The organism is Ignavibacteria bacterium (genome assembly GCA_013177855.1).
GTDB lineage: Bacteria > Bacteroidota > Ignavibacteria > Ch128b > Ch128b > Ch128b.
Map to the genome: position 1 here is coordinate 1,614,801 of JABLYA010000001.1, position 57,671 is coordinate 1,672,471.

Here is a 57,671-nt window from a genome sequence, read left to right on the forward strand (position 1 = left end):
TTTTTCCCGCGCCCACGAAAATATGTCGTGTAAAAGAAATATTCGAAGATGGTTACAATAGTAAGTGATATTGTATCTCTATTATAAAATTTACCAAAACCTTCTGGCGGGAAAATTAGAGATGCAACCAAATAAGATATTGTCCATCCCACTGAGAAAATTATTCCAACAAAAATTAAAATTAAAACAGCTGCACCCAACCCCTCATCTTGCCATCTCTTTGTGAAAACATACAGAGCAAAAATAAAATGAATATAAAAGAGAAATATAGCTATCATAGTTAAGTGAATGTTTATTTAAAATTAAGAAAAAGAATCTCTTATTATCCTTTTTTTGATGTTTGATACTCCAAGTAATGCTCCAATAGTCGCAAAGATTGAATTGACAATTGTTGCATTAAAGAATAACATAAATGATAATAATGCAGAAAATCTCTTTTCATCGATTTCTTTTGAAATGCTGTAAATTAAATCGGGCATTTTCATATCTGGTAAATACTGCTGCATAAGGACAATAGAATCGTAGACTGGATTATCCTTCGATACCAGAATAAGAAGAGACTGGAATATGGATTCGAAAAATCCTGAAATAAAACCAATCAAGATCCCAATTTGAAAACCATCAGATTTTTCGATATTAAATTCGGGGTGTTTCTTCATCTGCAAATAAAAAAGATTAACACTGAAAAGTCCCGCTAAAGGCGCGAGTAAACAACAAGTTGTTATTTGAATAATGGGGACAACACTTAAAACAGCTAAACTGAAACCAGCAACTAATGAAGGTAAGAATTTCTCTTTTCTCATATTTAAGATTTAGAATTAAAAATTAATGTGTTCAAAAAATAAACTGGTACAAAACTGAATAAAATTCCAGTTAAAAACCTCACGAAATTAGTAGTTTCAATTTTGAAAGAAAAATTTATTAACCAGTCAATAAACAATGGTAAAAGAAAAATAAAGACTTTTTTATAATCAATTTGATTAATAAGATAGCGTAAGTTTTTGAGAAATGACAATAAAACAAAGAGTATAAAAGAACCTAAAAATATTCCAGTACATCTTGCGCAGATTAATAATGGTTTAGCATTGACAAAGAAGCTACGACTTTCAATCTGATGGCAGATTTGGCCGTAAAAATTATTAATAAAAAACAGAACAGAGAGATTATTTACAAATTGATAAGCAAAAGTAAATGAAAGAAAAATTAGAAGAGATAAACTGATTAAAAGATAAATTTTAGTGTGATTGAAATTCATTTCATGGACTTTGTTTAGAAATAAATTAGTGAATTATTTTTCAAATTTTAATTTGGATAAAAAAACCTCAATTAATAAATTTGTGTCTCAAATTGAAAGGATTAAACAATGGCTAGAGTATGTGAAATATGCGGAAAGAAGCCCATATATGGTAACAATGTATCACATGCACACAATAGAACAAGAAGAAGATGGTTACCAAATTTGCAGAAAGTTCGGGCTAAAGTTGGTAAGTCTGTAAAGACTATCAAAGTCTGCACAAATTGTATCAAATCAGGAAAAGTTTTAAAAGCCGCTTAAATTGTTGCGGCTTTTAATTTTCCTTTTTGCAGATTAAAATCCCCCTATCAGTCAGCAAGTAAATTTTATTTAATCTTATCTCAAACTTCTTGAGTTTAGAATTACCAATAATTTCATTATCAATAAAGATTTGAGTCAATTCATTTTTGAACTCATATAAATTTCTTTCTGTGAGAAAGTAGATAGAATTCTGATAAACTTGAAAATCGACTATTTCGTTTTTGAGTTTTTCAGGTATTGGAATTTTTTTAATAAAACTTCCAAACTCATCGAAGACCAAAATTTGATCTTTGTCCAGTACATAAATCCGTTGTGATGAATCTAATTTTATTAGTTTGGGCTCAGCTAAGATTACATTACCGCTTTCATAATTCCCAAACACTCGCTCGAGTTTTTTAAAGCTGTTTATTTTCAATACCTTTTTATTTTTTGAATCCAAAATATAAAGATCACCTTTTGAAGAAAGTGTAATTGAGATTGGATATTCGAATTTAATGTTATCTGAACTTGAAAGAGAAGAAATGAAATTTAAATTATGATCAAATCTTTGAATTCGATGGTTATTGAAATCCGCAACATATATTTCAATTGCAGTTGAGGTTATACTCGAAGGATAATCAAACTGACTTTCGCTCCAACCAAATCCACCAATTATTTTTTGTATCTCTCCATCTAAATTTATTTTTATAACCTCATTAGTTTCATTAGAAATAAGAATTATAAAATTTTTGTTTTCATTAATTGAAAAATCATTTACATTAATTTTCAGTGGAATAAATCTCTCTATTGATACAGTTTGAGAAAGAAGAGTTTTAAGAGTTAAAAAAAGGCAAGTGAGAAATATTTTAAGTTGCATAGATTAAAATTTTCTTTTCATCCTTAATTTAATAAAAATCCTTTGCTTAATTTTAAGAGTTCATAAAGATATCTTAGATAGTCATTTGATTCTGGGTTTTTGAGAATTTTTAAGAGAGTGATAAATTTGTTTTGCCTTTTTGAAACTTTGAAAAGATGCCCCGTGGTGTAATTGGCAACACGTCTGACTCTGGATCAGAAGACTCCAGGTTCGACCCCTGGCGGGGCAGCTAAGAATTAAATCTTTTTTACCTCAGTAACAATCCTAAGTGTAATTCCCTGTTTTTTAACGATAAAAAAAAGCCCAAACCCTTTTCAGGATTTGAGCTATAAATTAGAATTTTTTGAAAAGTCTTAATTAAAATTTTGAGGGTTCAATACGATATGAATGGGTAATTTCGACAGAGGGTCTTAACATTGCTTGGACTGAGCAATACTTAGTGCTTGATAATTCGATTGCTCTTTCTACATCTTCTTTTTTGACTTCATTTCCATAAAAAACATATTCGATATGAATTTTGGTAAAGACCTGAGGATGTTCGTCCCTTGTTTCGGCAGTGATATTGATTTCAAAATCCTCAAGTTTTGATCTTTTCTTTTGAAGAATTGAAACTACATCGCTTCCAGTACATCCAGCAAGTGATAAAAGCAATAATTCTTTTGGACGAACGCCTGCATTGCTTCCGCCAAATTCTTCAGGACCATCCATTGTTATCCAAACATTTGAATCCGTTTTTCCAACTAAGGTAATGCCTTTAAGTTGTTTTACATAAGCTTTTTTGGTTGCCATAGATTATTTCCTTCCATTTTTGATTATAAGATGATAAATAATTTTTTTTGTTTCAAACTTCTTAAAGATTATTGATAAAATTTTGACAAGCATAAACTTTTATTATAAATTTATTTTAACTAAAGAGGTAATTGTAAATGAAAAACTTTCGTGAACGACTTGAAAATGAAATAATAGTTTTTGACGGCGGAACAGGAACATATCTTTATGAAAAAGGAATTTTTATAAATCGATGCTTTGAAGAATTAAACCTCACAAATCCTGAACTCGTTAAACAGGTTCATCGTGATTATTTATTGGCTGGAGCTGATGTAATTGAAACAAATACTTTTGGGGCAAATAGATTTAAACTTGCTCCTCATGGACTAAATGAGAAAGTTTATGAAATAAATTTTGCAGGAGCTAAACTTGCTCGTGAAGTTGCGAAAGACAATGTTTTGGTTGCTGGTTCGGTTGGTCCACTCGGTGTTCAAATTGAACCTCTCGGAAAGATTGGATACGATGAAGCAAAAGATTTCTTTAAAGAACAAATTCAACCATTAATCGATGGTGGAGTCGATTTAATTATTCTTGAAACTTTCACTCTTGTAGAAGAATTGATTCAAGCTATTCGAGCCGCAAGGGAAATTAATCCAGAAATTCCAGTTATTGCTCAGGTGACTATTAATGAAGAAGGAAATCTTATAAGTGGAGAACCAATTGAAAAGTTTGTAGAATTAGTTTCTCAATATAAACCTGATGTAGTTGGTTTTAATTGCAGTGTTGGACCTAAACCAATGCTCGAAGCTCTTGAAAAACTTAGGACATTAACTGATCTACCAATTTCAATTCAACCTAATGCCGGCTATCCAGTCAATATTGGCGGAAGAAATATTTATATGACTTCTCCTGAATACATAGCTGAATATTCAAAAAGATTTATTCAAACAGGAGCTTGTATTGTTGGGGGTTGTTGCGGAACTAATCCTTCCCATATAAAAGCGATTAGACGAGCAGTTCAGGCACTTCAACCCAGTAAAAGATTGGACATAAAAGTTGAAGAATTAAAAATCGAACAACCTGCAAATGTTCACGTTTATGAGAAATATGAAAAATCAAGATTGTCAAATAAATTATTAAGAGAAGAATTTGTCACACTTGTTGAAATTGTTTCGCCGCGTGGTGTCTCAGCGCAAAATGAAATTCAAAAGGCGAGAAAATTATATCACTTCGGTATTGACGCTATAAATATTCCCGATGGACCAAGAGCAATGGCTCGAATGTCTGCTCTTGCGATGGCTGTATTAATTCAAAAAGAAGTTGGAATTGAAACTGTTTTGCATTTTGCCTGTCGAGATAGAAATGTTATTGGAATGCAATCGGATTTGCTCGGAGCCTGGGCATTGGGAATTAGAAATATTCTGGCAATTACTGGTGATCCTCCAAAACTTGGCAATTACCCAGATGCAACTGCTGTGTTTGATGTTGATTCAATTGGACTTGTAAATCTTTTAAATCGATTAAATCATGGACTTGATCTTGCAGGTAATCCAATTGGTGAGGCAACTGGTTTTTCTATTGGAGTTGGAGTTAATCCTGGCGCGATTAATCTTGATGAAGAACTCCGAAGACTTGATTGGAAAGTTCAAGCCGGTGCTGAATATATGATTACTCAACCAGTTTTTGATATCAGTTTACTTGAGAATTTTATGAAAAGAGTTGAACACTATAAGATACCTTTAATTGTTGGTATCTGGCCATTGGTTTCATATAGAAATGCTGAATTTATGAATAATGAAGTTCCGGGTGCTAAAGTCCCCAACGATGTAATGGAGAGAATGCGAAGAGCTCAAGAGATTTCAAAAGAAAAAGCTTTTGAAGAAGGTGTTAAAATTGCTAAAGAAACCTACGATTACATTCGTTCAGAGGTGAGCGGAGTTCAAATAGCGGCGCCATTAGGAAGAATCGAAGCAGTCTTTAAAATGCTAAGTGACGAAGAGTTATACACTATGTAAAAATTTGAAAACAATAATTAAACAAAATCTTTAATTAGTCATTGAACTAAAAAATTGAATTAAACTAAAAATCCATACTTATAAAAATAATATTCTCATAGATTATTGATAGTTAATTGGCATGTTTGAAATTTGCAATTAAGCATTATTATTCTTTTTGATATTATTGTGAATCTTTCTTTATTCTCTAATCGCATCTCACTAAGTAATACCAGCATTTTACTTTTCTAAATCCACATCGCTAATCTTTGTATTTTTGTAAAAAATTATAGGAGAAAAAATGGCTATTATACTTGATGGGAATAGTCTCACCATTGAAAAATTAGTTCAAATAGCTCGATACGGGGAGAAAGTTGAACTCGCATCAGAATCTCTCGAGCGAATAAAAGCCTGCCGTGCAATGCTGGAAGAAAAAATCAAAGCACGAGAAATTATGTATGGAATTAACACTGGCATTGGTGAATTCTCAGAAATTGTTTTAAATGATGAACAGGTTAAGCAATTTCAAAAATATTTAATTTACAATCATGCTGCCGGGATTGGTGAACCAATGCCCATTGAATATGTGAGAGGAGCGATCGCAAGCAGAATAAATGTTCATGCAAAAGGTTATTCAGGTTGCAGACCAGAGATTACTTTAACTTTGGTTGAAATGTTGAACAAAGGTGTAACGCCTGTTGTTTGTCAGAAAGGTTCTGTTGGTGCGTGTGGTGATTTAGCTCCAATGTCTCAGATTGCTTTGTTGTTAATGGGCGAAGGTGAAGCGTTTTATAACGGTGAAAGATTGCCCGGTAAAGTTGCATTTGAAAAAGCTGGAATAAAAATTCCAGGACTTCAGGCGAGAGACGGATTGGCATCAATAAACGGTTCGAATTTCATTACTGCTATTAGCGCACTTCAACTTTATGATATTAATCGCTGGTTGAAACAGGCTGAAATTGCCGCTGCAATGTCTCTTGAAGCTTTATTGGCAAACCTCAAACCTTATGATGTGCGTCTTCATCAATTAAGAGGTTTTCCCGGTGCTGTTAGAAGCGCAAAAGCAATTATGAAATGTATCGAAGGAAGTGACCTTCAAACTGGAAAATTAAAAATGAAAGTTCAAGATGCTTACTCAATGCGTTCTACTCCGCAGGTTATCGGAGCTGCACACGATGCAGTTAGATGGGCTAGAGAACAAATTGAAATTGAATTGAATGGAGTTGCTGATAATCCTATCTTTTTAACTGAAGAAAAATTGACTTTAACTGGAGCAAACTTTCAAGGGACACCTGTATCGCTTCCAATGGATAATGTCGGTGCAGCTGTTACAATGGTTAGTGTTCTTTCCGAAAGGAGATTAAATCGTTTGCTCAATCCTGCATTAAGTGTTGGACTTCCCCCATTTCTGACAAAAGGTGCCGGAATGTTTTCTGGTTATATGTTAAGTCAATACACAGCCGATACATTAATTGTTGAACAAAGAATTTTATCTAATCCGGCATCAATTCAATCAATCCCAGCAGCAGCTGATCAAGAAGACTTCGTGTCGATGGGTATGAACACAGTCTGGAAAAATGCTCAGATACTTGATAATGCGTATGGAGTATTAGGAATTGAATTTATGGCTGCAGCTCAAGCGCTTGATTTCAGAGATTTCAAAAATGGTAAAGGAGTTGAAACCGCAAGAAAAGTTATAAGAAAATATATTCCACACCTCGAAGAAGATAGACCATTATATCCTGATCATAATAAAATGAAAGAACTTGTTAAGTCCTGTGAAATTTTAGAGGAAGTCGAAAAAGAAGTTGGCTCACTTGAATAGATTTTATCTAATATTTTTGAAAAAGCCTCGATGTTATGTCGGGGCTTTTTTGTTTTATACAATCTCGAAAAATTTAATATTAAAGCTCGGGAAAGTTTTTTATTTAAATTTTGATTGAATTATCATTTAATAGGCAGTTTGAGTATGAACTAAATATTCTTTGTGTTTTAGACTCTCAAGCTGAAATCTTTTTCTTTTACAAAAGCTAAGGTAGCAAGATTTATTTTTTTCGCTCCAGCATTTAATAGAGTCAATGCAACTTCATTCACTGTTGAACCAGTTGTGCAAACATCGTCAACGATGAGGAGCGTTCTGTCTTTAATTTTATTTACATCGATTACCTTAAAGGCACCTTTAACATTTTCAATTCTTTCTTGAAGATGGAGATGTGTTTGAGTCGGAGTGTTTCGTGTTCTTTTTAATGATCTATTATCAAAGGTTTTTCCTGTAACAAGAGAAATTCCTTTTGAAATGAAATCAGATTGATTATAACCACGACTCATTTTTTTTATTCGATGAATTGGTACGGGAATAATTAAATCAATTTCCTTAAACCAGTTCTGTTTCAACAAATCCTTACCAAGCTCAATGCCCAGTTGAATCCCAATTTTAGGTTTGCGATTATATTTCAAATAATGAACTGCTGTTTGAAATTTCCCATCTTTCACAAATTCATATTTTGCATAGTAGTTTGAGATTATACCTGATTTGAAAAGGTTAAAATGGAAGAATTCATTTAAATCATAATCATTTGAGAGTTCAATTTGATCAAGACAATTTTCACAAATAGAAAATAATGTTCGGTTGATTTTTTGATTGCAGAGTACGCAGAAATTTGGGAACAGAAAATCGAGCCAGTCGAGGTAAAAATTTTTTAATGTTACAACAAGCCCCATCTTTTTCTCAAAAACCATTCGAGGGATAATAAAAAGATAATTGTCAGCAATAGATAACTTGAATTCCACGCGTAAAATGCATTTCGAAATTCTTTCGATTTTTCTCTTTTGATCAAATAATTATTCAAATTTTGAATAAATTCATCTGAATTTGAAATGTGAACATAAGCTCCATTAGTGATTGCAGCCATTCTTTTTAATAAGTCTTCTCTCATTGTTAGATCACGAAACTCAAGCTCGGTCTCCGTGACAGAAAATCTTCCATTATCAGAAAATCTTTTTCCCGCAAATTCAGTTGACGCAATGAATTCGAAATCCCCTTTGTTGAAATTTTCAAATTCAGTTGAGTAAATACCATTTCCAAGTGGCTTGAAAAGAGTAGTGGATACTTTTGAGCCTTTTTCAAATATGTCGAGTGTAATTTGAGCATCATCTATAGGTTGATTTGCGTCATTATAAAACTGAGCAACAAAATTTATTTTCTCATTGATATCAAAAATCTTTTTGGAAAGTCTGACTTTTAGATTTTTCTCCATCTCTTTTGATGTTAACCATTTGATTGAATTATTAATAAATTTATCGAAGTATATTGATTCTTCTTCTTTCATTGCATTTAATAATTTGAGACGCCAGATATTAAATCCAATAAAGGCAATGCTTCTATGTTTGTTTAAATTTCGTGAAATAATTAACGGTTGGTTTATTCTTGTATTTTGAATTTTAAAGAATGCAAGAATTTCTGACTCGGGCTTGGCAATAAATTCCCGATCAACTCTAAAAATTGGTGGAAGTGAATTCCATACATCAGCTGAATTAGATAAGGCAATATTCAGAATTTCATTTTTGCTCTTTTCTTCTGGAACATCAATAAAAACTTGAGATGCAGTTCCAAAAGCAGAACGCCAATCGAATGGAATAAAATTTTTGAACAAAGCTAAACGATTAAAATCAACATCGGGATTAACAAGAATAAAAATTGGAGTGTTGTCCCTTTCAATTTTTGCAAGGACTTTTTTAACGAATCTTTCTGAATTGATTGGAGAAGGGAATCCGATAAAGAAAATCACATTTGCTGAATCAAGAAATCTTTCATTTCGAAAGAGTGGATAAAAATCACCATCAGGTTTTTCAATTAATGTTTCGAGTTGAAAATCTTTATTAGATTTAACGACCTGATTAATGAAGCTTAAATCGTATGAAGGTTTACCCGCAATAGTTAAGACTTTTATTTTATTACTGAGCACTTTGATGTATTTTGACGCAAAATTATTTTTTTCAGTGAATTCTCCCTGAATTGGTGAAATTGAAAAGCTTAATTTTTTTTCTCCTTCGGTTTCTGGAATGTATATAAAATCAAGTTCCTGATAATTACCTGAAATTGTAAAAGTTTTTTTGTCGATCAATTTTTTGTCTTCAAAAAAAGAAATGGTTGCTTGTTTGTTTTCAAAACCATTTGATTTGATATTAACTCTTACAGGTGTTTGATTTTGAGCATAAATTAAATCATTGGTTATGATATCATCAATTGAAATATCATTTTTTGGTTTTGGATCACCTACACCCAGAATAATCATTGGTATTTCGAGTTTTTCTGTCTGATAAAGTGGATTTTCACCTGAATTATAAATCCCATCTGTAATCAAAATTAAATTCTGATAATTTCTTTCTGATTTATTTTTGATTGCTTCGTTTAATGCTTTTGAAATATTTGTTAAGTGACCATTAAAATCGAAACTATTTAGTGAATCAGCAGAAATTTGATTTACATTATCGCCAAAAGAGAAAAGTTCAATTTCTTGATTTGAATTTTTCACTTTCTGAATAATGACTGGAAGTTTTTCTAAAACGAGATTTCTATCATTCTGAAGACTTTTAGAATTGTCAACAAAAATTGCAGTTACAGGCTTTTGCACTCTGGTGGTAATTGCTTCAATTGCAAGCTCTCCAGTTGAAAGAACAATAGAAATTAAAACAATAACTCTCAAAAAGAACAATAGAGTTTTATACTTTGTAGGTAATTCGGGGATTGTTTTTTTATAATAAAAATATGTCCATCCAAGAATTAGTAAAACTATAACCAGAAGAAGGATTATAGAATAGCTTAGAATAAGGTTAATTTTGAGTAAGAATACACTCATTGTTGAACTTAATTATTTAAATTCCCATTGTTTTAATTTTTCCAGAAAATCATAGGCAGTTAAGTCAAATTGAATTGGTGTAACAGAGACATAATTTTCTTGAATTGCTCGAATATCTGATTCTTCATCATCTTCAATATTATCCATTGTACCGGTTAACCAATAATATTCCCGTTGTTGTGGGTCGACCCTTTTTTCGAAATAATCATTCCATCTTGATTTCCCCTGTTTGGTAATCTTGATCCCTTTAATTTTATCTTCTGGAACTGGTGGAATGTTAACATTCAACAAAACGCCTGGTGGAAGACCATACTTTAAAACTGCTTGAGCAATAATTTTTGCAATTTTCTTGGAATATGTAAAATCAAAATCAACATATGTAGTTAGACTAAATGCGATCGATGGAATTCCAAGAATTGTCCCTTCGGTTGCAGCGGAGACTGTTCCGCTATAAATTACATTTATCGCCGCATTGGAGCCATGATTAATTCCAGAAACGATTAGATCGGGTTTAACTTTCATATGAGTTGTAACGGCGAGTTTGACGCAGTCGGCTGGAGTTCCTGTTACAGCATAACCAAAAAATTCACCATTCATATAATAGGGATTAACTCTAAGGGGCAGGTGAGTGGTGATTGCATGCCCAACTGCACTTTGTTGTTTGTGCGGTGCATAAACGAAGACTTCACCCAGTTCGAGCATTGCTTCTCGAAGAGCAATTATGCCTTCGGAATAAATTCCATCATCATTGGAGACTAATATTCTAAATTTTTTTTCCATAATGACAATTTAACTTTTAATTTGAAATTTTTCATAGAGGTATTGGTAATAAGCCTTTCTAGATCCATAAAAATTTTTTTAATAATTCTCTGTCACTACCGGAGAATTTTATAAAAGTAATGACCATTTCTTTCAACTTGACAGGCATCAAAATCTTTAAGAAACATAACCCGCAATATAGATTTATAAATATCAACTTTTTTAAACATCAATTCCTATGAGTTATTATGATTTGTTCTTGGTCAAAATTGCAAAAATAAATAGCTCAATATTTCAAGATTGAGAATCGATTGTTGAGAATGTTAAAATTTTAATCATTTTTCGAACATTAAAATATTTGATGAATGGAATAATTTTTGAGTTAATAACAAAAAAAACTGAGGAGAGAAGTTATGAAAAAACTCTTTACAATTTTGTTCTTGATTTCATTTGTGACTGGATTATTTGCTCAAAGAGCAAATATTAAAATAGAACCAGTCACTCCCGAAAGACTTCATAAACTTGGCTTCCCAACTCAATCTGTTTCAAGTGGTTTACCAGTAGTTGGAGCTGAGACCTATGTTTATCTTTCGGCTCAGAACATTGGAAATACTGAGCCTATAACATCTGCAGTATGGGAGTTTACATCAAAACCAAGTGGTTCAACTGCAGCATTTACATATCCGTATTCAGATAATAGCTGGGCTTATTTCCTGGCAGATAAAACAGGTGCATACAATGTAAAACTCACCATTACAACTGCCTCAGGAACCGACGATACAACAATTACAATTTATGCTGCAAGATATGTTGGCGTCGGTAATTTCGATGGTGTTCCGGCTCAATATCCAAATTGTATGTCCTGTCATGGTGCGATGCCTAAATTCACAGAAATCTTTAATCGCTGGAAAAATTCAGGACATGCTTTAAGATTTAAAATTGGCATTGACGGAAATCCCGCCTATTATTCAAGCAGCTGTTTTAAATGCCATACAGTCGGATACAATCATGATTTAGCAGCAAATAACAATGGTTTTGATGATGTTGCTGCTCAATTAGGCTGGGATTGGAATAACTGGAAACCAGCAAAACCAGGTAACTGGGATTCATTAAAAACAAAGTATCCAGCCCTGGTCCAATTTGCAACAATTGGTTGTGAAAATTGTCATGGCGCTGGAAGTGAGCACACAATGGGTGGAAGCAAAGAAAAAGTTGCAATTTCATATAACTCTGGTGCTTGCGGTCAATGCCATGATGAACCGTGGAGACATAACAGATATGCTCAATGGGAATATTCTGGACACTCTGAAGCAATTTGGTCAAATTCATTTGCTCAGAGTTCTGGTTCAGATTATATGAGCAATAATCTTAATAACTGTATCCGTTGCCATGATGGTCGAGGATTTGTAAACTTCACAAAAGGACAACCAACCGATACAAAAGGAATGATTGAGGCACAACAAGTAAAAATTGGTTGCCCAACTTGTCATGATCCTCATGGTAATGATCAAGAATATAGTTTAAGAAAAATTCCTGCAGGTGCAGATACACTTGCAAACGGTCAGCAAATTACTCTCGGTGGTAAAGGTAAGCTTTGTATGAGTTGTCATATTGCAAGAAGAAATGCTGCAACTTATGTTCTTACCAATGTTACTTCTCAACACTGGGGTCCACATTATTCAACTCAGGGTGATGTTTTCTTGGGTACAAATGCAGCAGACTTTGGAACTGGATTTATTAGCTCATCTCATAAATATGTTGTTCAAGATGGATGTGTTGGATGTCATATGGCAGCCACAACTGATACCGGTACGGTCACTCGCGATCGAGTTGGTGGACATAGCTGGAAATTACGTGATGAAGAAAATAATTATGAGCATGTTAAAGCATGCCAAACATGTCATGGACCACAAATCCAAAGCTTTGATGATTTCATCGCTGCTGCTGATTTTGATGGGGATGGAAATATCGAAAGTATCAGAAATGAAGTTTTAGGATTAATGAAAAATCTGAGAATTGCTTTACCACCAGTTGGAATTGATTCTATCAGCTGGCAGATGATTCGAGATGCAAATGATTTGAATATGAGAAAAGCTTATTTCAATTATAGATTGATTGATGGCGATGGCAGCCTTGGAATGCACAATACCAAATTCACAATTGATGTTTTGAGAAAATCTATTGCAATTCTGACTGGTGTCGAAGTCGTTGATAATAACATTCCAACAACCTTTGACTTAAGTCAGAATTATCCGAACCCATTCAACCCATCGACTGAAATTAAATTCGCAATACCAAAGACAGAAAAAGTTAGAATTTCAATTTATAACTCCATTGGAAAACTTGTGAAAGTTTTAGTTGATGATAATTTAACTCCAGGAACTTACAAAGTTACCTGGAATGGTGATGACAACCGTGGTCAGAAAGTATCCAGTGGTGTATATCTCTACAGATTAGAAACACCATCATTCCAGTCAACAAAGAAAATGGTTCTGTTGAAGTAAGCTGTGGGGAGGTCAAGTTACTAAGTCCCGCCTTTGTGCGGGACTTTTTATTTTAAATTTCTTTGAAAGGTATTCATTTAGTTAGAGTTCAATCAAATCCTTATCGAAAATCAGTTATTTTTTAATGAAAAGTATTTTTCCATAATGAACAAAAATTTTGAAACCAACTTTTATGTTTTGAATTTAATTGGTTGGTAATTTTTAGTTAATTGTATACATTCTCTTAATCAATTAAATTTGCCAATAGTTAATAAATTTTCCCTCTAATAAATCTCAGGAAAAAGTGAAAGATGAATAAACAGAAGATTTATATTGAGACTTATGGCTGTCAGATGAACCTGGCTGATACAGAAATAGTTCAGGGTGTTCTGAAAAGAAATGGTTATGAACTTACCAGTGATGCTGAACAGGCGGATGTTGTTCTAATCAATACCTGTGCAATAAGGGAACACGCTGAAGAAAGAATTTATGGAAGACTTGGTGCTTTTCGTGCAATTAAAAAACACAAACCAAACCTTGTCGTCGGTATTTTAGGATGTATGGCTGAGAGGCTACGTTCAAAATTAATTGAAGAAGAAAAAATAGTTGACCTTATAGTTGGCCCTGATGAATATCGTCGTGTACCAGAATTAATTGATAACGCTTTGATTGGTGAAAAAGGAATTGCTGTCAGATTGAGCAAAACAGAAACTTATGATGATATTGAACCATACCGCGAAGATGGAATTTCTGCCTGGATTGCTGTGATGCGTGGCTGCGATAAGTTTTGTACTTTTTGTGTTGTCCCATTCACAAGAGGCAGAGAAAGAAGCCGACCACTTCAAAGTATTGTAAATGAAGTTAAAGCTTTAAGTGAAAGAGGATTTAAAGAAGTTAATTTACTCGGACAAAATGTTAACTCTTACCGTGACGGCAATTATGATTTTGCTGATTTACTTGCTGCAGTTGCTAAAGTTGACCCTACGATGAGAGTTAGATTTACTACTTCACATCCTCAAGATTTTTCTGATAAACTAATTTATACAATTGCTGAACACGAAAACATTTGTAATTACATTCATTTGCCAATTCAATCGGGTTCAAATAGAATTCTAAAGTTAATGAATAGAACCTACACAGTTGAGCATTACCTCGAAAGAATTGAAAAAGCTCGAAAGGTTATTCCAGGTGTTAGTTTCTCTACAGATATCATCGCTGGATTTCCAACTGAAACAGAAGAAGATCATAAAATGACATTAGATATATTACGTGAAGTTCGATACGATGGTGCGTTTATGTTCAAATACTCAGCAAGAGAAAGAACCAAAGCTTATGAAATGGGTGATGATGTACCTGATGAAGTAAAAACTCGTCGTTTAAATGAAATAATTGAACTTCAGCAAAAAATATCTTATGAGATTAATCAGACATTAATTGGAAAAACTGTTGAAGTGCTTGTTGAAGACTTCAGCAAGAAATCAAAAGATTTTTATATGGGACGAACCGATACAAATAAAATCGTTATCCTTCCAAAAGATGGATTAAATATCGGAGATTACTGCTTAGCTACTATTACCAGAGCCAATTCAGCAACCCTATTTGCCAGTAAAGCCGAGAAGATTGAAAAAAAGTTTGCTGAGTTTTCTTCTTATGAAAAGAATTAATCAATTGATTATAAAATTCCTGATTTATCTTTTTATATCTGTAAATTTTTTATTTGCTCAATCACTCGATTTGAAGAAAGTCATTCAGGATATTGAAAGAGGAGAAACAGAAAAAGCAAATATAATTTTAGTAAGTCTCGAAAAAGATAATCCCAATTCACTTGAAGTAAAATATCTCAGAGCTTTACTGAACGAAAATGGTGATGAAGCCGCCAAGCTTTATAAAGAAATTGTTTTTTCTTCAGATGTTTCCGATTTGAAAGACGATGCTTTATTTAAACTTTATCAGTATTATTATGCACGTGCAGAATTTAGTGAGTCCGATAAGTATGCAAGAATGTTGAAGGAATCATTCCCAGAGTCTGAATATTTAAATTATTTGCAGAGAAAGAATTTATCTCAATCAAGGCTTCAAGTACAGCAAAATTTTGAACAAAAAATTTTAAACGATACATCCCGTAACATAAGTCAATCAGAACAAACTCAACCGATCTCTAATTCTAATTTCTCAATTCAGGTTGGAGCTTTTTCTACTTACTCTAATGCAGTAAGATTTGCATCTCAATTTCAAAAATACCCCACTAAAATTTCTGAGAAAGAAACAAACGGGAGAAAATTTTTCATCGTTATGGTCGGAAGCTACGCCACCGAGACGGAAGCACGAAATGCACTCCAAACATTGAAAAATCAATACAAAGTGGATGGAATTATTGTTTCATTACAATAAAATAACCCCAGGAACGAGAACATTTCACTCCTTAATCTACAAGAAAATTAGAATGCAATTACTTAATTTTGTTAGCCTTTCAGTCTTTTTATTTTGAATTATATTTATGATTGATCACAGGGAATTTCAAAAGAAATTTGGGATTTGTTATCGCTCTCAAATAATGAAAGAGATGGTTGAAGTTATCCATCAAGTAGCGCCGACTGATATTACTGTTTTAATTCAGGGTGAGAGCGGAGTGGGGAAAGAACTTGTAGCTCGTGCAATTCACGGATTGAGTCCAAGAGCAAATAAAAAAATGCTTAGTGTTAATTGCGGCGCAATACCCGAAGGTTTAATTGAAAGTGAATTATTTGGTCATCAAAGAGGAGCTTTTACTGGTGCAGTTGATTCAAGGAAAGGTTACTTTGAACTTGCTGATGGAGGAACTCTCTTTCTTGATGAAATAGGAGAGCTTCCACTTTCGCTTCAGGTTAAATTTTTAAGAGTTTTAGAGACAAAAGAGATTCTTCGCCTCGGTGCCGAAACTGTCATTAAAGTTGATGTAAGATTTATAACCGCAACAAATAAAGACCTAGCCCTCGAAGTTGCAAAAAAAAGATTCCGCGAGGATTTATATTATCGTTTAAGAACTGTAATGATAGAAATTCCACCATTAAGAAAAAGAAAAGAAGATATTCCAATTTTGGTTGATAAGTTTTTAGAAGATTTTTGCGAGAGAAATAAAATTCCAAAACTTGAAGTAGCGCCGGAGACTTATGATTATTTGATGGAATACTCCTGGCCTGGAAATGTTCGTGAATTAAAAAATGCGGTTGAATCAGCGGCTGCTTTAAATAAAACTGGAATTCTGAGAATCGAAGATTTTGAGAAATACTTAATTCCAATCAAATATGATGATAAAGATCGTAACCTTCCTGTTTTTCTAAATAAACCAAGTGATGCTGCGGATCGCGAATTTATATACCGTGCATTATTTGAAATCAAAAAAGATTTGATGGAAATTAAAGACATCCTCATCAATCGTCAGCAAAAAGTTGAAGAGGAAATTCCCGTTTCGGAGCATTTGCCGTTAATTCCAATGAAAGATCTCGAAAAAGAATCTATCAAAAATGCATTAATTAGAACTAACTTTGATAAAAAGAAAGCAGCTGAACTTCTTGGAATCAGTCTTAGAACACTATATCGAAAATTAAAAGAACTTCAATTGAATGAAAACGAGTAATTTAATAAGCTATTTTCTGTTGAGTTTAATTCTCTTTGGATGTTCGTATTCATTTACTGGTTCGTCTATACCTTCGGATATGAAAACTATCGCAATTCCTGTCTTTGACGATTTAAGCGGATACACCGAAGCAGGTTTGCGTGAAAATCTTACAAACTTATTAATACAAAAATTTATTCAGGATAATTCACTTCAAGTTGTTGATCGGAAATATTCTGATACAATTCTTGAAGGGGTAATTCTCTCTGTTAGAGATGAGCCTTTTGTAATTGCTGGAAATGAGCAGGTAAATTCGCGTAGAGTATTGGTTCAGGTCAAAGTTCGCTTTTCTGATCAACGGAGCAAAAAACAATACTGGGAACGAAATTTTTCTCAATATGCTGATTACTCAGCTGAAGGTGGAATTTTTGCAAAACAGCAGGCTATTCAAAAAGCAATAGAAAACTTAACTGAAGATATTTTAATTTCAACAGTATCAGATTGGTAAAATAAGAGAGGTCAAAATTGGCAATTGAAGATATAATACTAACAGCATACTTAATAACGCTTTCCATTTTGTTCTTTTATGGAATGCATGGTTTCTTTCTGGTTTATCTCTACAATAAATTCGGGAATGTAAAATTTGAACCTAAAGGGAAATTCGAAGAACTTCCAAAGGTTTGCATTCAGCTTCCAACTTATAATGAAGCTCTTGTTGTAGACAGGTTGATTGAAGCTGTTTGTAAAATGAATTACCCAAAAGAGAAAATGGAAATTCAGGTTCTCGATGATTCTACTGATGAGACGCAAGAGGTTTTGAAAAAAATTGTTGAAGAAAAAAAGAAAGAGGGCTTCAATATAATTTACCACCACCGGGATAATAGAATTGGTTATAAAGCTGGTGCTTTAAAGGAAGGACTGGAAATGACCGACGCTGAGTATGTTGCAATTTTTGATGCTGATTTCATTCCTAATCCTGAATTTTTGAATCGAACAATTCATTATTTCACAGATCCAAAAGTTGGAATGGTCCAAACTCGATGGGAACATTTGAACGATGAATATTCACTTCTTACTCGGGCTCAGGCATTAGCTCTTGATGGACATTTTGTGATGGAACAACAGGTTAGAAACAAAGCTGGATTTTTCATTAACTTTAATGGAACAGCTGGGATCTGGCGAAAGGCTTGTATCATTGATGCCGGTAACTGGCAGCCCGATACATTAACTGAAGATCTTGACTTAAGTTATCGTGCTCAATTAAGAGGCTGGAAATTTATTTTCATAAATGATTTCACTTCACCTTCAGAATTGCCAATTGAAATTAATGCTTTAAAAAATCAACAATTTAGATGGACGAAGGGCGCAATCGAAACAGCAAAGAAAATTCTTCCACTTGTCTGGAAATCAAGTATTCCGCTTAAATTAAAATTGTATTCAACTTTTCATTTAACAATGAATATTGTTTTCCCTCTAATTGTGATTGCTGGATTGCTTGCTGTTCCACTTGTCTATGTGAAAAATACTGGTAATTATGATGAGTACTTTGCTTTTATGTCGATTTTCACTCTTGCATTTATAAGTTCATTTTTGATGTATATGTATTCTCAGAAAGATATTTATCCCGATTGGAAAAGAAGAATTTATCTTTTCCCTGTCTTTATGGCAGGAAGTATGGGCTTTGCACTTAATAATACAAAAGCAGTTATCGAAGGACTTTTGAACAAAAAAAGTGAATTTGTCCGTACACCAAAATTTAGAATAGAAACAGATAAAGATAATCCACATCCAAAGAAGAAAAAATACGCTGTCACAAAAATCAGCCCGATGATAATTTTAGAATTAGTTTTTGCTTTATGGGCATTATTTGGTATAGGTTTAGCTGCTTATTATACTGAGATCACAGCAATTCCTTTCTTATCAATGTACTTTTTAGGTTATGGTGTGATTGCCGTAATGTCAATCAAACATGCACTTGATAGTAAATATGAGTAATTCTAAAGAACTTACTTTGGATAGAATTCGCAACTTGATGAAAGATAATCCTGATTCTCCTTTATTTGCGAGATATGCGGATTTACTTTTTCAGAAGGGACTAATTAATGAAGCTTTAATTGTAATTGAGAATGGATTGAAGAAGCACAAACTTTATTCAACTGCGTACATTGTATATGCTAAAATTTTACTCCAAAAAGGAAGGGACAAAGAAGCTCTCGAAAATTTGAAAAAAGTTCTAAAGCTCTCCCCTTCTTGTCCCGCTGCAAAAGCATTAATTGATAAAATAGAACACAAAGATTTTCGTAAAAGGATGAAGGGGGAAGGTAGTGATGTAATTTCAGAACCACTTATCCGTAAGAGGAAATCCGTGACCAAGAATGAAATTGAATCAATAATTGAAAAATTCGAAAATGCCGAATCACTTATAATTAAAGCTGACCCAAATTTTAATAAGCAATATCAGCCACCAGATGAAACACCAGAAATTGTAACCGAAACGATGTATCACATTTTAGTTAATCAAGGTTTATATGACAAGGCTTACAATGTCTTACAAAAACTTATTCTCAAAAATCCAACCCGAAGAGATTATTACGAGCAACAGCTAAATTGGATTAAACAAAAATTAACTTAAAAGTCATTTCAGTAGATTTAAATTCAATAAACGAGCTTCTTTTAATAACTATTTGATCGAATTTTGGTTTACGATAAACAAAATTTTAATTGAATAAAGCTGTATATTTCTATCATCTTTGATGATGACTTAAAAATTTTATTTCAATAATTAGTGCTGATAAATCTATTTCATTTAGGCTGGTGCTGTTTTTAATTTCAAAAAAAGCAAGAAAAAATATTTCAAGTTTCAAAAATCTTTTTAGTAAAAATTTGAGACTATTTATTAAAGTAGAAATTGGAATTCAAATCAGAGAGTTGTTTAAGCTTAATGTGAAACAGCAGGCTTTCACATTTCAAAATGTAATTCAAAGTGTAAAGAATCATTAGTAAATTTTTCACTAGAAAATCATCTTAATTCACTAAATTTTGAAAAATATTGTACGATTACGGATGAATTATCAACGCGTCAATCCTGATTTCTTCAAAGGACCAACCGAAAAAGTTGCTAAAAAATTATTGGGTAAAATTTTAGTTAGAGTTATCAAAGGAAAAATATTATCCGGTAAAATTGTAGAAACTGAAGCATATCTTGATGAAAATGATCTTGCTTCCCATTCCGCTGTTGGAATGACTGAGAGAAATAAAGTAATGTTTGGTGAAGCGGGACTTGCTTATGTTTATTTCACTTATGGAATGCACTATTGCTTTAATGTTGTAACAGGTGAAAAGGGTAAAGGCTCTGCTGTTTTAATTCGAGCAATTGAACCAATAGAAGGAATTGATTTAATGAAGAAATTCAGAAAGAAAGAAGATCTCAATATTTTGACAAACGGTCCTGCTAAACTCTGCCAGGCATTAAATATCGATAAGAGACTAAATGGTGTGGATTTAAAATCATCAAATGAAATTTTTATTGCAGAACCATTCAATAAAGAAAATTTTGAAATAGTTGTATCTAAGAGAATTGGAATTGAAAAATCAAAAGACCTTCCTTTAAGGTTTTATATTAAGGAAAACAAATTTGTCTCTAAGAAGTAGAACAGACAATGAAATTTTTAATTGTCAGAACAGATAAACTCGGTGACTCTCTACTTACTTTGCCAGTAGCAGCAAAATTAAAAGAGAAATTTCCGGAAAGTATTGTTTACTTTCTTGCGAGTTCATATACGGCACCAATTATTGCTAAATCAATTTTTGTTGATGAAGTGATTGCTTCAGATAAGACAAGTTTTTTTGATCTGGCAGAAATATTAAGAAGAAAAAAAATAGATTATGCAATTGTTGCTCGTCCTACATTGAGAAATGCTTTGCTGGTTTATTTTGCAGGAATTAAATATCGTATTGGTACTAAATTCAGAGCTTATTCGTTTTTATTTAATAAAAGAGTTGCTCATCACCGAAAAGAGAGCAAAAAACACGAAGCACTTTATAATCTTGATTTAATTGAGCCAATTGGAATTCCAAATTCTGATAATCTTGATGATATTAAATTTGGCTTGGTTCCTGAATTTGAATGGCAGCAGAAAGTCAGACGAAAACTCCGAAGGTTTGGAATTGACCTTACAAAACCATTGATGGTAATGCATATTTCAAGTGGTGGATCTGCAGTTGATTGGAATTACCTTAACTTTAAGCAGCTTGCCCGAATGATTAAAGCCAATACAGAAGCAGAAATTATTTTAACTGGAACCAATAAAGATTTCCTCTTTCTTTATGAATTATTCTTAGATTTTGATTATAGAGTTTACAATCTTGCAGGAGAATTAAATCTTGTAGAATTATTCAATTTGTTTTCACTTGTCGATATTTACATTGGTAATTCAACGGGTCCCACTCATCTTGCAGCAATTGCAGGATGCTGGGTAATTTCTTTCTATCCAAAAATTAAAGTTGCATCACAGGTGAGATGGGGTCCTATTACTAAAAAAAGAATTATATTTGAACCAGAAATTGAATGTTCAGAATGCACTCAGGAGCAATGCATGAATTTAAATTGTATGGATTCAATTTCAGTAGAAAAAGTCTTCAAAGAAGTTTATAAAATTATCACTAAAACAGAGTGGAAATAATTATGATTAATTTTTTGATTTTCTTACTGATTTTAAATTTATTCCCTCAAGCTTCAGAGTTTAGGAAAATTGAGAATAGAGCATTCGATGTTAAGGAAAAACTAACTTTTGATGTTAATTACGGCTTTGTTACGGCAGGAATTGCAACTTTTTCGATACCAGAAATTAGATCATTAGCAGGAAGAAAAGTCTATCGAATTAAATTTGAAGTGAACACTGTTCCTGCTTTTGATCCATTTTTTAAAGTTCGTGATAGATATGAAACTTATCTTGATGTAGAAGGAATTTTTCCATGGAGATTTGAACAGCATATCCGTGAAGGGAATTACCGCAGAGACTTTAGTGCATTTTTTGATCAAAGAAGAAATCTTGCGAAGACAACTGAAGGTGTTTTCCCAGTTCCGCCTTATGTCCACGATATTGTGTCAGCGTTTTATTATGTTCGAACGCTCGATTTCAGCAAAATGAAGAAGGGTGATAAAATTAAACTTCAAAATTTTTATAAAGATAGAACTTATGATCTCGAGGTTCTTTATCACGGAAAAGAAATTGTAACTGTGAAAGCAGGAAAGTTTCGATGCATCGTTGTTGAACCACTTGTTCAAGAAGGCGGATTATTCAAAGCCGAAGGAAGTATTTTAATCTGGCTGACGGATGATGATGTTAAAATGCCCGTGAAAGTTAAAACAAAAGTTGTGATTGGTTCAATTGATAGTGAATTAACAGCTTATGAAAATTTAAAATCACCACTTAAGGCAAAATTATAATGTCAAAGTATAAAAAAGCTGACTTCTCCAAAGTAAAGACTTATTCAATAAAGCAAAGAAAAAGCAAAGTTGAACTTGGTTTATTGGCAAAGACTTTTGATCCTAAAAAGGATTCATTTGGTGATTATATCAATTCATTGCCAAAATTTTTAGCAGTTAATGATTTGATTGAGTTTGCGAAACTTATCGTTAAAGCAAAAGAAAAAAATAAGCCAGTAATTTTTATGATAGGTGCTCATGTTATTAAAGTTGGATTAAGCCCAATCTTAATTGATTTGATGAAAAATGATTTTATCTCTGCAATTGCAATGAATAGTGCTGGAGCAATTCATGATTCGGAACTGGCTTTCTTTGGCAAAACATCTGAAGATGTGGCTGCAGGAATTACAGATGGTTCTTTCGGAATGGCAAAAGAAACTGGCGAATTTATCAACTCTACTCTTACAAAATATGAGCATTCGAATGTCGGTTACGGCGAAGCTCTTGCAATTGAAATGAAATTGCAAAAAGCAAAAAATCGAAGGTTAAGTATTATTTACAATGCTTATGAATTAGATAAACCTGTTACAATTCATGCAGCAATTGGAACCGACATTACTCATCAGCATCCCAATGTAAATGGATCAGCCATTGGAAAGCTAAGCCTTAATGATTTTCAAATTTTGACAGAGGTCGTTTCAAAACTTGGTAATGGCGGAGTAGTTGCTAATATTGGTTCAAATGTAATTTTACCAGAAGTTTTTTTGAAAGCTTTAACAATTGCGAGAAATCTTGGACACAAAGTTTTTAATTTCACCACAGCTAATTTTGATTTTATTCAGCATTACCGTCCAAGAGTTAATGTCGTTCAGCGTCCCACTCAGGATGGCGGCAAAGGATTTATGTTTACAGGTCATCATGAATTAATGATTCCATTTCTTTCCGCATTTATAAAATATTTTGCTTAATAAAGGAGGCAGAATTGATCAAGTTCAATAGAGAGTACAAACAATACACAATGTCACCAATCTCTGCAGCCTTTCTTGTTCTTTTTGTGACTTTTTTTCTTTATCAATTTGTGGGAGGATTGTTTACTCTACAATTTGTTGGACTGGAAGTAACAAAAGAAAATGCCGGGCTGGTTCGACTTTTTACTTCAATCAGTCAAATTGTTTTTATGTTTTTTCTTACCATACTATTTGCAAAAGCGATTTATAATGATTTCACGAATACTTTTAGAGTAAGAAAAATTTATTCAGTTGAGTTGCTCTTTTCCATTCTGGGACTTGTTCTTATTATAATGGCTTCGCAAATATTTCTGTACATTCAATCCTATTACATCAATCTCGTAAAACAAAATTATCCAGTATTGAAAACCGTTTTTGATGCTATTGAGAAGTTAAGCGAGATGGTGGAAAAAACTTATTCTAATATTCTCTATATGGATAATTTCTGGGATTATCTTTCTATTGTTATTAGTGTTGCATTGGTTCCAGCTTTTTGTGAAGAATTTTTATTCAGAGGATTTGTCCAGAGTAGTTTTGAAAAGAGATGGTCAATCACATTGACAATTATCATCACTGCTTTACTTTTTGCTTTATTTCATTTTAATCCGTTTGCGATTGTTCCGCTTTTTGCATTGGGTGCATATTTCTCTTATTTGGTTTACCTGACTGATTCAATTTTTTATTCAGTAATTCTTCATTTCCTCAATAACTTTTTTACTATCACAATTTTTGCAGTGTACAGAACCGAGGATGTAATTTCGGCAAAGCCAGAAATTAATTATCCTTTAAGTTCGCTTTATTTGGGATTGATACTTCTTGTTTTTTTGTTTGGTTTTACAATGGTATTATTGAAAAAACAGGTCGACAAGAGAAAATTACAATTTAAGGAGAATGAAAATGAAAATATGCCCTAACTGTGCTTCTGAATATGAAGATAGCGTAAATATTTGCAGTGATTGCAATGTTGAGCTTGTGAGCAAAGAAGAATATGAAAAGTTGGAATCTAAATATTCAGATTGGGAAGAAGTATTTTCTTCACCTCAACATTACGAAGCCGAAATGGTTAAAACTAATCTTGAAAGCGCCGGAATTGAAGCGATGATTTTTGATCAAAAAGATTCATCTTTCCCGCTTGGAGGAGAACTCGGTGAAATAAAAGTTTTTGTTCCAAAAGATAAAGTTGAAGATGCTCGTTTAATTATTGAGAAACTTGAAAGTCAAACAGAAGGCGAAGAGGAAAGCGAATGACAAAATTTCCAAATTTATTTCAAAGAGTTCTGGTCAGTGTAATTGCAATTCCACTTATTTTGCTGATTGTTTACATTGGTAAAATTTATTTCACGATTTTTGTTTCAGCAATTATCTTACTTGCATTGTATGAGTTTTACAAATTATCTGAACACAAAGGAGCAAAGCCTGATTACATTTTTGGTTTTCTTTATTCAATTGCTGTGATTATAATTTTTTACACTAAAACATTTGATTACTTTCTTCCACTGACTTTTTTGCTTATTGTTTTTAGTTCAATATTTAATCTTACCAGAAAGGAGAACAATGCATTTTTGAATTTCGGAGTAACAGTTTCTGGTGCGATTCTTATTGCTGTATTTTATTCAACTTTGATAGGCATTAGAGAAAAATTTGTTCAAGATTATTCAAAAGGTGCGTTTATTATTATGACAATCTTAGCTGCCATCTGGATTTGTGATTCGGCAGCTTATTTTGGTGGAACTGCTTACGGAAAACATCGCTTGTTTGAAAGAATAAGTCCAAAAAAGAGTGTGGAAGGTGCAGTCTTTGGATTTGTATTTGCTATGCTTACGCTAATTGCAGGTAAATTGACAATCATAAGTTTCTTAAATTGGAATGATATTGTTTATATGGGATTGACAGTCGGTATAATTGGTCAAATTGGCGATCTTGTGGAGTCAATGTTTAAACGGGATGTTGGCGTCAAAGATTCCTCAAATATTCTTCCAGGTCATGGTGGAATATTGGATAGATTCGATAGTCTTTTATTTGTTTCACCATTCATTTATTTTTATTTGAACTATGCATACTAAAAACGGACATAAAAAAGTTAATTTAGTTTCACTCGGTTGTAGTAAAAATCTTGTCGATTCGGAAATTTTATTGCGTCAATTCCAATCTAATGGATTGGAAATAATCGAAAATTCAAAAAAGGCGGATTACATCGTCATCAATACATGCGGATTTATTAATGATGCAAAAGAAGAATCGATTCGTGCAATTTTAGAAGCTGTTGATTTGAAAAAATCCGGGAAAGTGAAAAAAGTCGTTGTAATGGGATGCCTTTCTGAACGATATAAATCGGAACTTGTTGAAGAAATTCCTGAAGTTGATGCATACTTCGGTGTGACAGATTACCGTGGTGTTTTAAGCGAACTCGGATTGGATTTGAAAAAAGAATTGCTTGGCGAAAGACTTATTACAACCCCAAAACATTTTGCTTACTTAAAAATATCTGAAGGGTGTGATAATCCTTGTTCTTTCTGCGCAATTCCTTTAATTAGAGGTAAACATCAGTCAAAACCAATAGAACAGGTTTTATCCGAAGCAGAATTTTTAGCAAAAAATGGTGCAAAGGAGATAATTTTAATTGCTCAAGATTCAACTTACTATGGACTTGATCTTTATGGGACGCGTCAACTGGCTGCTCTTTTGAAAGAATTAACAAAAATTGAAGGAATAGAATGGATAAGATTGCTTTACGCATTCCCCGCTAAATTCCCCGAAGAAATTTTAGATGTAATTGCTCAGGAAGAAAAGATTTGTAAATATATTGACATTCCATTCCAGCATATTTCAGATAAGATTTTAAAATCGATGCAGAGAGGGGTTTCGAAAAGACGAACTTACGAATTGATTGATCTCATTAGGAATAAAATACCCGAAGTTGCTATCAGAACAACATTAATTGTTGGTTATCCTGAAGAAGGCGAAAAAGAATTTCAGGAACTTGTTGATTTTGTAAAAGATGTAAAATTTGATCGACTTGGAGTTTTTACTTATTCGCAGGAAGAAAGTACAAAAGCATACGAGCTTGGTGATCCAATTCCACAGAAAGTAAAAGAAGAAAGAAAAAAGGAAATACTGAGAATTCAACAGGAAATTTCTCATCAAAAAAATCTTGAAAAAATCGGAAAAAGAATAAAAGTTTTAATTGATGAAAAAATTGATCAAAATGTCTTTTTAGGCAGGTCACAATGGGATGCACCAGAAGTTGATAACAGCGTCTTTGTTAATACGACGAAAAGCATTGAACCAGGTAACTTTTACGAAGTAGAAATAGATGATGCACTTGAGTTTGACTTAGCAGGACAGGTAATATGAAAACAAAAAAATTCTTAATCGCTTTTTTAATTTTGCTTCCAACTTCCCTGTTTGGTCAGGTTGAGAGTTTTAACTCAGCGGGGGTGAGAACTTTAATTCCTTTCTTTTACTTTAATGCATTAAACTTTAAAAGTGACGATCCAAATTTTACTCGTGTAGATCTTTACATTCAGGTTCCTTACACGCAATTAAGTTTTGTGAAAGAAGGGAATTTTTACATTGCCAATTATGAAGTTACAGCTGGTGTTTATGATTCAACTGAAAGATTGGTGACGGAAAAAATCTGGACAGAAAAAATTGTTTTAGGCTCTTACTCAGAATCTGTTTCAAGAAATGGAAGTAATATAAGCTCAAGATCATTTAGACTAAATCCTGGAAATTATAAATTAAGAGTTGCTGTTCAGGATAAAGAATCAAAGAAAAATGCAAATGCAACAGTTGATTTGAATGTCCGTGCCTTTAATGAACCTTTTGCCTTAAGTGATCTCTTGTTGATCACAAAATATTCTGAGATTGATTCAAAAAAGGAAGTCATCCCCAACATTACAAATAATATTGTATTTAGTGAGGGTGGATTTTATGTATTCTTTGAATTTTATAATCAATCACCTGATCAGAATTTTAGTATGAATTGTAAAATAACGAATTCAAAAGGCAAAGCAATTCTTGAGTTCAACACACCTTACACACTTCCATCTTCACGCAAACCAATTTTTTTGAAAGTGGAAAAGTCAGATTTCAGTATTGGTGAATACGTTTTAACGATTACCGCAAAATCCCTTGATAGTCTTGTTAAAGGAACTTACTCAGTTTCAAAACGAATCTTTTCAAGATGGGTTGGAGTTCCGAGAAGTATTGTGGATTTAAATAAAGCAATTGAGCAGATGATTTACATTACAAGTCGAGATAAAATAAACGAGCTGTTAAAGATTGAAGACCAACAACTCAAGTATGAAAAATTTATGGAGTTCTGGAAATCAAAAGATCCAACTCCAAACACAGAAGAGAACGAATTAATGGATGAATATTACGGCAGGGTTGAGTATGCAAATGAGCATTTCTCAACTTATCAGGAAGGTTGGAAGAGCGATATGGGAATGGTCTTCATTATTTTAGGTCCACCCAACAATGTCGAAAGAAGACCTTTCAACTATGATACTCCAGCTTATGAAATATGGGAATATTACACTCTAAATCGTAGTTTTATCTTTGTGGATTACACCGGCTTTGGCGATTACAGATTGATCAATCGAGATTTTTCTGAATGGTTTAAATATCGATAAACTTATGTTTGTTAATCCAGATATAACTATTGCAGGAACAATTGTTTTTGACATTTTCATTTCAGATTTCAGAAATTTTCCTTCAAAGGGACAGGCAATTGAAATTGAAAAATTCCCATACTTTACCGGTGGTTGTGGTGCAAATCCTTCCATTTTACTTTCAAAGCTTGGTGCAAGTGTTTCATTGATCGGAGCTGTTGGCAACGATCTCTTCGGAAATTTTATTCTTGATTACCTCAAGCAAAATAAAGTTGACACCTCCCTTATCAAAATTTCATCAAAGAATCCAACTTCTGCTTCACTCCTTTTTTTGAATGAAAAAAAAGAGCGAAGTTATTTCCATTCAGTTGGTGCAAGCAGAGAAATCGCAATTGGTCAAAAAGAATTACAGTTAATTAATCGATCAAAAATTTTTCACATAGGTGGAGTTAATCTTTTGCCTTCATTAGACGGCAAACCGATGGCTCAAATTCTCAAAAAAGTTAAATCAAAAAACATTACTACTTCCATAGATCTAGCCTGGGATGTGAAAAACAAATGGATGGAAAATTTAAAATATTCTTTGCCTTTCATCGATATTTTAATGGGCAATGAAGATGAAATTAAAGCTTTATCAAAATCGAATAAACTAAACACAACTATTGAATTTTTGCATAAAACGGGAGTGAAAATTATTGTTGTAAAATTAGGAAAGAAGGGTTCACTTATTTCGAAAGATTTTCTCCAGACATTTATTCCACCGTTTGATGTTGAGGTAAAAGATTCAACTGGTGCCGGCGATGCATTTGCTGGAGGTTTTCTTTTCGGACTTCTTTCAGGATTGAGTCTATATGACTCTGCAAGACTTGGCAATTACTTTGGTGCTCTTGTAACTACCGAAGTTGGTTCAACAACGGCGCTTACAAAATTCAATTCGTTTAAAATCAATAAAATTCTGAAAATCAATAAAATTCTTTTATGATACTAACGATTACACTTAATCCACTTCTGGAAAAAGTTCTTTTCTTTGATGAAATTATCAAAGGTCAGGTCAATAGAGCTAACAATGTAAAAATAAATGCTGGCGGGAAAGGGATTAATGTATCGCGACAATTAAATCATTTTAAGCTCGATAATCTTGCAATTGGTTTTCTTGGCGGTGATAATGGCAAAAAATTAAAGTCAATTTTATTCAAGGAACAAATTAAAAATTCTTTTCAGCAAATTTCCGATGAAACACGAGAAGGTTTTGTTGTTGTTGAAAATTCTAAAATTAGAGAAAGTTATTTCTTCCCAAATCCTGTTGTAAATTCAAAAGAAGTTTTTGAATTGATCGTGAGAACCAAAAAAGCAATTTTAAATTCTGAAATGATGATTATTTCGGGAAGTTCTCCCGACTTTGAATCAAAAGAAGATGAAATGATAATTTTTTCTGAACTCATTCCTTTTGCCGCTGATAATGATAAATTTACTCTGATTGATATTTATGGCAATCATCTACCTCAGGTTTTGGAATTAAAACCAATGATTGTTCATACAAATCGAGAAGAGCTTGAAAAATCTTTAAACATAAAATTTAATTCAGATAATGATTTGCTGAATTTTTTGGAGAATAACTGCCGAAAAGGAATAAAAATTTTTATTGTTACAAATGGACCTGAAAAATTTTTTGCGATCAATCAAGGCTTTGTTTATGAAGTAATTCCACCAGAAGTCGAAACGGTTAATCCGACTGGCAGCGGTGATGCTTTTATGGCTGGGTTCATTTATGGACTTCACAATAATCATCCATTCGAGGAAATTTTGAAATGGGCAACGGCAAGCGGTGCTGCAAATGCATCAATGTTTGAAGTTTGTGCTGCAGATCAAAGTCTTATAGAAGCTTTGAAAGATAAAGTGAGAGTGAAAAAGTTGAATTGAAAAGTCGAAGTCTGAATAAATTATTGGTTATACTATTATTCTTCTTTGCAGAGCTTACGCTTTCAGCTCAACAAAAATCTCTAATCCACTTCAAAAATTTACAATTGAAAAAAGATTTCTATTCTTCGCTAAAAGTTGAAGAAGATACAATTCAATTAAGCTTGGATTCGCTGCTGACATTTCTCAATAATTTCCTTCAACTAAAGGGTTACTATGATTATAAGATTAGTTTTGACTCGACCTATAATGATTCAGAGATCTTTTATTTTCTAAAAATTGAAGAGGGCAATAGATATTTAATTAAAAAAGTATCATCGATTGAGTCAGAATGTCCAGAAGAAGTTCTAAACGAAGTATCATCTATTTTTACCAATGCAATTTTAAATGAAGAAAATATTCGAAAAGCAGGCTGGGCAATTGTGGAAAGACTTGAAAACAGAGGGTATCTTTTTGCAGAGGTTAAATTTCAAAATTTTGAAGTCTTGGAGAAGGAAGTTAACAACATTTTGACAGAAATTATTTTTAATGTGAATTTGAACTCTCTAGCTAAGATTTCAAGAGTTGAGATTACTGGAAATAAATTTACCAATCGTGATGTAATTATTCGTGAAATGAGAATTTCGGAGAATGAACTTTTCACTCCACAGCTTTCACAAAAAGTTTTAAGAAGATTAAACAAACTGAATATTTTTTCGCAGGTAAACAATCCTGAATTTTTCTTTGATGACAGCTTAAAAGGAATTTTGAAAATAGAAGTTAAAGAGGGAAACACAAATTCATTTGACGGAATTTTAGGTTATGTTCCAGCTCCAACTCAAAAAGAAAAAGGTTATCTGACAGGTCAGGTTAATATCTCGCTCAGAAATTTATTCGGTACTTTGAGAGCTTTTTCATTGCGATGGAATAAATTAAGTCGTCTTTCGCAAGATTTAGAGATCAAATATTTCGAACCTTGGTTTCTTGGTTTTCCACTTAGCATTACTCCAATCTTTCAACAGTTCAAACAGGATACAACTTACATTCAAAGAACTTTCATCGGAAATTTTGATTTATCTCTAACTGAATCTTTTATGTTTCTATTTAATTTTTCGACTGGGCAGGTAATTCCTCAATCGAACTATTTTTCAAACAATGTGAACAGAAGTTCAATGTTTTCTTATGGTCTTGGAGTGTTGTACGACTCAAGGGATAATCCAATTTTTACAAAATCCGGTTTATTGTTCAAAACAGATTTAAATCAAATAATAAAAAAAGAATATCATCCCAATGAATTAAAAAAATACAATCAACAAAGAGGGAGTATTTCTCTATCAATTCACCAACCTATTTTTAGAAATCAAATTCTTTTCTGGGGTTTGAATGCAAAAATTATCACAGGAGATGGAATTTCAATTAGTGATTTATTTCGTTTCGGAGGAATGAATTCACTCAGAGGATATGAAGAAAATCAATTCAGCGGAAGCAGAATCTTCTGGATTAATTTCGAATATCGTTTATTTACAAATTTCACAGACTATCTCTCTGCATTTATTGATATTGGTTATTACTTTAGAAATATCTTGAATGAAAAAATTAGCAAGTTTAAGTTTGGTTATGGAGTTGGTGCTGCGTTTAATACAGGACTTGGTTTGTTCAGAGTTAATTATGCACTTGGTGAAGGTGATACATTTACAAGAGGGAAAATTCATTTTGGATTTGTAAGTTTATTTTAAAATGAAAAACATTTTTGATTACATAAGAATAATCAGACCTGTTAATTTTTTTATTGCTTTTTTATCGATTTATGTTTCTGTAATTATTGCAGACAAATCTCTTGCCTTTTCTTTCACATCTTTCTTTGGTTCTTTAGCAGGAGCTTTAATTGGCGGCGCTGGTATGGTTATTAATGATTATTTCGATTACGAAATTGATAAAATCAATCGACCCAAGAGACCAATCCCCTCAGGGAAAATTTCTTTGAGATCAGCACTTGTTTATTATTTCTTCTTAAATCTTGTTGCTTTAATTCTTGTCAGTCAAACCAACATTTACGCTTTCCTGATTGCATTGATTTCGATTGTTTTAATTTTCTTTTACAGTTATAAGCTTAAAAGCAAAGGTGTAATTGGAAATTTTGTTGTTGGATTTATGACTGGACTTGCATTTATTTATGGCGGAGTTATCGGTCGAAATATTGTTCCTTTACTCTTCCCATTCATTTTTGGTTTACTTATAAATTTTGCCCGCGAAATTTTAAAGGATGTTGAAGACATTGAAGGTGATAGAATAAAAAATCTCAGTACTTTCCCAATTATTTATGGTGAAAATACAGCTCTAAAGGTTTGTAATTTTCTTATTGTGCTCACTATCCTTTCTACATTTATACCTTATCTATTGAAGATTTATAATGTTTATTATCTATTAATAATCCTTTTCGGTGTTAATCTTCCGCTTGTTTATTCAATTAAGATTATTAAGAATAAACCAGATAGATTGAAATTGAGAAAAATCAGTCATTTAATTAAATATGAGATGATAATTGGTTTGATTGCTATTTACATAGGTATGAATTGAAAACTTTTCAGAAAATAGAAAAGAATTTATTTGAAAAAGGTTATCGTTTAATTGCTGGAGTAGATGAAGCTGGCAGAGGACCGCTGGCTGGACCAGTTGTAGCGGCTGCTGTTATTTTTGATAAAGATGTTGAGATTAACGGAATTAACGATTCAAAGAAATTGAGTGAAAGGGAAAGAGAAAAGTTAGAAATTGAAATTAAAGAAAAAGCACTTGCGCACTCGATTTTTATAGCTAATGTGGAACAAATAAATCAAATGAATATTTTGAGAGCATCACTTTTTGCAATGGAAAAAGCAATCCTTGAGCTAAAATTAATTCCAGAAGTAGTTTTGGTTGATGGAAATTTTAATTTGAACTTATCATTGGAAAATAGGCCAATTGTTAAGGGAGATTCGAAGTGTTTTTCAATTGCAGCGGCTTCAATACTTGCAAAGACATATCGAGACAGGCTGATGATCGAATTATCAGAGAAATATCCTGAGTATAAATTTCATAAGAATAAAGGTTATCCTACTCAAGAACATATTGAAGCAATCTTAAAATACGGTCCTTGCGAAATTCACAGGAAAAAATTTTTAAGAAAAATTTATGAGCGAAGAACAGAACAACAAGAAATCGAATTCTAAGAGTCTTGGAAAAAAGGGAGAGGATATTGCCGAAGAATTGCTTAGATCAAAAGGTTATCAAATTTTAAAAAGAAATTTCAGGTTCGGTAAAGGTGAAATTGATATAATTGCAAAAGATGGTGATTGTCTTGTCTTTGTTGAAGTGAAGTCAAGAAAAAATTATGATTTCGGTGAACCCGAGTATTCAATCACAAAATCAAAACAAAAGCAGCTTAAGAGAATTGCAGAAGGTTATTTTTATGTCAATGGAATAAATGAACAACTCTGTCGATTTGATGTGATTACAATCGTTGGTGAAAAAGAAGATGAATTAAAAATAAATCATATAGAGAATGCTTTCTTTTAGGAGGTTAATATGAATGGAATTGAACTTGTTTTGCTTGCTCTCGTTTTCTATTCTCTCGCTTATAAATTTTACGGATCTTTCCTGATTAAGAAATTCAAAGTAAGCGATGAAAATTTAACTCCATCACATACGATGTATGATGGGATTGATTATGTTCCAGCAAAAGCTCCTGTTTTACTTGGACATCATTTTGCATCAATTGCTGGTGCAGGACCTATTGTTGGTCCTGTAATAGCTGCGGGCTTTGGTTGGCTGCCTGTTTATCTCTGGATTATTCTCGGTGCAATTTTTATTGGTGGTGTTCACGATTTTTCTTCAATCATTGCTTCGGTAAGACATAAAAGTAAATCAATTGGTTTTATAATTGAAACCTACATTGGCGAAGGTGGAAAAAAACTATTCCTTCTTTTTGCCTGGGCAACTTTAATACTTGTGATTGCGGTCTTTACTATAATTGTTTCTGAAACTTTCGCTAACATTCCATCAGTTGCAACAGCTTCTACTCTGTTCATTTTCTTAGCGATTTTATTTGGGATGATGATTTACAGATTGAAAATGAACCTGACTGTAGCGACAATAATAGGACTAATTTTGATGGGACTTGCAATTTATATCGGGATGATTTACCCAATAAATTTAAGTAAAACAAGTTGGCAATTAATTTTGTTAGTTTATGTTTTTATTGCATCTGTCACACCTGTTTGGATTTTGCTTCAACCGAGAGATTATCTTAATTCATTTCTGCTTTATGGAGTTTTATTTGGAGGGTTAGTTGGTGTTTTCTTCACAAAGCCGGAAATTAATCTGCCTGCATATAATACTTTTAGTCTTGAAAAAGTTGGATATCTTTTCCCTGCTTTGTTTGTGACAGTTGCCTGTGGAGCAATAAGCGGATTTCATTCTTTAGTCGGAAGTGGGACAACAGCAAAACAATTAAACAAAGAAACTGATGCACGAATTGTTGGTTATGGCGGAATGCTGATAGAAGGATTACTAGCAGTTTTGTCTTTAACTGCTGTTGCTTCAATGGCTAGTGAAGAATTTTTTGAAATATTGAAAACCAAAGGGGCGGTTCCTGCATTTTCGATGGGAGTTGCGAAATTTCTAAATTCAATTCCATTTCTCGGTATTTCAATTGAAACAGGAAAAACATTTTCGGCTCTCGCAGTTTCAGCATTTGCATTAACATCACTCGATACTGCAACGAGACTTGCTAGATATGCATTTCAAGAATTTTTTGAGATTAATACCAAACAAGCTGAAAAAGAAAGTAATAAAATTTTAAGCAATCGTTTTGTGGCTACAGCGATTACAGTCGCCGTTGGAGCTGCTCTGACTTTCAGTGGACAGTCAATGTCAATTTGGCCAGTTTTTGGGAGTGCCAACCAATTGCTTGCTGCACTCGCTTTGCTTGCACTCACAGTTTATGTTGCATTTTTAAAAGAGAAAAAATTTTTTGTAATGATTCCTATGTTCTTTATGTTTACTGTTACATTGACTGCTCTTGCAATGTTGATTTACACTAACTTTGTGACAGATCATTATGTATTATCATTCATTTCGGTTTTATTATTTATCCTTGCTGTTTTACTTGGAATAAAAGCTTATCAGGTTCTAAATAATCAAAAAGAACAATTTGCTAGAGCTGAAAATTATGGTGTTGTTGAAAAATGAATTTTGAGTATCTGGAACAAATTCAGAAAAATTAAATTTAATCATTCAAAAATAGGTTTGATATGATCAATAAACTTTTAATACTAATTTTATCTTTCATTTTCGTTCAATCTTCATTTGCTCAGTTCTCCCTTGAAAAATTTCTTGATGAGCCATTTAATCTCAATTACAAAACAGTTAAGTCAAATTTGAAAGGTAAAGATTTAGAGGAGACAACTATACTTAAATTTAAGAGTGTTGTCTTTTATGATTATTTAGATCCTGTTTCTGTGAAGGTCGGATATCTTTTTGATGTCGATAATTCACAGAAAGGAAAAGTGATAATGAATGGAAAAGAAAATGAAAAGGATTCGGAAAAACTTTTCGAAATTTTACTTGCTGCTCTTGAAAAAAAGTTTTCTAAGAATTACTCTAAAACAGAACTCGGCGATATGATAATGATTAACTGGAAGGGATTGAAAGATCTTTCAGTTATTTTATCAAAACAGGCAAATAAAACTATGATGACAATTGTCAGGAAGTGAGCTCTATCTCAATTGAATTTTGTTTAATCAAATCAATTCTGCAAATGCCCTGATAACCACACTTTGAACAAACTCTAACCTCAAAATTTTTAATTGTGGTTAAATTAAATTTCCCATTCTTAATGTTTTGAATTAGCTCTGAAACAAGTATTAGAATCTGATCCAATTCATTCCTCAAGTCTTCGTCCATATTTTTAAGATAAAAATCTCTAAAAGAACGTCGTTCTGTGTTGTTCGTTTTCTTTGGTGAGAGTTTTAGAAATTCTGCATCTGAAATATTGAGATCTAGATTGATCGACTTAAAATATTTTTCTACTAATTTCAAATACAGAGGCAATTGTAATGAAATTCTATCAAAGTAATTAGCTCGGTCAGGTAATTCACCTGTTTTATAATCAATCACTTTGAATTCTTTTTTTTCAGGATCAATATCAATCCTATCAATTTTTCCTTTTAATCTAAACTTTTCACTATTGGAATTAAATTCTTGAACAATAGTTTTTTCGAATTCAGTTGGAATAAAAGAGCTATGGGGACTCTCAACTAATTTTTTCTCAAGATCTAAAAATTCATCAAGAATAGATTTTTGCTGCTCTGAACCTAAAATTATTTCTTCTGTCAGGAAGAAGAATGGATTAAATCTTTCAAAATACTTGAGTATACCTCGGGCAATCTCTTTAATTTCTCTGGATAAATTATCCTTATTGGTTTTTAACTCCTCGTAAAAATTTCGACTTTCTTGTTTGAGTTTATTTAGAAACTGATAAAGTATCTGATGAATTATCATTCCAAATTCATTTCGCTGAATGTCTTCTTCAATCTCTTCTTCAACTTGCGGCTGAATAATATAATTTAGAAAATACTTAAAAGGACATTGTGCGTAAGTTTCAAGTTCTGTTATTGAAAACTCTTTATCGAGTTTTGAATAGAGCAATTTTAGAAGTTGTTCGTCAGTTATTATACCGCAGTAATCTTTGCCTTCCCTTTCAAGATCATTACAGATTCTATAATTAATTCTTTGAATTGCTTCTTTAACCTTAGCTAATCTTGAAATTAGTTCTCTATTGTCTTTGCTTAATTCAATTAATTGTTCAACTGAATATTTTTCATAAAGCTCTGATATGGAGAAGATGAAATTATTTAAGGCATCAGAATTTAGTTCTTTAATCTCACAGATTTTTTCCAGTTCATTTATAAAATCTGACGGTATCTTTTCTTTTTTTTCATCCTGTCTTGGGTATGAAAGGTAAAGCTCATCTTCAAAGGCATTTAAGCACTGATAAAATAAATATCTGTCTTCAAGTAATTTTTGTCTTTCTGTTCGAATATATTTTTCATCCAGTAAAATCAGGGGGAAATATTTCGATGGGAATAAGCCGTTTTCAAGTCCAGGCAAAAACAGGATAGAAAAACTTAATCCGCGAATTTCTTCAGGCGATGTAACTAAAACACCATATCCCCATCTTTCTTTTACATTATATCTTGAACCAAAAACAGCTGTTGTGATAAAATCAAAGTAATCGTTAAAAGAAAAATATTTTTTATGGAGCTGAAGTTTTTCGAAAGTATAAACCAGCTCTTCAAGTATTGATTCAAATAAGTTTAATGCTCTTACATCTTTTGAGTAAGTGATTATGTTAATATCTTCATCGATTGAAAGCTCTTGATTGAAAATGTTGTCGTAAATTTTGAGCGAGTAAATAATCTCACGAAGATTTTTCACAAAACTTTGAGGAGTTTGATTGTTTTCAAGTTTCGAAAGTAAATCAACGATTTGATTAAAATCATTGTAAGCTTTTTCTAATCTTTTAATTTCAAAATCCCTCTGAGGATATTCGTTTAGTGAAATTGACTCAAGATACTTTAATCTATTTTGAATTGATGAAAGAATTTTATCTTTCCCACGGGTTATTTTAATTAAGCCGAGAGTTTCTCTTAGATTATCTACATCTATCTGATCAAATGTGAAATAAGTTGACCTCAGAACATATAAAAGATCTTTGTAAAAGAAATCATTCCGCAGTAAATCGAGCAAACGGATAATTGAGATAACAGGCGGAGAGTTTTTGAGATAAAATCTATCAGTTACATTTACGGGGATTCCATATTTATAGAAAATTTCTCTGACAAGATTTGAATATTCATTTATTCCCTTAATTGCAATACAAATTTTACTTAAATCAAGATTTGGATTTTGAAAAACCTTATGTTTAATTATTCTTGCAATGGTTTCAATTTCATCTCTTGCATCAAAACCAGAAAATTTAAAAATGTTTCCAGCATTTAATTTTTCTTTTGAAGGATTAATAAATAATTCATTCTTAATTTTCTGATTGAACTCGTCATTTTTCTCAAATTTGTTTGTGATTATATAGTGGAAACCGATGTTTATCAAATGCTGATGTGTATCGATTAGATTCTCGAAGATTTCTTTATTGCTTTCGTGAAAATCAAGTGTAACAGTCATTTTGAGATTATTTATTTTAGAAAGCCCTTCAATTAATTTCAATTCAGGATTGGTGAATTCATTAAATCCAGTAATTAATAAGTAATCGACTTCATCAAAAATATTTCGAAAAGCTTCTTCTATTTCTTTTGAATTCATCGAATTAATTTTAAGATAAACATCACCAGTCTCAAAGAGATTTAAGTTTTTAAGTAATTTCTGATAACTGGAATAAATTTTACTCAGGTCATTCATTTTGATTTTATTGTAACCTTCAAAATCGTCAAGTTCTTTTTCGAATTCAGCGTCGGAATAACCGATTTCTTTTAATCGAGTTATTACATTGATTACTAATTCAATTAATCCATTTGGAATGTACTTTCCCTTAACAGCGAAATATTCCAGATCAAGCTCCGAAAGAATTTTTTTTATTAAGAAATATTGAAGTGATGATGTAATCTTTGTCCATCCTGTGAATTTGCTCTTAAAAATTTCTTCTGCAAGATCTCCGATTGTGTAGATGTTTAATCTTGGAGTTGCTTTATTCGGTGCAGCCTCTGTTAGTTCACGATTTAAAAATCTAACTTTTCTACGAGTAGGCACAACATAAATGAAAGAGGAGAATTTATTTTCTCTAAGTCTCGCATTAATTTCTTCGAAGGGATTAAAGTCTTCTTCTTTCGTTTTTGTGTAAAGATACATTTATGATTTCCTTTTGTTAAGAATCAAATCTGAATAGGAATTTAAAATTTGCTTTTCTGGATTAAGTTTAAGCAATTCAATTAATTTTTGAAATTCTTTCTTTGCTTGATTTTTATTTCGAACAACCTTGGTTTCAAGTTCGATAAAATTTCCGAGTCCACGCACTTTATCAAAATGAATTCTTGTATTAAAAAGATGATAAAGTGTTCTATGTTTATCGACAACGACTAATCTCTCAAGAAATTTGTCGAAAAACTTAATCCATGTTTCAGGATTATCAACTTTAATTACCTCAAAGTCTGACCATCTTTCAGAGCCATCCTCAATTCTTTTATAGAAAATAATTGATTTCTCTCCATTCCCGCTTGAATTTCTAATTTTTAATCTGCCATTATTTAATTTGTAATAAACATCGACCTGCCGTGCTGAATAAATTTTCTTAGCTCCTTCCTTTTCGATTATATCAATCAAACTCTTAAGGTTTTTGACAGGAACTTTAATTTCAAGATTTACAGGCATTTGAAATTTCCTTTTGTTTGTTCATTTTTTAATGAAAAATTTAGTTTAATTAATTTTGCATTAACTGGAGGAATTTTTTCCTGTATCCCAGGTATCAGAACCTGTACGATACCGATTATCCCAGTTAAATAGAACGAATAAAAAATTCGTTCTGTAAAAATCTATAAAACTTTGTTAACAAAACAAAAGGAGATCAGGAATTATGGAATACCCAGTATTGAAATTAAAAAAAGGTCACGAGAAGAGAGTAAGGGCAGGTCACCTCTGGGTTTACAGCAACGAGCTTGAAAAAATTGACAAATCTCTCCCAATTGGATGCCTGGTTGATGTGATCAATTCAAAAGAAGAATTTGTTGGGACTGGTTTTTACAATCCGAATTCATTGGTAGTGGTTCGGATTCTAACTAAGACCAAAGAACCAATTGATCGTGAGTTTTTTGCAAGAAGATTAAAACGAGCAAGAGAAATTCGTGAAACATTTTGTTCAAACCGAACTGCATACCGACTTGTGCACAGCGAGAGTGACTTTCTGCCTGGACTCGTTATAGATAAATACAATGATAGTTATTCGATTCAGCTTAATTCAGCTGGAATGGAAAATTATCTTGATATTATTACAAATCTTCTTATAAAAGAATTTGACGCTAAAAATATCGTACTTCGAAATGATACAACGGCAAGGGAACTTGAAGGATTACCAAGATTTACTAAAGTTCTTTATGGCGATAATGTTGAAGAAATAATTTTTGATGGTAAGTTGAAAATGAAAGTGAATTTGCTTGAAGGACAGAAGACAGGAATTTATCTCGATCAAACAGAAAACCGACATTTACTTATTCCAATTTCGAAAGATGCTGAGGTGCTGGATGTTTTTTGCAATGAAGGTGGTTTTTCTCTGGCTGCATTACTCGGTGGCGCAAAGAAAGTTACATCTATTGATATTTCTCAGGAATCACTTGATCGATTCAAAGAAAATATTGAATTGAATGGTTTTGATTTAGATAAAGTTGAGATTATTAAAAAAGATGCTTTTGATATTTTGAAAGTGATGAAAAAAGAAGGACGAAAGTTTGATGTAATTAATCTCGATCCGCCTTCATTTACAAAAACAAAGAAAAATGTTCCGCAGGCAAAGAAAGGTTACTATGTGATTAACAATCATGCATTCAATATGATCCGAGAGGGTGGATATATTCTTACTTCATCCTGTTCGCATCACTTAAGTGAAGATGACTTTCAGGAAATAGTTTTGACTGCAGCACTGAAATCTGGAAGACAATATATGATTTTGAAAACAGGCGAAGCTTCTATTGATCATCCAATTCACCCAAGAATGCCCGAAACTCGTTACCTGAAATTTATGTTGCTGAAAGTTGTAAATTGATTTAAGTTGTGTGTGAAATTTTTTTTAAGAAAATTATGAATGAGAATATTACTGGAGTTTAGAAATGAAAAAGGTTTTTCTGATTTCATCAATGATTTTTATGGCTTTTACTTTTCTTTATGGACAGGAAAAGCTTTACACGAATATGTACTTTGATCTCCATTTTTCTGAAGGTGGTTTGGGAATTGGATTGACTTACAACAAAGAGATCACACCGACAACATCAATCTTTGCAGATTTAATGTTTTCTGAATCAAAAGATGCTCAGGAATTCGAATATTATGATTATTGGGGAAATGTTTATGTTGTCGGCAAAAAGAATCGCGTTTTTATTATGCCGCTTAATATTGGTTTAAGGTACAGACTTTTTAAAGAAGATATAGTCGATAACTTCAGACCTTTTGTTCAAGTTGCAATAGGTCCTGCAATGACGATAACAACACCTTATAAGTACGAATTCTTCACAAGCTTCAAGTATGCTCATGCAAGATATACACTTGGTGGTTCAATCGGTGCAGGTGCATATTTCGGCTTTGATAGAAAAAATCCGATTGGGATAAGCCTCAAATATCAATTCATTCACTTCTTCAATGAAGGAGTTGAAAATTTAGAAGGATTTACACGCAAAGACTTAGGCGGGATATTTATCACATTGAATTTTGGCTTCACACCTTAAAGTTATCTAATTGCTTGATTACTATGATTTACATTGAAGCAATAAAATCTATTTGATAAAAAAATGTTGTCAAAGAATTGGAATCATTAGATGAGTAATTTTGGCTGATTCAATTTTGTGACAATTCGTTTTAATCAACTCGAATACGGAAAGTTATTATTTTTCTCTGCCAGAGGTGGAAAAGTCTCTGGCAGAGTTTAACTAAAAAGACAAATTAAAGAATAATTATTTCTTAGGTTCACACAATTCGATTATCCGCTCATCAACTGTTTTGACTAGTTTAAAAGAACATAATCGAGTTTGAATTCCTTCATTTACTTCGGTATAAACCAATCTTGAAAGATTAATTTACCTTCCACTTAATTGTACATCCGATTGAATATGTCTCTTTAATCTTTACTTCTCTACCTTCAAGCAGTGCTTTGATTGCATCCTTCAGGTAAGTTTCTTTGACTTGATTGGGATAATTCCAATTGTCATCAATCTTTCCGTGATATTGTAGTTTTCTTTCCTGATCGAATAGAAAAACTTCGGGTGTATGAGTGGCTCCGTAAGCTTCGGCAATAGTTTGATCTTTATCTCGCAGATAAGGAAAATTAAATCCTTTCTCCTTTGCTCGTTTTTTCATTTCTTCAAAAGAGTCTTCGGGATAGTTAACTTCATCGTTTGAGTTAATCGCAACGATTTGTAAATCGTTTTCAAATTCCTTCTGCAATGCAATAATTCTATCTTCATAAGCTTTAACATATGGGCAATGATTGCAGCTGAAAATTACACAGAGTAATTTTTTGTCCTTAAATGAATCAAGTGAATAATATTTTTCGTCAACTCCAATTAAGTTGAAGTCGGGAGCTTTATCGCCAATTTTAAGTTCTTCTGTTGCCATTTTTATCTCCTTTATTGTTTAATTTTGTATCGAAATTATTGAAATGAAATCTATGAAAAAATTACTTTTAATTTACACTTTAATTCTTATGAGCATCAATAAATCATCTTCACAGCAACACGATCAATATTTAAATGAACTTGTATCAGAACTTCATAGAGATTATTCCAAATACAAAGTCACACAAATCCAGACTCGAAGATTTGATATAAAGGATTATCACAGAACTCTTGACTCGTTAATTGAAAGCGAAAGGGAAATTTTTTCAGTTCAGAAAATTGGCTCATCGTTCAAAGGCCGAGATATCAAGCTTCTGAAATTTGGAGACGGTAAAATAAAAATATTGATGTGGTCACAAATGCACGGAGATGAATCAACTGCATCTCTGGCTTTACTTGATTTAGTTAACCTTTTTATAAAACATAAAGATTATTCAGAAAGATTAAAATCGAAAATCACTTTATACATCATTCCAATTTTAAATCCTGACGGAGCAAAAGAATTTGAAAGAAGAAATTATCAAGAAATTGATATCAATCGCGATGCATTAAGGCTTCAGACTCCTGAAGGTAAAATATTAAAGAAAATCCGGGATGAAATTGAACCAGATTTTGCTTTTAATCTACACGATCAATATACAAATAATTCGGTCGGCAGGAGTGGTAGACCAGCGGCAATTGCATTGCTCGCCCCCGCATTTGATTACGATAGAAATATAAATAATGTTCGGGAAAGAGCAATTAAAGTTTGTGTTGAGATAAAAGAGATCATAGAAGAATTCTATCCCGGAGTTGTTGCCCGTTACGATGATGAGTTTGAGCCAAGAGCATTTGGCGATAATTTTCAGAAATGGGGAAGCAGTACAATTCTAATTGAGTCGGGCGGTTACTTTAATGATTTTGAAAAACAAGAAATTCGAAAAATGAACTTCCTTGCTCTTGCAGGTTCACTTTGTTCAATTGCTTATGAAATTTACAAATCCAAATCTCTGGAAAATTATCTTTCAATTCCTGAAAATCAACGATTGTTTTTTGATCTCTTGATTAAGAATGTGAAAGTTGAAAAAGACTCAGCAGAATACATTGTTGATCTTGGTATCAATTATACTGAGAAATACGATTCGCTTCGTAATAGATATATAAGATTTTACACCGTCGCTGATATAGGTGACCTTTCAACTTTTTCTGGTTTTGATACTTTAGATGGTAAAAATTTAAAATTGGAATTCGGGAAAGTTTATGAAAATATCTTAAACGAATATGAGCAACTCAAAAATCTCGATCTGGAAAAATTGCTCGACAATGGTTTTACTACAATAATTTATCAGGGAAGTTTTGAGAAGATAAATGAAGATACTTTGCTTGATCAAATGATTAGTTCAACAAAGTCACCCTTACGTGAATCAAAAAAGTTTTTAGGTCATAGCGCAAATTTCGTTCTGAAAGATGATGAAAATAAAATCCAATTTGTTGTAATTAATGGAAAAATCTATAAACGATAGAAATATTTTGATTTAATGAGAAGATTTTGGGATTAAATTCTGATTTTCCACAAATTTTTTACTCTACCAAATTATTTTTATCTTTGCGACAAAATTGAAAACAAAAATGAAGGGTATTAGATGAAAAGGACATTTCAACCGAGTAAAATAAGAAGAAGAAGAACCCATGGATTCAGAGCTCGAATGAAATCTAAAGACGGAAGAGCCGTTCTTAAAAGAAGAAGAGCTAAAGGAAGAAAAAAATTAACTGTAAGTGACGAGAAATAAACAATTTGCATCGTTTTCGCTTTCCCAAAAGTGAAAAAATCAAATCAAAGAAAGTTTTCGAAAGAACTTTACTATTTGGAAAAAAGCTTTATTCAAAAAGTCAAAAAATTAAATGTTCTTTCGTCATCGAAGAGCTGAATCCTGAAATTCCAGAAAAAAATTATATTCAAATTGCATTTGCCGTTAGCAGGAAAAGTGGAAAAGCTGTCTGGAGAAATCGATTAAAAAGAATTTTTCGAGAGCTTTACAGATTAAACAAACATTCTTTAATTGATACATTGAAAAATCGTTCTCGAAAGTTATATGTAATTATCTCTTCACATAAATTAAATGAGAAAATTTCTCCGAAATTGAAGATGCGTGATCTTGAAAACGATGTGCTTGAATTATTTGAACTGATTAAGAAGGATATAGAAAAAGAATGAAATATGTATTTATTTACTTAATTAAATTTTATCAAAAGTTTATTTCTCCGCTTTTTCCACCTTCCTGCCGATTTTATCCAACTTGCAGTCAATATTCTATTGAAGCATTTCAAAAGTATGGAGTAATTAAAGGATTTTTAAAATCCACCTGGCGGATTCTGAGATGCAATCCGTTTAATAAAGGTGGATATGACCCGTTAGAGTAATTAAAAAAGGTTTGAATTATGGATCGAAATACAGTCTTAGCTTTTATATTAATTGGATTAGTTTTGATGGTCTGGCTCTGGTATAATACACCAGATCCCAGTAAAATGCCTAAAAAACATCAGGACTCAGCTCAAGTTCATTCCGAACAAAAGAAAAGCTCCGAGTTAGGTGAAGAAAAATCTGCTGACTTAGTTAAAAAAGAAGAGACAAAAGAAGTTATCGATACACTCGGAATTTACTTTTCAAAAGCTGAATTGGGTAAAAATAGATTTTTTACAGTTGAAACTCCTTTATATAAAGTTGAAATTAATTCCACTGGTGGAAAGTTCAATCGTGTTTTTCTGAAAAAATACAAAGAGTGGTATGGCGGTCCGGTTCAATTAATCAATACCAAACAAGGTGGTGATTTAAATCTCTCTTTCGTAACCAAAGATGGTAAATTAATCAGCACTTCTTACTTTGAATTCAAACCTGAATTTACTGAAAGCTTTGTAAGTTTAACTGACAGTGATTCAATCACAAAAAGTTTTGTACTAAAACTTAATGATACCTCATTCATTAGAAAGAAATTTACTTTTTATAAAGATAAATATTTTGTGCGCGTTGATGTTGAATTCAAGGGAATGGATCGAGTTATTTCGGGTAATCGTTACAGCCTTGATTGGGAAAATGGAATTAGGTTCGTCGAGAAAAATACATTTGACGAAGCATCGTTTGCAAAAGTAGATTATTACGCTGCAGATGAATTGTTTAATTTTGATGCGACTAAATTCGGCGAAAAACTCGAAAAGAAAGTTACGGGAATCTTTGATTGGGTAGGAATAAGAAATAAATATTTTGTTATTACAATTCTCCCACTTCAAAAAGATCCAGATGGACTTTTAGAGCTTAAAGGTGAGAAAAAAGCCCTTCCAAATGGAGGTGTAATTGATAGATACTCTATCTCCATAAGCAAGAACATCAATAACTTTGCTTATGCCAGTGATGCTTACAATTTTTACTTTGGTCCTATTGAATACAACACTTTGAAAGCTCATTATCCAACAATGACTTCGATTGTGGATTTTGGTTCATTTTTGGGTTTGACATTTATTATTCGCCCCATTGCCGAATATTTGATGCTTCCACTATTGAAATTTTTACATTCATTTATTCCAAATTATGGAATAGTTATCATCATCTTTTCATTAATAATTAAAATCCTTCTTCATCCATTGACAAAACAAAGTATGACGTCGATGAAGAAGATGCAGCTTTTGCAGCCGATGATGAATGAGATTAGAGAAAAGTATAAGGACGATCCGCAGAAGATGAATCAGGAAGTGATGAAATTATATCAGACTTATGGAATTAATCCTGCAGGCGGATGTCTTCCAATTTTGCTTCAAATGCCAATTTTGATTGCATTATACGGTCTCTTCCGTGCAACAATTGAATTAAGACAACAACCTTTTACACTTTGGATTACAGATTTATCGGTTCCAGATACAATTGTGCATTTGCCATTCCGACTTCCATTCTTTATGATTAATGAAATCAGCGGGCTTGCACTTCTTCTTGGTATTACAATGTTCATTCAACAAAAAATGAGCATTACCGATCCAAGACAGAAAGCGATGATTTATATTATGCCAATTCTTTTCACTTTGCTTTTTAATAGTTTTCCCTCCGGTTTGAATCTTTACTATTTTATGTTTAATCTTTTCTCGATTGCTCAGCAGTATTATATGAATAAATTTTCGAAACCAATTGAATTGAAACCTGTTGACAGAAAATCTAAAAAAGGATTTATGCAACGATTGATGGAACAGGCTGAGCAAAATGCAAAGGAAAGAAGAAAAAGATTAGCCAAAGGAAAATTTTAATTCTAATTTCAATGTGATGCGTAATGTTTTAACTGCTATTTTAATTCTTGTTTTTTTTAGTTCTGTTTATTCTCAGAATCAGATAAAAACTGAATTTAGAGAAGTTCCGCTTCCATTTGGGCTCTTAAAAAAAGTCCCTGTCGAAAAACCCAAAGTTGCATTAGTGCTTTCTGGAGGTGGTGCGAGAGGCGCAGCTCAGGTCGGTGTTCTTAAAGCTCTTTTTGAAAATGGAATTAAACCCGATTTAATTGTAGGGACAAGTTTTGGGTCGATTGTCGGCGGGCTGTATGCTAGCGGATATACAATTGATCAGCTTGACTCAATACTTGTTAATACTAATTGGGATGATATCGTTTCACCCTCGCCTCAAAAGAAAAGATCAAATCTTTTCGTCGAACAAAAGATTACAGAAGATAGAAGTATTCTAACATTAGAACTTGAAGGTTTAAAACCTGTCATACCAACCTCAGTTAGTACGGGACAAAATCTTGTCAATTATCTTAATCAATTGATTATTCAGGCTCCTTTACATTCTAAAGAAAGTTTTGATGAACTTTTAATTCCCTTTAGAGCTGTTTGCACAGATCTTTTAACAGGGAAGCCAGTCATTCTTTCAGATGGTGATTTAAGTGAAGCGATGCGTGCAAGTTCAAGTGTATCTTTTTTGCTTTCTCCAATTCCAAGAGATACCTTCCTTTTAGCGGATGGCGGTTTAGTTGCAAATATTCCTGTTAGAATCGCAAAACAGCTCGGAGCAGAGATTGTTATTGCTGTTAACACTACAAGTTCATTGAGATCAAAAGAAGAATTAAAACTTCCCTGGTTCCTTGCCGATCAGGTCGTAAGCATTCCACTTAAAACGATTGAGCAGCTGGATTTACAGGAAGCCGATTTTGTTATTACCCCTGAAATTTTTCATCAATCAACGGATTTTAGCGGGCTCGACTCATTAATCCTCAAAGGATATGAAACAGCTTCAAAAATTGCTCCTGAAATTAAAAAAGCAATTGATCAAGAATATTTAAATCGATTAGAAGAAAAATCTTTTGATATTCGCTCGATAAAATATCAGGGAAGCGGAAGCAGTAAAATAGATCTCGCAATTTTAAATCTAATTAAGCTTGATAAATTCAATTCATCAACTCTTCTAAAAAATTTTTATGATTTCTGCGAAGATGACTTTTCTTTCATCGAAATGAGCCTATATCCAGAAGGTGATTATTTGTCATATAAACTTAAGTGGAAAGAGAAACCAGTAATTAGGGAAGTATTTGTTAATAATGCTGCATCTCTGATTAAAATTGGAATTTACGACGATATAATGAAAATCAAAGGTCAAAAATTTAATGAAGAAAAAATCGCTGATCATTTCCTTGATGTTCTAAGAAAACTCCGAAAGTTAAATCTATCTTTACTGACCATTGATAAAATCGATTTTGATGAAAGAAATAATGTACTGAATATTAACTTTACTTCGGGCGAAGTTGACTCAGTAATTATTCTTGGAAATACAAAAACGAACTATTCAGTTATTGAAAGAGAAATTGTCGTAAAACCGAATCAGATTTTTGATATCGAAGATCTTAAGAAAAGTATGACCAATCTTGAAGCCACAAATCTTTTTGAAAATGTTTTTGCTTATTATTTACAAGAAAATGGCAGAGAGAATTTATTTTTCAAAGTCAAAGAAAAAAACACTGGACTGGCAAGGTTCGGACTTAGAAGCGATAACGAACGAAATGTACAAATTGCTCTTGATATTAGAGATGAGAATTTTAATGGAACAGGTACCGAAATTGGAGCTCAATTTTTTGGTGGATTAAGAAATCATTTCATTGGTATTGAACATCGTTCAAATAGAATTTTTAACACTTATTTGAATTACAAGCTTAGAGTGTTTTATTCTTTCATCAATCGAAATTTCTTCGGTGATTCACCTTTTAATACAAGTAAAAGATGGGAAAGAATGCAAATTGGTTCTTATGATATCCGAAAAACTGGAATTGCTTTTTCGACAGGTTCCCAGGTTGAAAAACTTGGAATGGTCTTCATTGAAACCAGATATGAACTGGCTCGATTTACTCCAAATAATATTCAGGGATTAAACAAAACAGATTTTAATCTTTCTGTTTTGAAATTGAGTACTCTTTTTGACTCAAGAGATAAGTATCCTTTCCCGACCGAAGGAATTTATCTAAACACATTTTATGAAAGTTCTTTGAAAGCATTTGGCGGAAAAACGAGTTACTCAAGGATTTATTTTGAATATGAATCAAACACGACTTATTTCAGCCGTCACCGATTAACGACAAAATTGGTTTTTGGATTTGGTGATGAGACACTCCCGTTTTTTGAACAATTCCGTCTTGGAGGACAGAATTCATTTTTTGGTTTAAGGGAAGACGATTTTCTTGGAAGACAAATTTTGGTCACTTCTCTGGAATATCAATTTTATCTTCCCTTTAAAATATTTTTTGATACTTATCTAAAACTTCGTTACGATCTTGGTGGAATCTGGAGCAGTGCAGCATCAATTAAGTTTGATGAACTCAGACATGGTTTTGGCTTTACAATTGCATTTGATACACCAATCGGACCGGCTGATTTTTCTATAGGGCGAAGTTTTTACATTCGTAAGGATCTGTTGAAAAAACCATTGAGTCTTGGACCTTACTTATTCTATTTCTCAATTGGATATCCGCTGATTTAAATCTTAAATGTTATCAAGATTAATTCGGCATCATTACCGATTTTAATTGGCGGTCCCCATGTTCCAATTCCAGATGAAACATAAAAATGTGTCTTACCTTTCTTTTTATATCCCCAGCTTAATTCGTAAACTAAATTTGTAATCAAGTTTGCCGGTGCGATTTGCCCGTGATGAGTATGTCCAGAAAGTTGTAAATCTATTGAGTTTTCAACTGCTTCGTTTAGATTTAATGGTTGATGATCAATTAAAATTTTAGGTTTTTCGATTTCAAGTTTACTTACAAGTTCTTCGAGTGATTTTCTTTTGATATCGGTAAAATTGTTTTTGCTGAAATCTTCTCTTCCAATTACATAGAATGAGCTATCTATTAAAACATGCTCGTCCCTGATGAATTTAATTCCTAGTTCACTGAGGAATTTTATTACTGGCTCTGCACGATTTATGTATTCATGATTTCCAGTCACTGAGTAAATGCCATATTTAGATTTAAGATTTTTAAGTTCATCAACAAGTTTTAGCTTTTCTAATTTTTCAGCTCTTTCATCTACTAAGTCTCCGCCAATTAGAATTAGATCAGGCTTGAGTGAATTAATTCTATCTACAACATCTTTCAGAAAAGAATGATTGTTTACAACAGAAATATGCAAATCAGAAAAGAACACAATTCGATATTCTTTTGATGAGTCTTCAGTCAAACTTATGTTTAGTTCTTTCACTTTTATATTCAATCGATTAAAATAACCATAAACTGTAAAACTCAATGTGAATAGAACAACAGCAAGCGCAACATAAAATCTTGTCTGTTCAGGATTTCTAAATAGAAATGATGGCAGAAAATGAATAAAGTGATTAACAAGTCGAACTAAATCAATCAGAACAATTGATAGAAAAAAGTAAAACAAGAACATAAACCAGAAAGAACCAATCCAGACCAAACTTGTGTAAATAAAATCTGGTAAATGATTCGAAAGAGATTTCGCAATTATGTAGGCACTCGCAGCTATGATGAAAATTATTGCGTACAAAATTCTGAAATGTGGATAAATTGAAAGAGACTGCCAGCCACGATAGAAAATGTACGAGTTTATTAAAGTGTAAAGACTAAAAAAGATAGTAAAGAAGATAGCCATTTTTATCTCTCATTTATTCACAAAATTAACTAGTGATTGTTTAAATTAATGTTAAGATTTAATCAAGCATCAAAAAATCTTGCACTAAAGAACAAATCAAACAAACAAATTGTTTCTTCAAAGTTGTTTTCAATTGAAATGTCTGACTGGATTTGAAGCCTTGAGTTTCTTACTCAAAAAATATTCTAACGATTTCTTATTTTGTTTTTAGATTTCATCTCAAATTAAGGAGATAATGATTAAACCAGATAAGATTATTCGTTCAAATAGAAAAACTGTATCGATAAAAATCAATCAATATGGTGAGTTAATTGTTCAGGCTCCGAAAACGTTACCAAATGATTCCATTTTTAAGATAATTGATAAATATAAAGACTGGATATCTGACCGCAGAACTAAAATATTGTCAAAAAGAGCTAAAATCAGAAAATATCTTTTTCGTGATGACGAAGAGTTTTTGTTTCTGGACAAGCCGCTAAAACTTAAAATAGCTGGAAACATCTATCCTTTTGATAATAAAATAAAAATTTTTATAACAGATAGTTCCTTGATTATTTCTGAAAGAGATGTAAAAGATGCAAAAAAGTTAATTGAAAAGTTTTATCGTCAAAAGGCAAGGGATATTTTTACGGAGAGAGTTAATTTTTATATAGATAAATACTTTGAATTATTCGGAGAGAGATTGATTTATTCGAACATAAGAATTAGCAGTGGTGAAAAAACTTTGGGTTCCTGCTCAGCAAAAAACAACTTAAACTTCTCATGGAAATTAATTCAGGCTCCGCTTGATGTAATTGATTATATAGTTGTTCATGAAATTGTTCACATAAAAGATAAACATCATAAAAAATCTTTCTGGCAGAAGGTTAGGAAATTATATCCGGATTATAAAGATAAAATAAAATGGTTAAGAGAAAACTGGTTCTATTTGCGCGAATTTCTATCAGAAGAACATTAATAGGTTAAAAACAAAAAATCAATTTAGAGTATGACATTTCTAAATCCTTTAGTTTTATTTGGATTAATTGCAGCTTCAATTCCAATTATTATTCATTTGCTTAATCTGCGAAAACTTAAAGTAATCGAATTCAGCTCTCTTCAGTTTCTGAAAGAGATGCAAAAAAATAAAATGCGCAAGATTAAGATTAAGCAGATTCTTCTTTTAATACTCAGAACGCTTGTGATTATTTTTCTTGTTCTTTCATTTGCAAGACCAACTATCAGAAATGTTAAGATAGCCGGACTTGGTTCCGAAGTTAAAAATACAATCATTCTTGTGATTGACGATACGCCAAGTATGTCGGTTGAAGATAAAAAAGGTACTTACATCTCGCAGGCTAAAAAAATCGCAGAGAAAATACTTGAGATGACCGAAGAAGGTGATGAAATTTATCTGCTTAAATTTTCCGAACTGAGTGTTTTAAAAGAAGATTTTAATCCTTTAAGTAAAAATCTTGTCTTGAATGAAATAGAAAATATTGAAGTAAAAGATGTTTCAAAAACTTTTATTGATGTTTTTATTTCTCTTTCTAAGATTCTTGAAAAGACAACAAATCTTTCAAAAGAAATTTACATTTTGACAGATTTTCAGAAAACAAATTTGTCAGATAATTTATCCGAATTACCAAAGTTAGACAAATCTTTTGATGCCAATACAAGAATTTATATTTTCAAAATAGGCGAAAAGGATGCTTTCAATATTTCCATAGACTCACTTCAGGTCTTAACGAGAATTTTTGAAATTAATAAGCCAGTTTCTATCAGTGCAACATTAAACAATTATTCTTCTGAAAAAGGTATTAATGTCAGTACAAACCTTTACTTTAATGATAGAAAAGCTGCTCAAAAAGGGATCGATCTTAATAGCAATGCGTCAGGCAACTTTACATTTACTGGACAGATAAAAGAATATGGATTTAATTCAGGGAAACTCGAAATAGAAGAGGATGATTTTCTAAAAGATAATGTTCGATTTTTTAATTTCTATGTACCCGAGAAAATCAAAGTTTTAATGGTAAGCGAAAATCAAAATGATTTGCTTTTTATAAATCTCGTTTTATCACAAACTCTTGATGATAATTCTGAACCGATCTTTTATATTACTCAATCATCAACGCAGTTTTTTAATTCATATAAGCTCGAGAACTACGACATTATAATACTTTCATCTCCAGAAAAAATTTTTAATCTGAATTCGCTGAAAAATTATATTCTAAATGGAGGCAAGATTTTAATACTTCCTGGAATTAATTCCTCAGCATTAGCATTTAGTAAGGCAATCGAAACTCTCGGACTAAATCCTATAGATGGAGTAACTGGTTCAAAGGAAAATAAATCAAGCTTCACAAGATTTAAAGAGATTGATTTTAATCATCCAATTTTCTCTGGAATATTTGCGGAAAGCACACCAAAGAAAATTGAATCTCCTAAAATTTTTATGTCGTTTAATTATAAGCCTACATTAAATGGGAAAGAAATAATTACTCTTGAAAATAACTACTCCTTTCTTGTGGAAGAAAAAATTGGTCAGGGGGTGGTTTTACTTTTTACCTCAGCAATGGATCTGAATTGGAACGAGCTTCCCCTAAAGCCAATTTTTGTACCTTTAATAAATCGAATAGCGCTTTATGCAAATTCTAATGGAACTAATCTTAATTTTATCGCTGGTGATGATGTCCAATTCAAACCATTTAAAAGAATTACTGATCAACTTAGAGTTCAAGCTCCTGACGGGAAAGAGATGATTTTTTCATCAGAGAATCTTGTGAAAAATGTTGTAAGTATTGGAGAACTTGAGAATGCTGGTAATTATAAAATTTTTGAGGGCGATAAATTAATTGGAATGATTTCAGTAAATATTAATTCGCGGGAATCCAATCTTACCAAACTCAAAGATGATGAATTTGAAAAATTTGCAAAATTATCTTTTCCTTCTTCAAGGTTTCGAATTTTAAATTTAGAGGTAAACCCACAGGAAATTATTGCCCAGGAGAGATACGGAACCGAGCTGTGGAAACTTTTTTTAATTCTTGCAATTATATGTCTGGTAATTGAAATGATTATTGCAAGAGCTTCTAAAAACGATTTAAAAAACATTGAACCAATAAAAATTTAGGTGAATATGTTAGAGATAAAACCAACAGAACTTGAAAAGGTTGTTTTAGTTGGAGTGATTTTACCAAAACAGGACAAGAGAGTTGTCTTTGATCATCTTGAAGAATTAAAACTTTTGTGTAAAACTGCCAGAGGTGAGGTTGTAAAAGTTTTTATTCAAGATTTAAAAAATCCAAATCCTGCTTATCTGGTTGGAAAAGGCAAGGCTGAAGAGATTGCTCAATTTGTTCAGGAAAACAATATCAGTGCAATTATTTTTGATGAAGAATTAACACCAACTCAGGTCAGAAATCTTGAAAACTTAGCTAAATGCAAAGTACTTGATAGAGCAGCGGTTATTCTTGATATTTTTGCTTCTCATGCAAGAACGAGAGAAGCTAAAACTCAAGTTGAGCTCGCTCAGTATGAATATTATCTACCAAGACTTACCCGCCAGTGGACACACCTTTCTAAACAGTATGGTGGAATTGGTACAAAAGGGCCTGGCGAAACTCAAATTGAAACTGATAGAAGAATCATCAAAAGAAAAATATCGACTTTAAGACATAAACTTGAAGAGATTGATACTCAGAGAACTACTCAAAGAAAACAGAGAGAAAAATTTTTCAAAGTTGTTTTAACAGGTTATACAAATGCTGGAAAGTCCACTCTATTGAATCTTTTAACTGATGCAAATGTACTTGTTGAAGATAAACTCTTTGCAACTTTAGATTCGACCACGCGATTGGTCAGAACAAAAAATGGGTATGAATTTCTGCTTTCTGATACTGTTGGTTTCATCAGGAAACTGCCGCCAAATTTAATTGCATCTTTCAGAAGTACATTATTCGAAATTGTTTATGCCGATCTAATTCTTCACATTGTTGATGCAAGTCATCCCAATCGTGAAGAGCAAATTCAGGTTGTCGAAGACACATTAAAAGAAATAAATGCGGATAAAAACAAATCTCTTATCGTTTTTAATAAAATTGATTTGATAGAGGACAAATCTATTATAGAATTCCTAAACTTAAAATATCCTCAGGCAATTTTCATTTCGGCTGAGCGAGGAATAAACATTAATGCTTTGATTGAGAGAATTGAAAAGTTTATTGAAGAAAATTATGTTGAAGAAGAAGTGCTTTTAGCACCAGATAAAGCTTATAAGTTAGCTTTCATTCAAAAATTTGCTGATAGTGTTGAAAGTGAATTTGATAATGAAATGATCAAAGTAAGATTTAAAGCCAAGAAAGATGATTACCAAAAAATCTTAAAAGTTCTAAAAAACGAAGAACAGCAAGAAAATTTTGAGTTGAATTTTAATCACATATAAATAAGTTAGTCTTAAAAAATTTTCCCGACCAATTTGCAAAAGGTATGAAAATCCCAGCCCCAAGAAATCGAACAATTCGACTTACTAAAGATGAAATCAATGAATTGAAAAAAAATCTAATTCATCTTGATACTCAAGTTTTGTCATCAGAGATTGAAAATAAAATTATCAATCAGGATTTATTTGATGTAATAGATAAATTGCCGGGAAATTTTGTGGATTTACTTTTCATTGATCCGCCTTATAATCTGGATAAAAATTTTTCTGTTAATTCTAAGATTAAAAATTATTTCAAAGCATTAAAGCCGGAAGAATATAAGGAATGGTTTGAAAGTTGGTTTGCTAGATTGTTAAAAATTCTCAAACCCAATGCATCGGTCTACATTTGCAGTGATTGGCGTTCCACTTATTTGATTCAAGATGTTGCTCAGAAATATTTGAAAGTTCAGAACCGTATTACCTGGGAAAGAGAGAAAGGCAGAGGTGCAAAATCGAATTGGAAAAATTGCAGTGAGGATATTTTATTCTGTACCGTTTCGGATAATTTTGTTTTTAATGCCGATAAAGTGAAATTGAAACGAAAGGTAATTGCTCCTTATCGTGATGAAAATGGAAATCCAAAAGATTGGAAAGATGGTTTTCGATTAACTTATCCGTCGAATCTGTGGACTGATATTTCAGTTCCATTCTGGTCGATGCCTGAAAACACAGATCATCCAACGCAAAAACCGGAGAAACTTTTAGCAAAAATAATTCTAGCAAGTTCAAATGAAGGAGATTTTGTTTTTGATCCATTTTTGGGTTCAGGAACAACTGCTGTTGTTGCAAAAAAATTGAATCGCAAATTTAGCGGTGTTGAAATTGATGAATACTATTGCTGTATAGCTGAAAAAAGATTAAAACTTGCTGAAGAGGATAAATCCATTCAAGGTTATGAAGATGGCGTTTTCTGGGAAAGAAACACTTTAAATCTTATAAGAAAAAATAAAAATGGAAATTCCTGAAGCTAAAGGGTATTCCATCTGGTTACTGTTCGAAAAGGATGTCGAAAAATTACTTCAATCATTAATCAATCAGTTCGGTTATGTGACTAATTCACCTACATTTATCCCTCACTTGACTTTAATATCTGGTCTCACAGGAAATGAAGAAGACTTATTCGAGCAATTTGAAATTTTTTCCTCGAAGGTTAATTCTTTCTTTGTAAGAATTAAAAAGATTGATTTCTCTGACAACTTTTATCGTTCTCTTTTTATTGAAATTGAAAAAAATGATGAATTAAGAAAGATTTACAATTTTGCCTCCGATATTTTTAATGTCAAAAATGATTATGATAAGTTTACTCCTCATATAAGTTTACTTTATTCATTTGAAAAAGCTGAGACGAAGAAAAATTTAATAGACAAGTATTTAGAAAATTTGCCAGTTACTTTGTTAATTAATCGTATTGGATTTTGTAGAACCGAAGGCAAGCCGAGTGAATGGATATTACTAAAAGTGATTGAATTAAGTTAAATTCAAAAAGTTTACAAGAAATTTTAAATGTTTAAATTCTAATTTTAAGAGTTGATAAAATTTATCCTAAATCACCCTTAGTAAAAAAATATTTTTGCAAAATCAAAAAGAAGTGATGGCTTATCGAAAAGAGCGATTTTAAAGATTGAGAGTAAAGTTCTTTCATTCTCCGGAATTTTAATTGCTGAGTGGGCAATACTGTTCAATGTTTCATCAGAAAAATTATAAATAGCGTTTTTGATTTTGTAATAAATCTCATGTCGTTTACCAACTCTTTGATGCCAGATTTTAGGATATTCATTTAAGAGTCTGAAATTATTTTCTTTGATGGCTCTGCCTGCAATATCTCCTGCGATACTTCCGCCAATCATTCCGCTTGTTATTCCGCCACCTGAAAGTGGATTAACCTGTCGAGCGGCATCTCCAACAAGCATTACATTTTCTTTAACTATTTCACTTAAAGTAATGCTGCAAGGAACCCCGCCAGATATCATTGTCAATTTTGGAATAGAAGGAAATTTCTTTTCAAGGAAATGATTCATATAAGAAATTGGAGAACGAAGTTTTGCTTTATCGCCGCCAATGCCAAGTCCTACATTTGCTGAATCTGAACCTTTTGGAAATATCCATAGATAACCGCCTGGTGAATACTCTGTTCCAAAATAGAAATAGCAGGATTCTGGATCGACATTAATATTTGAAACTGTGAATTGCACACAACATTCCATATCAGAAATTTTTGTATGAGTTTTAATTCCTGCAAATCTTCCAATTCGAGATTCAACCCCATCGGCGCCAATAACAATTTTTGCTTTTACTTCTTTTGGTTCACCATTGTGTTCAAACTTAACTCCAGAAATTTTTCCATCTTCCCTTAGAAGATCATAAACATAAGCTTTGGTTAAAATTTCAGCTCCGGCTTTAGCTGCGAGTTTTCCAAGTTCGTAATCAAAAATTCTTCTTTCCAAGATATAGCCAGTTCTATTAAATTTAATTTTTACTTCAGTTTCATCTGGAGCAATGAAGACAAAGCTATTGATTGTAGAAGCAATCCACTTTGGATCTGGTTTAATGAAAGGCTCAATTCCATCTTTACTAACCGCTTCGCCGCAACGAACTGGATAACCAACATCACGATCTTTTTCTAAAACTAAAACAGAGACACCCTGTTCAGCAGCAAATCGTGCTGCGGTTGTCCCTGCTGGACCAGCACCTACAACAACTACATCGTAAAAATTTTTTATCAGGCTCAATTTGATTTTGCCTTAAGTTGTTGGACTTTATCTTTTCTAAAGATTAAAACTTCAATTGGGCAGCACCAGACACACTTTGCACAATTTGTGCATCGTTCTTCAATTATTGAAATGCTTGCTTCTTTAAGTTCGATTGCATCTTCTGGACAAACCCCAACACAAACCCCACAGAAATCACATTTATTTGGTTTAA

Annotated in this window: 54 protein-coding genes and 1 tRNA gene (2 of these 55 cut by a window edge); 41 read left to right on the forward strand and 14 right to left on the reverse strand. The window is 32.3% G+C overall.

Annotated elements, in window-relative coordinates:
• The 3 genes in view from HPY57_06725 to HPY57_06735 are tightly spaced (at most 24 nt apart) and all read right to left on the reverse strand, a layout consistent with a single transcriptional unit that may run on beyond the window.
• On the reverse strand, positions 1-278 hold the 5' portion of the coding sequence (locus HPY57_06725) for a hypothetical protein (protein NPV11466.1). The gene continues 22 nt to the left of window position 1, outside the view; 278 of the gene's 300 nt are visible here — the first part of the coding sequence; it begins with the start codon at positions 276-278; its stop codon lies beyond the left edge, outside the window.
• 24 nt (positions 279-302) lie between these two features.
• Positions 303-803 (reverse strand): hypothetical protein, encoded by a 501-nt coding sequence (locus HPY57_06730; GenBank protein NPV11467.1) that lies wholly within the window; start codon positions 801-803, stop codon positions 303-305.
• Between the two features lie 2 nt (positions 804-805).
• Positions 806-1,255 (reverse strand): DUF2085 domain-containing protein, encoded by a 450-nt coding sequence (locus HPY57_06735; protein ID NPV11468.1) that lies wholly within the window; start codon positions 1,253-1,255, stop codon positions 806-808.
• A 108-nt stretch (positions 1,256-1,363) separates the two neighbouring features.
• Between HPY57_06735 and HPY57_06740 the strand changes: the two genes are divergently transcribed.
• Complete coding sequence (locus HPY57_06740) at positions 1,364-1,555, forward strand: 50S ribosomal protein L28 (protein NPV11469.1); 192 nt, start codon at positions 1,364-1,366, stop codon at positions 1,553-1,555.
• 13 nt (positions 1,556-1,568) lie between these two features.
• Here HPY57_06740 and HPY57_06745 read toward each other — a convergent pair whose 3' ends face one another.
• Positions 1,569-2,411, reverse strand: coding sequence for a hypothetical protein (locus HPY57_06745; GenBank protein ID NPV11470.1), 843 nt, complete (start codon positions 2,409-2,411; stop codon positions 1,569-1,571).
• Positions 2,412-2,567: 156 nt separating this feature from the next.
• Between HPY57_06745 and HPY57_06750 the strand changes: the two genes are divergently transcribed.
• A tRNA-Gln gene (locus HPY57_06750) sits at positions 2,568-2,640 on the forward strand.
• 128 nt (positions 2,641-2,768) lie between these two features.
• Here the strand turns inward: HPY57_06750 and HPY57_06755 are convergent.
• Positions 2,769-3,200: an OsmC family protein gene (locus tag HPY57_06755; protein NPV11471.1), complete on the reverse strand. Its 432-nt coding sequence runs from the start codon at positions 3,198-3,200 to the stop codon at positions 2,769-2,771.
• Between the two features lie 137 nt (positions 3,201-3,337).
• Between HPY57_06755 and HPY57_06760 the strand changes: the two genes are divergently transcribed.
• Positions 3,338-5,194 (forward strand): bifunctional homocysteine S-methyltransferase/methylenetetrahydrofolate reductase, encoded by a 1,857-nt coding sequence (locus HPY57_06760; GenBank protein NPV11472.1) that lies wholly within the window; start codon positions 3,338-3,340, stop codon positions 5,192-5,194.
• Between the two features lie 280 nt (positions 5,195-5,474).
• Positions 5,475-6,998 carry an aromatic amino acid lyase gene (locus tag HPY57_06765; GenBank protein NPV11473.1) on the forward strand — a complete coding sequence of 508 codons (1,524 nt, stop codon included), beginning with the start codon at positions 5,475-5,477 and terminating at the stop codon, positions 6,996-6,998.
• 167 nt (positions 6,999-7,165) lie between these two features.
• Here the strand turns inward: HPY57_06765 and HPY57_06770 are convergent, their stop codons facing one another.
• Genes HPY57_06770 through surE form a run of 3 tightly spaced genes read right to left on the reverse strand, consistent with a single transcriptional unit; the run spans position 7,166 to position 10,812 of the window.
• Complete coding sequence (locus HPY57_06770) at positions 7,166-7,894, reverse strand: ComF family protein (GenBank protein NPV11474.1); 729 nt, start codon at positions 7,892-7,894, stop codon at positions 7,166-7,168.
• Positions 7,879-10,032 carry a hypothetical protein gene (locus HPY57_06775; protein NPV11475.1) on the reverse strand — a complete coding sequence of 718 codons (2,154 nt, stop codon included), beginning with the start codon at positions 10,030-10,032 and terminating at the stop codon, positions 7,879-7,881. The genes HPY57_06770 and HPY57_06775 overlap by 16 nt, the downstream gene beginning before the upstream one ends.
• Before the next feature lie 12 nt (positions 10,033-10,044).
• The gene (surE, locus tag HPY57_06780) at positions 10,045-10,812 is read right to left on the reverse strand and encodes a 5'/3'-nucleotidase SurE (protein NPV11476.1); all 768 of its coding nucleotides are present in this window, start codon (positions 10,810-10,812) and stop codon (positions 10,045-10,047) included.
• A gap of 392 nt (positions 10,813-11,204) precedes the next feature.
• Here surE and HPY57_06785 point away from each other — a divergent pair, with 392 nt between their 5' ends.
• The 24 genes from HPY57_06785 to HPY57_06900 all read left to right on the forward strand — a co-directional run bounded on the left by HPY57_06785 (position 11,205) and on the right by HPY57_06900 (position 35,566).
• On the forward strand, positions 11,205-13,295 hold the full coding sequence (locus HPY57_06785) for a T9SS type A sorting domain-containing protein (GenBank protein NPV11477.1): 2,091 nt from the start codon (positions 11,205-11,207) through the stop codon (positions 13,293-13,295).
• A 290-nt stretch (positions 13,296-13,585) separates the two neighbouring features.
• Positions 13,586-14,938: a tRNA (N6-isopentenyl adenosine(37)-C2)-methylthiotransferase MiaB gene (miaB, locus tag HPY57_06790; protein ID NPV11478.1), complete on the forward strand. Its 1,353-nt coding sequence runs from the start codon at positions 13,586-13,588 to the stop codon at positions 14,936-14,938.
• Positions 14,925-15,665, forward strand: coding sequence for an SPOR domain-containing protein (locus HPY57_06795; GenBank protein NPV11479.1), 741 nt, complete (start codon positions 14,925-14,927; stop codon positions 15,663-15,665). Before miaB ends, HPY57_06795 begins: the two co-directional genes overlap by 14 nt.
• A gap of 109 nt (positions 15,666-15,774) precedes the next feature.
• The gene (locus HPY57_06800; protein NPV11480.1) at positions 15,775-16,890 is read left to right on the forward strand and encodes a sigma-54-dependent Fis family transcriptional regulator; all 1,116 of its coding nucleotides are present in this window, start codon (positions 15,775-15,777) and stop codon (positions 16,888-16,890) included.
• Positions 16,877-17,377 (forward strand): LptE family protein, encoded by a 501-nt coding sequence (locus tag HPY57_06805; GenBank protein ID NPV11481.1) that lies wholly within the window; start codon positions 16,877-16,879, stop codon positions 17,375-17,377. The genes HPY57_06800 and HPY57_06805 overlap by 14 nt, the downstream gene beginning before the upstream one ends.
• Positions 17,378-17,394: 17 nt before the next feature.
• A complete protein-coding gene (locus HPY57_06810; protein NPV11482.1) occupies positions 17,395-18,864 on the forward strand; it encodes a glycosyltransferase in 1,470 nt (489 codons plus the stop codon).
• The gene (locus HPY57_06815) at positions 18,857-19,501 is read left to right on the forward strand and encodes a hypothetical protein (protein ID NPV11483.1); all 645 of its coding nucleotides are present in this window, start codon (positions 18,857-18,859) and stop codon (positions 19,499-19,501) included. The genes HPY57_06810 and HPY57_06815 overlap by 8 nt, the downstream gene beginning before the upstream one ends.
• Before the next feature lie 431 nt (positions 19,502-19,932).
• Positions 19,933-20,520, forward strand: a complete 588-nt coding sequence (locus HPY57_06820; GenBank protein NPV11484.1) for a DNA-3-methyladenine glycosylase — start codon at positions 19,933-19,935, stop codon at positions 20,518-20,520.
• A gap of 8 nt (positions 20,521-20,528) precedes the next feature.
• A complete protein-coding gene (locus HPY57_06825) occupies positions 20,529-21,551 on the forward strand; it encodes a glycosyltransferase family 9 protein (GenBank protein NPV11485.1) in 1,023 nt (340 codons plus the stop codon).
• A gap of 2 nt (positions 21,552-21,553) precedes the next feature.
• A complete protein-coding gene (locus tag HPY57_06830) occupies positions 21,554-22,318 on the forward strand; it encodes a DUF3108 domain-containing protein (protein NPV11486.1) in 765 nt (254 codons plus the stop codon).
• On the forward strand, positions 22,318-23,265 hold the full coding sequence (locus HPY57_06835) for a hypothetical protein (GenBank protein NPV11487.1): 948 nt from the start codon (positions 22,318-22,320) through the stop codon (positions 23,263-23,265). Before HPY57_06830 ends, HPY57_06835 begins: the two co-directional genes overlap by 1 nt.
• A 14-nt stretch (positions 23,266-23,279) precedes the next feature.
• Positions 23,280-24,218: a CPBP family intramembrane metalloprotease gene (locus tag HPY57_06840; protein NPV11488.1), complete on the forward strand. Its 939-nt coding sequence runs from the start codon at positions 23,280-23,282 to the stop codon at positions 24,216-24,218.
• Positions 24,202-24,552, forward strand: a complete 351-nt coding sequence (locus tag HPY57_06845; GenBank protein NPV11489.1) for a DUF2007 domain-containing protein — start codon at positions 24,202-24,204, stop codon at positions 24,550-24,552. Before HPY57_06840 ends, HPY57_06845 begins: the two co-directional genes overlap by 17 nt.
• Positions 24,549-25,367, forward strand: coding sequence for a phosphatidate cytidylyltransferase (locus HPY57_06850; protein ID NPV11490.1), 819 nt, complete (start codon positions 24,549-24,551; stop codon positions 25,365-25,367). The genes HPY57_06845 and HPY57_06850 overlap by 4 nt, the downstream gene beginning before the upstream one ends.
• Complete coding sequence (gene rimO, locus HPY57_06855; GenBank protein ID NPV11491.1) at positions 25,357-26,658, forward strand: 30S ribosomal protein S12 methylthiotransferase RimO; 1,302 nt, start codon at positions 25,357-25,359, stop codon at positions 26,656-26,658. The genes HPY57_06850 and rimO overlap by 11 nt, the downstream gene beginning before the upstream one ends.
• A complete protein-coding gene (locus HPY57_06860; protein NPV11492.1) occupies positions 26,655-27,941 on the forward strand; it encodes a GWxTD domain-containing protein in 1,287 nt (428 codons plus the stop codon). The genes rimO and HPY57_06860 overlap by 4 nt, the downstream gene beginning before the upstream one ends.
• A gap of 4 nt (positions 27,942-27,945) precedes the next feature.
• Entirely contained in the window at positions 27,946-28,902 is a 957-nt protein-coding gene (locus tag HPY57_06865) for a carbohydrate kinase family protein (protein ID NPV11493.1), read from the forward strand.
• Positions 28,899-29,840, forward strand: a complete 942-nt coding sequence (locus tag HPY57_06870; GenBank protein NPV11494.1) for a 1-phosphofructokinase family hexose kinase — start codon at positions 28,899-28,901, stop codon at positions 29,838-29,840. The genes HPY57_06865 and HPY57_06870 overlap by 4 nt, the downstream gene beginning before the upstream one ends.
• A gap of 23 nt (positions 29,841-29,863) precedes the next feature.
• Positions 29,864-31,552 (forward strand): BamA/TamA family outer membrane protein, encoded by a 1,689-nt coding sequence (locus tag HPY57_06875; protein NPV11495.1) that lies wholly within the window; start codon positions 29,864-29,866, stop codon positions 31,550-31,552.
• Position 31,553: 1 nt separating this feature from the next.
• Positions 31,554-32,393: a geranylgeranylglycerol-phosphate geranylgeranyltransferase gene (locus tag HPY57_06880; GenBank protein NPV11496.1), complete on the forward strand. Its 840-nt coding sequence runs from the start codon at positions 31,554-31,556 to the stop codon at positions 32,391-32,393.
• Positions 32,390-33,022, forward strand: coding sequence for a ribonuclease HII (locus tag HPY57_06885; GenBank protein ID NPV11497.1), 633 nt, complete (start codon positions 32,390-32,392; stop codon positions 33,020-33,022). Before HPY57_06880 ends, HPY57_06885 begins: the two co-directional genes overlap by 4 nt.
• On the forward strand, positions 32,985-33,368 hold the full coding sequence (locus HPY57_06890) for a YraN family protein (GenBank protein ID NPV11498.1): 384 nt from the start codon (positions 32,985-32,987) through the stop codon (positions 33,366-33,368). Before HPY57_06885 ends, HPY57_06890 begins: the two co-directional genes overlap by 38 nt.
• A gap of 9 nt (positions 33,369-33,377) precedes the next feature.
• Positions 33,378-35,042 (forward strand): carbon starvation protein A, encoded by a 1,665-nt coding sequence (locus tag HPY57_06895; GenBank protein NPV11499.1) that lies wholly within the window; start codon positions 33,378-33,380, stop codon positions 35,040-35,042.
• A gap of 62 nt (positions 35,043-35,104) precedes the next feature.
• Positions 35,105-35,566, forward strand: a complete 462-nt coding sequence (locus HPY57_06900) for a hypothetical protein (protein NPV11500.1) — start codon at positions 35,105-35,107, stop codon at positions 35,564-35,566.
• On the opposite strand, the gene HPY57_06905 is transcribed toward HPY57_06900, so the two are convergent.
• Together HPY57_06905 and HPY57_06910 are read right to left on the reverse strand one after the other, a co-directional pair.
• Complete coding sequence (locus HPY57_06905) at positions 35,556-38,714, reverse strand: hypothetical protein (GenBank protein ID NPV11501.1); 3,159 nt, start codon at positions 38,712-38,714, stop codon at positions 35,556-35,558. The two genes, HPY57_06900 and HPY57_06905, sit on opposite strands and share 11 nt — an antisense overlap.
• A complete protein-coding gene (locus tag HPY57_06910) occupies positions 38,715-39,233 on the reverse strand; it encodes a class IV adenylate cyclase (protein NPV11502.1) in 519 nt (172 codons plus the stop codon).
• 202 nt (positions 39,234-39,435) lie between these two features.
• On the opposite strand from HPY57_06910, the gene HPY57_06915 reads away from it, so the two are divergent.
• Both HPY57_06915 and HPY57_06920 read left to right on the forward strand, forming a co-directional pair.
• Positions 39,436-40,617 (forward strand): class I SAM-dependent rRNA methyltransferase, encoded by a 1,182-nt coding sequence (locus HPY57_06915; protein NPV11503.1) that lies wholly within the window; start codon positions 39,436-39,438, stop codon positions 40,615-40,617.
• Between the two features lie 64 nt (positions 40,618-40,681).
• Positions 40,682-41,293 (forward strand): hypothetical protein, encoded by a 612-nt coding sequence (locus tag HPY57_06920; protein ID NPV11504.1) that lies wholly within the window; start codon positions 40,682-40,684, stop codon positions 41,291-41,293.
• A gap of 343 nt (positions 41,294-41,636) precedes the next feature.
• Here HPY57_06920 and HPY57_06925 read toward each other — a convergent pair whose 3' ends face one another.
• The gene (locus HPY57_06925) at positions 41,637-42,179 is read right to left on the reverse strand and encodes a thioredoxin family protein (protein ID NPV11505.1); all 543 of its coding nucleotides are present in this window, start codon (positions 42,177-42,179) and stop codon (positions 41,637-41,639) included.
• Between the two features lie 52 nt (positions 42,180-42,231).
• Here HPY57_06925 and HPY57_06930 point away from each other — a divergent pair, with 52 nt between their 5' ends.
• The 6 genes from HPY57_06930 to HPY57_06955 all read left to right on the forward strand — a co-directional run bounded on the left by HPY57_06930 (position 42,232) and on the right by HPY57_06955 (position 49,154).
• Entirely contained in the window at positions 42,232-43,680 is a 1,449-nt protein-coding gene (locus HPY57_06930) for a peptidase M14 (GenBank protein NPV11506.1), read from the forward strand.
• A 120-nt stretch (positions 43,681-43,800) separates the two neighbouring features.
• Positions 43,801-43,947, forward strand: coding sequence for a 50S ribosomal protein L34 (rpmH, locus tag HPY57_06935; protein NPV11507.1), 147 nt, complete (start codon positions 43,801-43,803; stop codon positions 43,945-43,947).
• Positions 43,948-43,952: 5 nt separating this feature from the next.
• Entirely contained in the window at positions 43,953-44,372 is a 420-nt protein-coding gene (locus HPY57_06940; protein ID NPV11508.1) for a ribonuclease P protein component, read from the forward strand.
• A complete protein-coding gene (gene yidD, locus HPY57_06945; protein ID NPV11509.1) occupies positions 44,369-44,578 on the forward strand; it encodes a membrane protein insertion efficiency factor YidD in 210 nt (69 codons plus the stop codon). Before HPY57_06940 ends, yidD begins: the two co-directional genes overlap by 4 nt.
• Positions 44,579-44,596: 18 nt before the next feature.
• Positions 44,597-46,444 carry a membrane protein insertase YidC gene (gene yidC / locus HPY57_06950; protein ID NPV11510.1) on the forward strand — a complete coding sequence of 616 codons (1,848 nt, stop codon included), beginning with the start codon at positions 44,597-44,599 and terminating at the stop codon, positions 46,442-46,444.
• A 16-nt stretch (positions 46,445-46,460) separates the two neighbouring features.
• Positions 46,461-49,154 carry a BamA/TamA family outer membrane protein gene (locus HPY57_06955; protein NPV11511.1) on the forward strand — a complete coding sequence of 898 codons (2,694 nt, stop codon included), beginning with the start codon at positions 46,461-46,463 and terminating at the stop codon, positions 49,152-49,154.
• Here the strand turns inward: HPY57_06955 and HPY57_06960 are convergent.
• A complete protein-coding gene (locus tag HPY57_06960; protein NPV11512.1) occupies positions 49,151-50,284 on the reverse strand; it encodes a metallophosphoesterase in 1,134 nt (377 codons plus the stop codon). The two genes, HPY57_06955 and HPY57_06960, sit on opposite strands and share 4 nt — an antisense overlap.
• 235 nt (positions 50,285-50,519) lie before the next feature.
• On the opposite strand from HPY57_06960, the gene HPY57_06965 reads away from it, so the two are divergent.
• Genes HPY57_06965 through HPY57_06985 form a run of 5 tightly spaced genes read left to right on the forward strand, consistent with a single transcriptional unit; the run spans position 50,520 to position 56,225 of the window.
• A complete protein-coding gene (locus tag HPY57_06965) occupies positions 50,520-51,242 on the forward strand; it encodes a M48 family metallopeptidase (protein ID NPV11513.1) in 723 nt (240 codons plus the stop codon).
• Positions 51,243-51,272: 30 nt separating this feature from the next.
• Positions 51,273-53,399 carry a VWA domain-containing protein gene (locus tag HPY57_06970; GenBank protein NPV11514.1) on the forward strand — a complete coding sequence of 709 codons (2,127 nt, stop codon included), beginning with the start codon at positions 51,273-51,275 and terminating at the stop codon, positions 53,397-53,399.
• Positions 53,400-53,405: 6 nt separating this feature from the next.
• A complete protein-coding gene (gene hflX / locus HPY57_06975) occupies positions 53,406-54,710 on the forward strand; it encodes a GTPase HflX (protein ID NPV11515.1) in 1,305 nt (434 codons plus the stop codon).
• A gap of 44 nt (positions 54,711-54,754) precedes the next feature.
• Positions 54,755-55,714 carry a site-specific DNA-methyltransferase gene (locus tag HPY57_06980; GenBank protein NPV11516.1) on the forward strand — a complete coding sequence of 320 codons (960 nt, stop codon included), beginning with the start codon at positions 54,755-54,757 and terminating at the stop codon, positions 55,712-55,714.
• Entirely contained in the window at positions 55,701-56,225 is a 525-nt protein-coding gene (locus tag HPY57_06985; GenBank protein NPV11517.1) for a hypothetical protein, read from the forward strand. The genes HPY57_06980 and HPY57_06985 overlap by 14 nt, the downstream gene beginning before the upstream one ends.
• 77 nt (positions 56,226-56,302) lie before the next feature.
• On the opposite strand, the gene HPY57_06990 is transcribed toward HPY57_06985, so the two are convergent.
• Complete coding sequence (locus HPY57_06990) at positions 56,303-57,478, reverse strand: NAD(P)/FAD-dependent oxidoreductase (protein NPV11518.1); 1,176 nt, start codon at positions 57,476-57,478, stop codon at positions 56,303-56,305.
• A protein-coding gene (locus tag HPY57_06995; protein ID NPV11519.1) for a 4Fe-4S binding protein crosses the window boundary here: on the reverse strand, positions 57,475-57,671 show its 3' portion. It continues 7 nt past the right edge of the window; only the last 197 of its 204 coding nucleotides appear in the window; its start codon lies off the right edge, out of view; the stop codon is at positions 57,475-57,477. Before HPY57_06995 ends, HPY57_06990 begins: the two co-directional genes overlap by 4 nt.

Bases quoted from the DNA above. Each gene is read 5' to 3' on its own strand.
- HPY57_06730 (NPV11467.1), bottom strand. From the start codon at position 803: ATGAGAAAAGAGAAATTCTTACCTTCATTAGTTGCTGGTTTCAGTTTA.
- HPY57_06735 (NPV11468.1), bottom strand. From the start codon at position 1,255: ATGAATTTCAATCACACTAAAATTTATCTTTTAATCAGTTTATCTCTT.
- HPY57_06740 (NPV11469.1), top strand. From the start codon at position 1,364: ATGGCTAGAGTATGTGAAATATGCGGAAAGAAGCCCATATATGGTAAC.
- HPY57_06745 (NPV11470.1), bottom strand. From the start codon at position 2,411: ATGCAACTTAAAATATTTCTCACTTGCCTTTTTTTAACTCTTAAAACT.
- HPY57_06755 (NPV11471.1), bottom strand. From the start codon at position 3,200: ATGGCAACCAAAAAAGCTTATGTAAAACAACTTAAAGGCATTACCTTA.
- HPY57_06760 (NPV11472.1), top strand. From the start codon at position 3,338: ATGAAAAACTTTCGTGAACGACTTGAAAATGAAATAATAGTTTTTGAC.
- HPY57_06765 (NPV11473.1), top strand. From the start codon at position 5,475: ATGGCTATTATACTTGATGGGAATAGTCTCACCATTGAAAAATTAGTT.
- HPY57_06770 (NPV11474.1), bottom strand. From the start codon at position 7,894: ATGGGGCTTGTTGTAACATTAAAAAATTTTTACCTCGACTGGCTCGAT.
- HPY57_06775 (NPV11475.1), bottom strand. From the start codon at position 10,032: ATGAGTGTATTCTTACTCAAAATTAACCTTATTCTAAGCTATTCTATA.
- surE (NPV11476.1), bottom strand. From the start codon at position 10,812: ATGGAAAAAAAATTTAGAATATTAGTCTCCAATGATGATGGAATTTAT.
- HPY57_06785 (NPV11477.1), top strand. From the start codon at position 11,205: ATGAAAAAACTCTTTACAATTTTGTTCTTGATTTCATTTGTGACTGGA.
- miaB (NPV11478.1), top strand. From the start codon at position 13,586: ATGAATAAACAGAAGATTTATATTGAGACTTATGGCTGTCAGATGAAC.
- HPY57_06795 (NPV11479.1), top strand. From the start codon at position 14,925: ATGAAAAGAATTAATCAATTGATTATAAAATTCCTGATTTATCTTTTT.
- HPY57_06805 (NPV11481.1), top strand. From the start codon at position 16,877: ATGAAAACGAGTAATTTAATAAGCTATTTTCTGTTGAGTTTAATTCTC.
- HPY57_06815 (NPV11483.1), top strand. From the start codon at position 18,857: ATGAGTAATTCTAAAGAACTTACTTTGGATAGAATTCGCAACTTGATG.
- HPY57_06820 (NPV11484.1), top strand. From the start codon at position 19,933: ATGAATTATCAACGCGTCAATCCTGATTTCTTCAAAGGACCAACCGAA.
- HPY57_06825 (NPV11485.1), top strand. From the start codon at position 20,529: ATGAAATTTTTAATTGTCAGAACAGATAAACTCGGTGACTCTCTACTT.
- HPY57_06830 (NPV11486.1), top strand. From the start codon at position 21,554: ATGATTAATTTTTTGATTTTCTTACTGATTTTAAATTTATTCCCTCAA.
- HPY57_06835 (NPV11487.1), top strand. From the start codon at position 22,318: ATGTCAAAGTATAAAAAAGCTGACTTCTCCAAAGTAAAGACTTATTCA.
- HPY57_06845 (NPV11489.1), top strand. From the start codon at position 24,202: ATGAAAATATGCCCTAACTGTGCTTCTGAATATGAAGATAGCGTAAAT.
- HPY57_06850 (NPV11490.1), top strand. From the start codon at position 24,549: ATGACAAAATTTCCAAATTTATTTCAAAGAGTTCTGGTCAGTGTAATT.
- rimO (NPV11491.1), top strand. From the start codon at position 25,357: ATGCATACTAAAAACGGACATAAAAAAGTTAATTTAGTTTCACTCGGT.
- HPY57_06860 (NPV11492.1), top strand. From the start codon at position 26,655: ATGAAAACAAAAAAATTCTTAATCGCTTTTTTAATTTTGCTTCCAACT.
- HPY57_06865 (NPV11493.1), top strand. From the start codon at position 27,946: ATGTTTGTTAATCCAGATATAACTATTGCAGGAACAATTGTTTTTGAC.
- HPY57_06870 (NPV11494.1), top strand. From the start codon at position 28,899: ATGATACTAACGATTACACTTAATCCACTTCTGGAAAAAGTTCTTTTC.
- HPY57_06880 (NPV11496.1), top strand. From the start codon at position 31,554: ATGAAAAACATTTTTGATTACATAAGAATAATCAGACCTGTTAATTTT.
- HPY57_06890 (NPV11498.1), top strand. From the start codon at position 32,985: ATGAGCGAAGAACAGAACAACAAGAAATCGAATTCTAAGAGTCTTGGA.
- HPY57_06895 (NPV11499.1), top strand. From the start codon at position 33,378: ATGAATGGAATTGAACTTGTTTTGCTTGCTCTCGTTTTCTATTCTCTC.
- HPY57_06900 (NPV11500.1), top strand. From the start codon at position 35,105: ATGATCAATAAACTTTTAATACTAATTTTATCTTTCATTTTCGTTCAA.
- HPY57_06905 (NPV11501.1), bottom strand. From the start codon at position 38,714: ATGTATCTTTACACAAAAACGAAAGAAGAAGACTTTAATCCCTTCGAA.
- HPY57_06910 (NPV11502.1), bottom strand. From the start codon at position 39,233: ATGCCTGTAAATCTTGAAATTAAAGTTCCTGTCAAAAACCTTAAGAGT.
- HPY57_06915 (NPV11503.1), top strand. From the start codon at position 39,436: ATGGAATACCCAGTATTGAAATTAAAAAAAGGTCACGAGAAGAGAGTA.
- HPY57_06920 (NPV11504.1), top strand. From the start codon at position 40,682: ATGAAAAAGGTTTTTCTGATTTCATCAATGATTTTTATGGCTTTTACT.
- HPY57_06925 (NPV11505.1), bottom strand. From the start codon at position 42,179: ATGGCAACAGAAGAACTTAAAATTGGCGATAAAGCTCCCGACTTCAAC.
- HPY57_06930 (NPV11506.1), top strand. From the start codon at position 42,232: ATGAAAAAATTACTTTTAATTTACACTTTAATTCTTATGAGCATCAAT.
- rpmH (NPV11507.1), top strand. From the start codon at position 43,801: ATGAAAAGGACATTTCAACCGAGTAAAATAAGAAGAAGAAGAACCCAT.
- yidD (NPV11509.1), top strand. From the start codon at position 44,369: ATGAAATATGTATTTATTTACTTAATTAAATTTTATCAAAAGTTTATT.
- yidC (NPV11510.1), top strand. From the start codon at position 44,597: ATGGATCGAAATACAGTCTTAGCTTTTATATTAATTGGATTAGTTTTG.
- HPY57_06955 (NPV11511.1), top strand. From the start codon at position 46,461: ATGCGTAATGTTTTAACTGCTATTTTAATTCTTGTTTTTTTTAGTTCT.
- HPY57_06960 (NPV11512.1), bottom strand. From the start codon at position 50,284: ATGGCTATCTTCTTTACTATCTTTTTTAGTCTTTACACTTTAATAAAC.
- HPY57_06965 (NPV11513.1), top strand. From the start codon at position 50,520: ATGATTAAACCAGATAAGATTATTCGTTCAAATAGAAAAACTGTATCG.
- HPY57_06970 (NPV11514.1), top strand. From the start codon at position 51,273: ATGACATTTCTAAATCCTTTAGTTTTATTTGGATTAATTGCAGCTTCA.
- hflX (NPV11515.1), top strand. From the start codon at position 53,406: ATGTTAGAGATAAAACCAACAGAACTTGAAAAGGTTGTTTTAGTTGGA.
- HPY57_06980 (NPV11516.1), top strand. From the start codon at position 54,755: ATGAAAATCCCAGCCCCAAGAAATCGAACAATTCGACTTACTAAAGAT.
- HPY57_06985 (NPV11517.1), top strand. From the start codon at position 55,701: ATGGAAATTCCTGAAGCTAAAGGGTATTCCATCTGGTTACTGTTCGAA.